Here is a 57,671-nt window from a genome sequence, read left to right as displayed (position 1 = left end):
ATTACCGGCAAAACCATGGGTCGTTTTTTAGTTTGAGAATAAAGAAATTGCCCAATGTCATTCCTAATTTTGTTTTTAATGTAATCTTCAAAAGCCGGAGCCTTGGGATCGGTATCTTTTAAAAGTTTTTTAGCCCGCATTCTGGTTTTTTCTATCAGTTCTTTGTTTTCTTTTAGATAAACAAAGCCGCGGGAGATAATATCGGGGTTGCCTACCAAGTGTCCGGTTTTCTTTTCAATTGTAGCAATAATCACAAACATTCCTTCTTCAGAAAGTTGGCGGCGATCGCGCAAAACAATTTGGGAAGTATCGCCATCACCAAGTCCGTCAATCATAACATAATCGGTCGGCACGTATTGATCGGTTAAGGTTCCGCCGTGCGCGGAAAATTCCATTATCTGTCCATTATCAGCCACAAAAATTCTTTCTTTGGGGATGCCTACACCAGCGGCCAAATCCGCATGAGCTTGCAATAAAAAGCGGTTGCCGTGGACCGGTATAAAATAGCGGGGACGAGTTAAGCGCATCATTAACTTTAAATCTTCTTGTTTGGCATGTCCGCCGGCGTGGACGTCCATCATTTGATAATGAATTACTTTGGCGCCATGACGCACAATTACATCTTTTAGACTTTGTACGGTGCGTTCGTTGCCAGGAATAACTGAAGAGGAAAAGACCACGGTATCATTGACTTTAAGTTGAATAAAACGGTGTTCGTTGTTGGCAATGCGCATTAAGACAGCATTCTTTTCGCCTTGGGCGCCGGTACAAACTACAATAAGCTTGTTGTCGGGATATTTTCTAAATTCCGTGTCTTCAATTATCGTACCGGTTTTAAATTTTAAATAACCAAGCTCGTGAGCCAATTGGACATTATTTTTCATGCTGCGTCCTTCAATTAAAACTTTGCGGTCATATTTTTCCGCGATGCTTAAAATTTGTTGGGCACGAGTTAACAGAGAAGAAAAAGTGCCCATGATTACACGTCCGGGGGCGTGAGCAACAATTTTTTCTAGTTCATCTCCCACTACTTTTTCCGAGATTTGATAACCCGGGCTTTCGGCATTGGTAGAATCGGAGAGCAAGGCCAAAACATTGCGCGTGCCAAACATGGCGATGCGGTTTAAATCGGCCGGCTCTTCGTTAACAGGGGAGTAATCAAACTTAAAATCTCCAGTGTCCAAAACCACGCCGTAAGGGGTGGTTAAAGCCACGCCAAAAGCATCAAAGATATTGTGGTTGCAGTGAAATGGTTCAAAAATAAAATGTCTGCCTAAAGGAACTTTGGTATTATCATTAACCAAAATAACACGTGGTGGAGGAGAGTCCCTAAAATCTTCTTGGCGTTTTCTAATAACGCCGGCGGTCATAGGAGCGGTGTAAATAATAGGGTTGCCCAGCCGTCCCAAAAGATGAGGAATGGCCCCGATATGGTCATAGTGACCGTGAGTAATGATAATGCCGCGGATATTCTTCTCTTTGCCTTGCAGACAAGAAATATTGGGAATGATGTAATCAATGCCCGGCATATCTTCCTCGGGAAATTGCAAACCCATATCTATCAGGACGATGTCTTCGCCACATTCAAAAACAGTCATATTGCGGCCCACTTCTTCTAAACCGCCTAGGGCGTAGATTTTTAATTTAGGATGGTCATCCCCTGTGGTGCTAATAGTTGAAGCTATCTTTTTTTTGATAAAAGAAGTATTAAAAATAGGCACCTTATGAGTGGGAGGACCTTTGTGCATTCTTTTTTGTGCTGGGGAATGAGCCGGATTAGAGTTATGAGAAATCATAAATATAAAAAATGAGGCGATCATTTTAGATAAAAGGGCCCTCATTTTGCTTTAAAATGATGCAAAATAAATAATTGCTCTTAGTGGCAATCAAGGCTGTTTTATAGCTAAAACAATCTTTAAGAGATTAAATAGAGATTAAAAACGTATAAAACATTTTTAAGGCTTCATTCAACCTCTAAAATAGAGTATAGCATAGTTTAGTTATTTTGTCAAGTTTGGCTTGACAAAATATTTTGAAAATGATACAATTTTTTGACTGCCTCATAATGAGGCAGTGTCAACCGATAGGAGGGCCTGGTTATGGTGGAGGACTTGTTGGAGGTATTGAAGGAGGTCGTGGAGAGCGATGAGCTGTTCGAGGTGCTGGCGCGCGCCACGAAAAAGGCCTACGACGCCATGGTCAAGGCCGGCTTCACGGAGGAGCAGGCCACGCGCATCGTCGCTGGCCAAGGGGTCGGCTTCAAGTCGTAACAGCGCGGTTCTTGTTCTTACCCTGGTGGTCTGTATGATTGCCAGGGTTTTTTAATTTTTGATTATCACTTGTCCCAAAACAGTTTCCTCATCAATAATTAGCCTGGTGTCATTTAAGGAGCCAAGTTCAATGTCTCCTTTTATTTTCAAAAGTTCCATTTTTAAATAGGCCATATTAGGAATGATTGGCAGCCATTGATTTAATTTAATAATTTCTTGAGGCTGCCAAGCGTGGGTGGGGTGCAAACCATAAGCCGGAGGATAAATTTTTTTCCAAAGTTTTTGCCCGCTTTTATTTAGGGCGGTAAAAGATAAAAAATAATCATCGGATATTTTTTCTTGGGTGGTGAAAAAAAGATTTAACTGTCGGTAATCTGTTTGTGTTTGCGGTAGTTTTTGCGTACCCAGCAAAGTAATTAATCCAAAGTTTTTATTTAACAAATTTATTTCTGTTGGGATAGCTGTTAAAATCTGCCAAGGCTGAGGGGCGGCGGGCGTTTTTTTGCCAAATAAAATTAAAGAATCAGTGCGCTCCAAAGGATTAAGCTCTTGTTGTCTTAAAGCCTTGTTCGTTCTTTTGTAGCCATCCCAGTACTGTGAAGAAAAACGAGCGCGATTGGTAAAATGAAGATAATATTCAATCATGTCGGCCGAGTCAATCAGTAAATAATCCACCGGAGGTAAAATAAAATCTTTAGTAGAAAGGTGCCCTTTGCCCAAGAAAGTGAGTTTATTAAGGTAAGCCAAAGGACGAGAAGAAAGACGCGGAGCAAATCTGTAAGGAGCAGAAAGGGCAACCGGGGTTTGTTTTTTCCCGTCTTTTTTTATTTCAGACAAAGCCGTGATTTTTTCAATCATTTTTTGATCGGCTTTTTTATCTTCTAAATTATCAAGATGATTTTGTTGAAGTGTTAAAAAATTCAAAGGGCCCATAAAAGCGCTGATGTAAAGTGGAGAGAAGATTAATAGAGCCCCAATGAGCCAAAGATATTTTTGAGAATTGGGGCGAGTAAATAAATAATTCAGGGAACTGGCTAAAGCCAAAAAAATAGGCAGGATTAAAAAAGTTTGGTAATGGGTATAGAAAACCAAAGAAGTGTTGTCGCCGCTAATTAAGCTTACTTGCAAAAAAGTTGGCAGAGCCAAAAAAAGATATTTGGGCTGCAGTAGTGGCAAAAAAAGACAGGGCAACAAAAAACCCAAGGGAATAATTAAATTTTGCCAAGCCAAAAATTTTGTTAGCCAACTTAGGGGGTTGTTCCAAGAGATATTGTAAAGCAAAAGATAGCGGTAGCCGCTGTCGGGATTAAAATGGCCCACAATAAAAAGCGATAATAAAAACCAGCCGCCGGATAAAAGCATGGGGTAAAGCCACCATTTTTTTTGCGGCCAAAGATTTTTTTTGTGCTCCCACAGAGCGATTAAGGAAAGGGCGCCCAAAGTTAGGGAGGCGTCTTCGCGGGTTATCAAAGTTAAAAGAAAAAAAAGTCCAAAAAGCCAATAATTTTTTTTAAGATAAAAATAAAAAGTCCAGCAAAAAAAGAAAATTAAAAAAGGAGCGATGTGAAATTCTTCCAAATTGATATTTTGCAAATAAGGGTTTAAGAGAAAGGAAAAAGCAATGATTAAGGATGGGGCATTCTTTAAAGAGGCTGGTTTTTGGGCTAAAATTTTCTGCGCGATTAGGTATAGGGGCCAAGCACTTAAGCCGATAAGAAAGGTTTGGAAAAAAAGCAGGGTGAGAGCGGATTTAAAAAATAGATAAAAAGGAACAATTAAAAGCAAAATTAATTCCAAATGATCGCCCAGATAGGAATAGCCTCCGTGAGAAGAAAAAAAGAACCATTGACCCAAGCTGGTATTGTGGACTGTGTTGGTAAAAATAGAAAGATCCTCCATGTTGTAGAGGAAATTGTTGTATTTGAAAAGTGACAAATAGAAAAAAACAGCAATATAAATGATAATGCCAAGAGCAAGGTAGAGTAATGGTTGTTTAAAGATTTTGGGCATAATTTTGTTGGACAAGCGTTTTTAACCACAGACTCATTTTATCAAGAAATAAAGAAAATAAAAAAGCCGATCTTTAGAGAAGGGCTTGTTTTAATTTTTTTTGGTGCCGCGGGAGGGACTTGAACCCTCATGACCTTGCGGTCGCTAGCACCTGAAGCTAGTGCGTCTGCCATTTCGCCACCGCGGCTTTTATGAACTGTCTTGGTCAAAGTACAAAATACGCTTTTGGCAACAAGCCGATTATTTTACCATTGCCACTTGTTTTTGGTACGCAAGTACCAAGAGGAGACATCATTAAATCTATCCGCTGGCTCAAAAATACGATACTGATTAAATCCTTTTAAGCTGGTATCTTGAGGGTAAAGATAACTGGAAGTGTAAAGGAAGATAGCCGGTTTTTCTTGAGCTACCAGTTTTTGGAAGGTATAATAGGCCTTAATTCTGGTTGGCAGATCATAACTTTCGCGCGCTGTTTCCAGTGCGGTATCGGCTTGGCGGTTGGCAAAGCCGGACAAATTTAATCCAGGGGAATTAGTTTGACTGGAATGCCAAAAAGGAAAGGGATCAGGATCGGCCCCAGAGATGACGCTGTAAAGCAAAACTTCATAGCGACGGTTTTTAATAACGTCTTTTATTTCTTCGTTGCTTAAGGTATTTACTGTCACTTCCGCACCCAAATCTTGCCAGTTTTCTTTAATTAGATTGGCGGTTTCTATAAATTCCTGTTGGTTAATAGTGGTAATTTTAATTGATAAACCATAACCATTTTTTTGACGAAAGAATTTTTGCTGTTGATCGGTTTTGTTTAATTCTTCTGTTATTTTATTTAAATATGCATCGGCTTCTTTTTTTTGCGTTGCTTCTTCTTCGGCGGTTAGTTTCTTGGGTTTGCCGCCATTGTCTGCTGTTTGTTTGGCCTTTCTGTCATCTAACCAAGCCTGGTATAATTCTTTTTTTCTCTTCTCAATAAATTCATCTCGGCTGATTTTTATCCATTTATCGTCATCCAATTTTTTTTTGGCCGAATCTAAATTGTAATTAACTTTAAAGTCTTGAGTAAAACCAATTTGGTTGGGCAAAATGGGTCCGTTGACAGCCAGTCCTTCTCCTTTTAGACTTACCGTTGTCAGCTGATTTTTATCAATGCCTAATTCTAAGGCATCTCTTAAATTTTGATTATGTAAAAGTTGATTACTTCTTTGATTTAAGAAGAGAGCGGTATAGTAGGGCAGGCGTAAAGAATGAACTGTCAAGGTTTTGCGGCTGTTTTTTTCTTTTTGCGAGGCGGAAAGAAAGCTTAAGCCATTAATTTGGTGGTTTTTTAAAGCATCTAAAGCACTCGCTTCGTCATTAAAAAATTTAAAAGTAAATTGATTAAGATAAGGTTTGGTTAATTGATAATTAGGGTTGGGTTTTAAAGTGTAAGATTTAATATTGCCTTTGGAATCTTTGGCAAAAGATTCAAACATAAAAGGACCGGCGCCGATCGGTTTAAGATTCAAGGAACTGAAGCGCATGTTTTTGGCCGGTATTTCCTGCCAAAGATGTTCGGGTAAAATTCCCGTAGTCAGTAGATTTAAAAAAGGCGCAAATGGCTGAGGAAGTTCTAAAGTAAAGGCGGTATCGTCAATTTTGGTGAAAATTACATCTTGAAAGCTGACCCAAAGAGGGGATTGGGTTTCCGCGCTTTGAATGGAATTGATGGTAAAAGCGACATCATCAATCGTTATGGGTTCACCATCCTGCCAGCGCATCCCGGAGCGCATTTTGACAGTAAAAATTTTTCCGGTTTTATCTAAAGTATAGCCTTCGGCTAAATCCGGAACTAAATTTAGGGTTTTGTCGTATTTAAAAAGTCCGGCATAAATTAAACGGCTTAAATCGGCATCTACCGGATTAATAGAACTAAAAAGAGGATTAATGGCGTTGGGGTAACCCACTTCTCCTTCAACATATTCTCCGCCATTGGCTGGTTCTACTACACGACGTTGCAGATAAGTTTCGGCCAAAAAAATAACTAAAGAAAAAACCATTAAAAAAGAAAGTAAGCCAATAATGCGGCGTTCTTTTTTGGTTAAAAATTTATTGAGCAATCCAAGTTGTTTGAGAGAGGGAAATTTTTTGGTATTACCTAAACCTAAAACCAATCTCTGGTCTATTTTTTTGTGAGCCAGGAGCAGGTTTTGTCGCCAAGTTTGGATTCTTTTGTATCCTTTTTTAATCCAATTTTTAAGGCTTGTAAGATAAGTCACATGAGCAGATTTAATAGTTCCGCTTTTTGTTACTTAGAGAAATAGACATTGGCAAGCGCGGTAGCAAAAAATAAAATTGCCAAGACAACAGTAGCGTAGAAAAGTATTTTTTCCATGCCGCGTTTGGTTCTGAAGATGTTGCCTTCGCCGCCAAAGACTCCGGAAAGCCCCGTGCCCTTGGCTTGAAGCAAAATAGCCGCTGTTAAAAGAACGGCTGTGATGATTTGTATTATATTAAGGTATTGATTCATATGTCTTAAAGTATATCAAGGTAGAGCTTGGCTGTCAATCATCTTGCTTGACAGATTAAAAAAGTGTATAATAGTTGGAAGCATATGAAAAAATTTTTTTTAATTGCCTTAGGGTCTTTTTTAACTTTATTCTTGCTTTATTTTATTTATCTTACGACCCAGTTTTATATTAAGGTTAAAAGAGGAGAAGTTGTAGATTTAAGCTCCGGCGATTTCAGTGAAATTAATTTGCCTAATAAAAATGAGGCTAGTCAAAAATTTGACTCAACTAAAATAAAAAATGACGAGGCTCCAACCCTGGGTTCTTTGTCCGCTACCTTGCAAATTGTGGAATTTGCCGATTTTACCTGTCCCTTTTCCAAGCAAGCTTTTTCCGTTATGAGGGAGCTTTTAACTAAATATCCCAAGCAAGTGAGTTTTACTTTTAGGCATTTTCCTTTGCAAGATGAAGCTCATAAAGGGGGATTAGAAGCTTCCGAGGCGGCTTTTTGTGCCGGCAAGCAAAATAAATTTTGGGCTTATCACGATAAGCTTTTTTTAAATCAAAAAAACTTTACTTTAGAAGATTTAAAGAGCTATGCTGGACAAATTGGTCTGGATGTGCCATCATTTACTAAATGCCTGGAAAGCGCCTTAGCAGAACAAAAGGTGGGAATGGATTGGTTTGACGGCTATTCTTTAGGAATTAGTGGTACACCTACTTTTTTTGTGAATGGGCAAAAGGTGGAAGGAGCCATTCCTTTAATAGAATGGGAGAAATTGATTAAGTAGGTTTATTTTTCCCCAGCAAATTCACCAGAAAACACGCTATCAAATTTCCCAGCGGGAAATTTGCGCTCTCGCTCGGTCTCGCTCGTCCGCCTATCGGCGGACACCCTGCCCGCTCACCCTGTGCGAAGGTTTTCTTTATGAATTTGCTGGAAAAAAATACTTAAAAATATTTGATTTTAAAAATAACTTATGAAATCCAAAAAAATTTTCCGGGTAGCGATTGTTTTGGGTTTATTTTTTTTCAGTCCGACAGTTTTGGCGCAGGGAACCGGCGAGTCTGGATCGGTTGCTAATCCTTTGTGCTGGACTTATAGCAGTTGCAAAGCCATGATTGAAGAAAATAAATGGAAGTTTTCCGCTGATAATTTTCTAGTGGGGGGTTTGGATAATGTTTGCGGCCCCAATGCAGGTTATTGCATTCCAGCCGGCCAAACCGATGCGGAAATTACCATAGGCGGTAAGATTAAATTTTCTGATTTGGGTGATTATTTAAAAACCATATATCTTTTTGCACTTAGCGTAGGCGGCTTGATTGCCGTAATTTTAATTATTATTGGTGGTTTTATTTATTTAACCTCGGCCGGTTCTGCGGAAAAAGTGACGGCCGCCAAAACTAGAATCAGCAGTGCTATTTTTGGTTTGCTTTTGCTTCTCGGAGCTTATACTTTGCTTTATACGATCAATCCGGATTTGGTTAGGTTGCGTCTGCCAAAAACTTACATGGTCAGGCCTGCCGCGCTTGCTGTGGAATTTTGCAAAGATTTACCTTTAAAAACCATGGTTGCTTTTGCGGGAAGTTTTAAGAGCTCTCTGGAAGTTCCAGAAGGGGATTACAAATATGATGCCCAGACTAACCTTTTTTCCAGCAGTCCCGCTTTAAGCGGTTTTTTGCAAGGCCCGCGTTGCGGTCATGAGTTTTTTTGGGAAAATTCCGATAATAAAACTTGCTGGGGACACGCTTGCAATGATTTTAATTCTGCTGTTCCCAAGGTTTGCGTGAAGCAAAGTGAAAATAGCTATTTTTGCCAAGAGGGAAATTTATCGGGAGTAATATCTTCTACCGATGTCCCATTTCCTTATATTGATAATAAAATTGAGTTAATTGGTATTTGTAAAAATAACGGTGATACGTTTTTCGTGCAATCAATTGCCGCCGAGAATCTTGGTGCCAATTCCCAAAAATATAAATTTAATGTAACTAAAAGTCGGTTGGAAAATCAAATAAATTCCACTTGCGGTAGCGGCGGTGTTTTGGGTTTTTATTTAGGAGTTGAAGTAAATGATGAGGGAGGCGCGGCAGGTGGCTGTGACGATTGGTTTGCCCTAGGTCAACAAAATGGTTTATGTAATGTTAATTTAAGTAAATTATTATTGCCTTCGGATAGTTTTGAATATTGGTCATGTAAAGCTTTGTCCTATCAAAAAGATTCTTCTTCGCCAAGAAATTCAGTGCTGGTTCCCAAAGAAAATCTTTTTAGCCTTAAAAATTTGGAGGATGGATTTAATTGTAATATTAATTTAACAAGATCTGAATTTCCATCCTTAGACAATAGCGACGCGGGGTTATGTCTTCCAATTGATCCAACTCGTTGTTTTATCAATAAGTAATTACTTTTAAAGTGTATGCCTTCAGAAAAATTGATCATTCGCGGCGCGCGAGTCAATAATTTAAAAAATGTCAATTTGGAAATTCCTAAAAATAAACTGGTGGTAATCACCGGCTTATCCGGTTCGGGCAAATCTTCTTTGGCTTTTGATACCATCTATGCCGAAGGTCAACGTCGTTATGCCGAATCACTTTCCGCTTATGCCCGCCAATTTATGGAAATGCAGGATAAGCCCGACGTTGACGAAATAAAAGGCTTGTCTCCCACTATTGCCATAGACCAGCGCTCCACCACGCAGAATCCTCGTTCCACCGTGGGAACGGTGACGGAAATTTATGATCACCTGCGTTTGCTTTTTGCCAGAGTGGGCGTGGTGATTTGTCCTGATTGCAGTTTAGAGGCGCAAAAAAATTCCCCGGGACAAATTGTGGAAAAAATCAGGCAATTAGTCAATGACGAAAGAACCATTAAAATAATGGCGCCTTTTGCCCGAATGGAAAAAAAGAATCTCCAAGAAGTACATTCCTTGATTGAAGCCAAAGAAATTAAAAATTTGCGTTTTAAAGGAAAATATTTTACCGCTGAAGATTTTTTGTTTCAAGTTAAGGAACAAACTATCAGCAATTTGGATGTTATTTTGGGAGAAGTAAATTTAGTCAACTCTTATGATATTATGCGTTTGGTGGAATTGGCATTGGAATTGGGCAATGGTTTAATTATCATTGCTTGGAGCAAAAATTCTAAAGATGAAGAATTATTATCAACCCATTGGCGCTGTCCTAATTGCGGCCGTCGTTTTTCGGATTTGGAGCCCAATCATTTTTCTTTTAACAGTCCGCAGGGAGCCTGCCCTAAGTGTACGGGACTGGGTATTACCTTAGAAGCCGATCCGGAATTGATTATTCCTAATCCGCGCTTAACTTTGGCCGAAGGCGCCATTAAGCCTTGGGTGCGTATTACCGGCAATCAAAATTGGTATTTAAAATTATTAAAAGCGGTGGCGGATAAACAGGATTTTTCCATGGATAAACCAGTGGGGGAATTGAATAAAAAATTTGTCAATTTAATTTTAGAAGGCACGGGCAAAGAAAAATACAAAATAGAAAATAAAGAAGTGGAATTTGAGGGCGTAGTAAATGATTTGGAACGTCGTCATCGCGAAACCGATTCTGATTACGTGAGAAAAGAAATAGAAGAATATATGCGGGAGAAAAAATGTTCTTTGTGTTTAGGCCGTAGGCTTAAAGAAGAATCTTTGGCTGTAAAATTGTTTGGCAAAAATATTAGCGAGATTACTTCTTTGCCCTTGGGAGACGTGCAAATATTTTTTGGCGAATTGGAAAAGACCATTGGTGACAAGGGCAAACTTAAAATTGATCGCAACCCCGTTGAGCCGCAAATTGTTATTCCGGTTTTAAAAGAAATGAGCAAACGCCTGGATGATTTAATTAAGGTTGGTTTGGATTATATTACTCTGGATAGGTCCATGGTTTCTTTATCTGGCGGTGAAGGACAGCGTGTGCGTTTATCTACTCAATTAGCCACTGGGCTCACCGGTGTAATTTATATTTTAGATGAGCCCTCTATTGGTCTTCATCCTAGGGATTTAGAAAAATTAATCGCTACTTTGGAAGCTCTGCGCGATTTGGGCAATTCCGTAATTGTGGTGGAGCATGACGCCACTATGATGGAAAAGGCTGATTATGTGATAGATGTGGGACCGGGAGCAGGTGCTTACGGCGGACAAATTGTAGCCGAGGGCACACCAATGCAAATTAAAAAAGATAAAAAATCTTTAACCGGCGCCTACCTTTCCGGCCGAGTGCAAATTGCTCATGCGGCTTCCGCGCGCAAAGGCAGTGGTAAATTTATCACTATTCAAAAGGCTAAAGGCTTTAATCTTAAAAATGTTGATGCTAAAATTCCCTTAGGTAAATTGGTTTGTGTCACCGGCGTTTCCGGTTCTGGAAAATCTACTTTGGTAATAGAAACTTTAGGCAAGGCTTTGTCGGCTCATTTTTATCGTTCCAAAGATTTGCCGGCACCTCATAAAACTATTACAGGTTTAGACAATATTGATAAAGTAATTATGATTGATCAGTCGCCTATTGGCAGGACTCCCAGAAGCAACCCGGCCACTTATACCAATGTTTTTACTTTTATTCGTGATTTATTTACGGAAATTCCCGAGGCTAAGATGCGCGGTTATGATGCGGGCAAATTTAGTTTTAATGTTAAGGGAGGCGGTCGCTGCGAGGCTTGCGCCGGAGAAGGTTATGTGAGAATTCCTATGCAATTTTTAACCGATGTTTTTGTGCTTTGTCCCGAGTGCCAAGGTAAACGCTACACTGCTGATGTGCTGGAAATTCATTATCAAGGTAAAAATATTGTTGATGTTTTGAATATGCCGGTTTTAGAAGCTCGTCAATTTTTCAGAAACATTCCGGCCATTGCCGACAAATTACAAATTTTAGTTGATGTGGGTTTGGGCTATTTGCAATTGGGTCAGCCGGCCACTAAATTGTCTGGCGGTGAGGCACAGCGCGTAAAATTGGCTACGGAATTATCGCGCCGCGCCACCGGAAAAACTTTTTACATTTTAGATGAGCCTACCACCGGATTGCATTTTGAAGACATTAAGCAATTATTAAATGTTTTAAATCAATTAGTAGATAAAGGTAATACAGTTTTGATTATTGAACACAATTTAGATGTGATTAATAATTCGGACTGGGTGATAGATTTGGGGCCGGAAGGCGGTCGTCGTGGCGGAGAAATTGTAGCCGAAGGCGTACCTAAGGATGTGATGAAAATAAAGAAAAGTTATACCGGGCAGTATTTAAAGAAAAATGAATAAAATTTTAGTTCGTCTATCGGCAAAAACAAAAACCCCGCCTTTGGGCGGGGTTTTGAAAATAAACAGAATTTATTTAACCTTTTTCTTTTCTCTTAATTTTTTGTGAGGTTTGCGCAAGAAGTACATTTTGGCGCGTCTGGATTTAATTTCTTTAATTATTTCAATTTTGGAAATAATGGGAGAATGGATAGGAAAAATCTTTTCTACCCCCACGCCTTCGGAAATTTTTCTAATTGTAATGGTGGCGCCCGGTTCTTGCCCGTGTTTGTGAAGAAGAATTGTTCCTTCAAACATTTGTAAGCGCTCTTTTAGCTCGCCTTTGGAGTTAACTTCTTTAATTTTGTGGTAGACTTTGACAGTTTGGCCCGGTCTTAATTTTTTAATTACTTCGGACAAATTCTCTGTCTGTTTAATGTTAGTTGCCATAAATATTATTCGTCTTTAATTTAGTAGTTAAATTCTACCTTAAAGCCTGAATTTTGTCAAGAATTATCTTAACCACCTCCGGAATGGGTAAATTGGTGGTATCTAAAAATAAGTCAAAATTGGTTGGTTCAGTATAATCTATTTGGTAATATTTTAGATAGCGTTTTTTATCGCTAGCCAGCCTTAAAAGCAGGTTGTCTTCCGCCTCGGCCAAATTTTTTGGCCTTTTTTCGTCCGGACGGCTGTCCCTGCTTTGCCAGGCACGTTGGGCCGCCTCTTTAGTGCCTACATTTAAAAAAATCTTAAAAGAATGGGGGATAAAATGAAAACCCAGGCGTCCTTCTACTATTAAATTGTCAGAAGTGGCGCCTAATTTTTTTTGATATTCATCGGTTTCTTTGTCTGTCCAACTTTCTGTTTCGCCAATTTTGTTGAGTTCATCAATAGTTAGATTATGTTTTAAGGCAATCTCACCGCGCAAATCGCCCATGGAAAGATATTTATAACCTAATTTTTGGGCCAGGATTTTGCCAATGGTGCTTTTGCCTGAACCAGGGATTCCGGAAATTGTGATGATCATATAAATTCTTTAGGTAAGGGAGCGGTAAAAGTTTGCTCCTCGCCTGCTAAATTTTTTAAAGTAAGTTTATGAGCATGCAACATTAAGCGTTCGGTAGGGATTTTTTTGTAACTTTTAGATTCATATAAAGGGTCACCCAAAAGAGGATGGTGTAGAGCGTAAAAATGCACACGAATTTGATGGGTGCGGCCGGTTTTGGGCATTATTTTAACTAAACTTTTGTGAGGAAACTCTTGCAAGACTTCATATTCTGTAACAGCCTCTTTGCCCGGCTGAATTTTTTCTTTAGTGGTGGAAACCGGACGGGCGGCCATCTTGCCTTCATCACGAGAGCGGCCAATAGGGAAAGCAATAACATCCCAGGTTTTGGGAAGTTTGCCATAAACCCAAGCCCGATACTCTTTTTTTACCTGGCGGGTTTTGAATTGTTCCTTAAGAAAATGAAAAGCCGGATTGGTTTTAGCAACTATCATAACTCCCGAAGCTTCTTTGTCCAGGCGGTGCACAATACCCGGGCGTAAAATTAAATTTTCGCCCACTTTTTTAATGGCGGGAAAATTTTTGATTAGCCAGTGCACCAAGGTTGGTTCTTGATCCAAAAGTTTTTCATCGCGCGCGTGCACTAAAATACCGGAAGGTTTGTTAATGACCAAAAAATTTTCATCTTCAAAAATTATTTTTGGCTCCAAAGATTTGGGAAAGACAAATTTTGTTTTGGTTTTTGTTTTACCGGTTGAAGAAATTTTTTGGGAATCGGAGGATGTGGTGTCAATTTTCATTTCTTCAGTGTCAACAATATCGCCGCCTTTTAAAAAATGATGCGGCGTGGGTTTTTTATCGTTAACCAAAACCTGCCCGCCCTTGACCGCTTTTTGTATTTGGGTGCGGGTAAGGTGGGGCATTTTTTCCACTAAGAATTTGTCCAAACGGGTGCCTTTTTCTTCAGGAGTGATATGGTATTTCATGGTAATGTTTAATATCTATGATTATAGGGTGATTTGGGTTTTTTGTAAAATAAAAGCCCGGATAGTTTTGCAACCACCGGGCAATTTCACCAGCTTGGTTACGTTTCAAAGACGAGGTTGCTGTACCGATAGGGGAATGCTTCGGGTTTGTGGCCAGTTTTCTTTTCGATAGCATCAGAAACCAGAGTGGCAATGGCCCAGCCGACTCTCAATCCGACGACTGCGCAGAAACCCTGCTCCTCTCCTTCTGTCAGCGTAAGGAGGATATCCTTGCCGTCATCAGAACCAGACGCCTCGACGATTTTTTCGCCGATCTGCGCGAAAGTTAAGCCACTAAAGCTTAGAGATGTTCCCTTCAGCGTAGCCATGGTACTTTCTTCCTTTGTTGTTAATTGCTTTCCATCATTTTTACCCTAGCATTTTGAGGTGATTTTGTCAATGTTTGGGCATTGACTAAATGATAATAAATTGGTAGGGTGTAAATATAAGATCCTTTACAATAAGAGGTAAGAAACATGGTCGAGTCTACTGGTGTTAATTTCTTTACCGGTTTCAACCTAGATGAGTATGAAGTGCCATCTGATGTGTTGGCTTTAGTACCACGAGAAGTGGCCTTGCGGTTTAAACTCGTGCCGCTTTGCATCGTTGACAAAACCCTCACTATCACTATGGTTGGTCCTAGTAATACTGATGCCATTGAAGATATAAAGTTTTTGACTGGTTATAAAGTTGAAGTTGCAAATATTCCTGCTGATAAAATTGAACGAGCCTTGGACAGATATTATAGGGTTGGTTTTGTAGAGGCACCACACCTTGCTTCTGGATTTGGGAAATCTTTTGAAGAAGAAACTCCTGTTGATTTGAGTAGTTTTCCCGTGGATTCATCTGATGAAGAACCTGATAATCGGGAAGAAGAAAGAATGGGGTATTCATCCTCGCAAGAGGTTCCAATAGTCAGATTGGTCAATTTGATTCTGGTGGATGCGGTAAAGCGCGGAGCTTCCAGTATCCATATAGAGCCCTACTCCCGTAATTTTCGCGTGCGTTATCGCATAGAAGGTCAATTATTTGAAGTTATGCGGCCTCCACAGAAACTGAAGGATGCCATAGTTGCCAGAATCAAGATCATGGCTGATCTTGATATTACTGATCGGTTTTTGCCCCAAAAAGGCCGCATCCAACTGGTAATGGGTAGGGACAAGAACGTCGACTTTAATGTAAGTACTATGCCTGTCGCTCATGGCGAAAGTGTGGTACTGCACATTCTGGATAGATCTAATGGGCGAAAGCACTTGGAAAATCTGGGGTTTGAAACAGCTCAGCTTGAACAAGTAACACAGGCGGCTAAAAAATCCTCGGGTTTGATTTTGGTGACCGGTCCGGTTGGTTCCGGTCGGTATACCACTTTGTACGCTCTTCTTACCGAACTTAATGATCCTAACCGGAATATCTTTACGATTGAAGACCCTATTTTGGAGGATTTTGGCGGTATTAATCAGGTACAGCTAAATACAAGAATTGGCTTCAACCTTGAAGCAGCCATTCGGCACTTGGAATCTCAGGGTGCCAATGTCATGATGGTGGGGGAATCGCCTTGGGACAGAGAAACGATTGAAGCTCTAATCAAATCTTCTTTGTCCGGGCGGCTGGTTCTTTCTTCCTTCCAGACCGAGAATGCTTCTTCTGCGGTTGGCAGATTGCTTGATATGGACTTCTCGCCCTTCATTCTGGCGTCTTCTTTGTCCTTGATCTGCGCGCAAAGATTGGCGCGTCGGATTTGCAAAGATTGCAGAGAAGATGATGACAGCCCAATGGAGGGTCTTAGTTCTGTTGGTTTTACATCAACTGACTTAGTGACTCTCAAATTAAAGAAGGGTGGGGGTTGCCGAACTTGTGGCAATACTGGTTTTAAGGGGTTTGTTGGAATTCAAGAAGTATTGCCTATGTCTGAGGAATTCAAGAAAGCTCTTTTGCGTGGTCTCTCGCCGGCTGAATTAAGACAAGAGGCCAAAAGTTTGGGCATGATGACTTTGCGCCAGGCCGGTTTGGCTAAGGTGAAGCAAGGTCTTACAACTATTGCAGAAATTCTGCGGGTAACTCCGGCAGACTAAAACAGCAAGACCCTTGTTTACGGAATAACATCTGTTTAACAAGGGTCTTTTAATTTTGCAAGCGCGCGCAGGTAGGAATTATTTTTTTACTGTGAGAAACTTCTGTGCTTCTTTTTTGTTTTTGATTTTTCTAGAGAGCTGGGCCTCGCGCAATTCTTCCAAATACTTTCCAACTTGCGGCCCAGGTTGGATTTTTAAAATTTTCATAATTTCGTGTCCATCCAAAAGCGGCGGGGGCAAAGTCTTTTTTTGTTTAAGATTTTTTAGTAGTAATTTTATTCTTTTCACCAAAACAGGCAGTGATCCCAGTTGTGGCGTGCCACCGACGTAAGAAGCCATCTGGTCGCAATAAATTAATTTTAATAAATCCGCTCCTGGCACCAGGGGATTAAAGAAATTTTTTTCAATCGTACGGTTAGTGAATTTCATTGGATCGCCATGTACAGTTAAAAGATGTCGTTGAATCATCCAGGCCACTTTATCTGTGTCACAAGGGTAGTCTTCTACGCTGGAAAATTTAAGGCGCTGGCCAATTTTTTTGATTAGCTCCGCACCCACGCTGTCATGTTCATCTGTCCTTATTCTATCCACCCCGTCTTTTTCTGGGGTCTTGATGGTGTAAGGCTTGCCTAAATCATGAAATAAAACTCCCAACACTAGCTCTGGGGTAATTGGGGCTTCTGCCTGTAAATTTATCGGCAAGGTTTTAATAAATTTTTTAAAACCCGGGGTATGAATAGTGGCCAGGGCAATTCGTGTGTGGGTCCAAACATCGCCCTCGGCATGAAATTGCGGCGGCTGAGGACAATCTTTCATTTTTAAGATTTCCGGAATCAAGTATTTAAAAGCTCCCGAGTTAAGCCATAGATCCATTGTCTTAACAGGATTCTTCATTAAGGATTTTAAAAATTCGCGCGCCACAATTTCGTAAGGCACAAGACGTTTTATTTCTCCGTTGAGGCGGATTTCTTTATTTATCTGGGAGATTTGTTTTTTTAAAGCCGTCCAGGTTTTGTCTTCTAATTCAAAATTTAAAGCGGCGCTAAAACGCAAGCCTCGTAAAAGCCGGGAATAATCTTCTTGAAATCTTTCCTGTGGCAGGCCAACCGTGCGGAGTATTTTTTTCTTTAAGTCGGCAAGGCCACCAAAAGCATCAATGAGATCCACGGCAATAATTTTTTTATTTTTTATTCCTAACCGCAAAGCCAGGGCGTTGATGGTAAAATCACGGCGCGCCAAATCTTGTTCCAGTGATAATTTATAATCGGATTGAGTTTCTACATCACGATAGCCGCCAGTGCCCAGGGCATGTTCGGTGCGGGGGAGAGCAATATCAAAAGTGGAAGAGGAATTTTTAGGTTGGAATTTGAAGACACCAAAGCGTTCGCCCACCAAATTAACCGTGCCTTGAGTCTTTAAAAAAGCCGCCAGTTTTTTGGCCGGTACGCCGCGAATCACAAAATCAAAATCTTTGCTGGGACGTTTTAAAAGCCAGTCGCGCACAATGCCGCCAACAAAAAAAATTTCGGTCGAAGGTATTTTTTTAAATAAAACCGCAATAAAAACCAAGCCCTTTTCCTGTTTTTGAGCTAGAGTGAGGGATTTTTGAATAATTAAGGGTATAGACATAGATAAGGCTATTTTAGCAAGCATCTTGACAAAAGTCCAAAAACATGGTCAGTCATGGGGCGTGTTCGGTTTCTTTACAAATTATTAAATTACTCAAATCATAATAATCATAATCGCGTATTTATGACCACGGCCATTCAGATAGGGGATCTCTATTTATTTGATATTAGATATTTACATATGTTATAATGTACTTATGAAATAAATTCCTACAAACCTATTTTGTATGTCCAAAATTTTATTGAGAGAAAAAGCTTTATCTTTAAGAAAAAAAGGACTGAGTTATTCTCAAATTAAAAGAGAAATTAAAGTTTCTAAAAGTACTTTAAGTTCCTGGCTTTATTTTCTCCCTTTGTCTAAAAAGAGGATAGATGAGCTGCGAAATAAAAATTTGGATAGAATAGAAAAATTCAGAAATACCATGTTTGAAAAAAGAAAAAAGAGAATGGAAGAAATATTTTGTAGAGAAAAAGAATTATTATTACCTTTAAATAAAAGAGAACTATTTTTAATAGGTTTGGGATTATATTGGGGCGAGGGATCAAAGCAAGACTGGTCTAGAGTGGCATTAGCTAATACGGATCCTAATATTTTAAAATTTTTTATTAAATGGCTAACTGATATTCACAAAATTTCTAGAACTGATTTACGGATTGGTTTACAACTTTACCCCGACATGAATATTAAGGAAGAAATTGATTTTTGGTCTGAATATCTTAAAATATCATCAGATCAATTTATTAAGCCTTATATTAAAAAAAATATTAGTAAGCGCATTAATCATAAAGGAGGATTTGGCCATGGTACTTGCACAATCATGTTTAATCGAGTAACATTGAAAGAGAAAATTTTGATGCAAATTAAAGTTTTGAGTTCAATTCATTAATTTTGCGCCTGTAGCTCAGTGGTTAGAGCATGCGACTTATAATCGCAGGGTCGATGGTTCAAATCCATCCAGGCGCACCAAAAAAACCTACCTATAAATTAATTATGAATTTTTCCGAAATCATTTTAATAGTGTTGGGCCTAACTTTGTTTGAGGTTATTTCCAGTATTGACAACGCCGTGGTGAATGCCGATGTTCTTTCCACCATGTCTAAGAGGGCGCGCCATTGGTTTTTGTTTTACGGCATCATCATTGCCGTTTTTTTGGTGCGCGGCTTCATGCCGCTTTTAATTATTTATTTTTCCAGTCCGGGATTAAATTTGGTGCAATCTTTTTGGGCTACTTTTAGTTCTGATCAATCGGTAATTAAAATAATTGAAAAACAGACCCCTATACTTTTAGCTGGCGGCGGTATGTATTTGGTTTATTTGTTTTTTTATTGGTTGTTTTTGGAAACAAAGGAATATGCCTTCTTTTTGGAAAAATATATTCATCACCGTTTATCATTTTGGTTTTACGCCGTCGCTTCTGTTATTTTGTTAACCGTGGTTTGGGTGACCATCAAGATCAACCCGTTTATTGCTTTAGGCGCGGTGGTCGGTTCCACAGCTTTTTTTATTACTAATGGATTTAAAAAGAATGCCGAAGAAAAAGAGAAGGAGTTAACCACGGGGCATCTTTCGGATATCAGCAAAATTTTATATTTGGAAGTGATCGATACCACTTTTTCTATTGATGGAGTGCTAGGCGCGTTTGCTTTCACGGTTTCCATTCCTTTAATTTTACTTGGTAATGGTTTAGGAGCCGTGGTGGTTCGATATTTTACCGTACATGGCATTAAAACTGTTAAAAAATATCGTTATTTAAAAAATGGCGCTATGTATTCCATTGGCGTTTTAGGCGCAATAATGCTCGCCGAAAGTTTGCAAGCGCATATTCCCAGTTGGTTTTCGCCCGTAATAACTTTTATAGTGGTGGGTGTATTTTTATGGCTTTCTAAAAAAGAATTGCAGGCCAAAAAAATGCTTGTTCAATAGATTTTTGATATAGTGAAACTATCTTATGAAATCAACAATTTTGGAACAATTTGGTTTAAATGAAAAAGAATCGGCGGTGTATTTTGCGGCTTTAGAATTGGGTTCGGCGGCGGTGCAAAAAATTGCCCAAAAAGCCGGCTTAACTGCGACGTGTAATTAACTTTGTCATTTCCTCCGCTGGTTTGAGTACCGGCGGATTTTTTATACAAAAAAATTGCGCCAACAAAAAAATCGCTCTTGACATTTCGTCAACGATTTTTATTTTCCCAACGCTTCTTTAATCTTTTCCACCACTTCTTTTTCCGCCGTTAACAAATTTTTATTTTTTATAGTTATCCGCGCACGTTGCTTGGTGCCTTCGGGATTGAATATTTTTGTGAGCATCAGCGCGTCAAAATTATTTTGTGCTGTCACAATTCCTTCTACGCCCATTTCTGTTTCATACAACAAGACAATAATTTTGGCCTCGGGAGAGTTGGCAATCAGTTCGTCAACCACTTCTGGCAACTCCTGGGCTGTGGCGCCGGATTCATGCAAATCATTTTTTGACAGTGCTGTCCAAACCAAGCCGCAGGCATTATCATTTTTTAAATTACTTAGTGCCTTGCCCCATAATTTTAAAGTGGGCAGGGTGCGACGACGATAAAGTTCAGTGACAATTTTTTCTCTGTCCGCTCCCAAATTTACCAGTTGACTGGCGTTGTGCAAAGTGCGGCCGTTAATGTTGGGCGTGCGAAAACTTTGGGTTTTAACAATCAAGCCCGTTAAAAGTAAAGTAGTAATTTCCGAAGTGATAAAATCCGGCCAGGTTTTTTGCAATAATTCAAAAACAATTTCCGCGCTGGCCATGGCCGAAATATCTATTAGATTTATTGAACCAAAATTTTCATTGGCTGGGTTATGGTCTATGTTAACAATAGGCACTTTGGAAAAGAGATCGGTATTATTTTGATACAGTGTCCCCAGTGATTGCAAATCCGGACAATCCACCGTAAAGATTAAATCAAATTTTAAATCCGTGGTAGCGGTTTTAATGTTTTCGTGAGAAATCAATCCTGTTTTAGGTGTGATATAGACGAATAAATTATCATCTTTAACATCATAACTTAAAGAAGCCAGTTTATTTTTGGATAAATCAACTTTGATGATGAATTTTTGTAGAGGCGAAAGATTAGTGTGAATTTCTTTAAAACCGGGCAGGAAATTGAAGATGGCGGGAGGGGAAAAATTGGGGCTGATTATTTCCGTTTGCTTGTTCATTTTTTTAAGGATTTGCCCTAAGGCCAAGGCTGTGGCTAGGCCGTCGCCAGAGTCATGTCTAAAAACCACCAAAATTTGGCGGGCGCGGTTTATCGCTTCCGTAAGTTGTTTTTCCCTTTCTAAAGCCATAATTACCAGAATAGGTTATAGTATAATAAGGAAGAGAGATTGTCAAATAGGCGTACTAGAATATGTGTGCTAGACGCGAGATTGACATTTTTCAATTATTTTGCTAAGCTCCTTAATAGAAAAACAGTTTTTTGATAAATCAAAGTGAGGAGGGGATCATGCACGGTTTAATCATTGCTCTTTTTGTGGCGATGGGATTGGGTCTGTCCAGTACTGGTTGGGCGTTGTTTTCTTTTTTGACACCTGGCGCCAGGGAGGGAAGTGCCTTTCTGGAAGTGCTGATGAAAATGTGCTTAGTTTTTGGTCTGCCCTTGTTGCTCGTCTCTACCTATTGTCTTTATGGGCCGTTCAGTCAGGCTTTTAAAAGCAATTTCCTTTTTCCGCTGGGGTTATTTTCCTTTACCATGGCTCTTTCCCAGTTTTTGTATATCTTGTGGGAAGCAAGGCAGTTGAACAAGTTTTTGACCATTGCCCCGCTTTTTCAAAAGAGCCAGCCCAATCTTGCTCAAACTACCATTAAGTGGATTAGCAAGACTTTTGTCGTCAGTATCGCGCTAGGGTCTACTTGTTTCGTGTTGGTTTTGGTTGATTTTTTTGTAACCATTATTTAATTGGATAGTGTTTTACGCCCTTGCTTAACAGCAAGGGTTTTTTAATTAAAAAAAGCAACCTGTTGAGTTGCCATTGTTTAGTAAGTCAAGATCTTGCCTTAAAGCGGTTTTTAAGTTAGAATAAAGAGACAAATAAAATTATTATGTATGGAATTGCCAAAAGTTTTTAAACCGGAGGAATTTGAAAAGGAAATTTATAAACAATGGGAGGCGAGCGGAAAATTTGCCTCGTCTAAAGAGGCCAAGGGCGAGCCGTTTTGTATTATAATGCCACCGCCTAATTCCAATGGTTCTTTGCACGTGGGTCACGCGGTTTTTGTGACACTGGAAGATATTATGGTGCGCTATCATAGGATGAAAGGCGAACCGACTTTATGGTTGCCCGGGGCCGATCACGCCGGTTTTGAAACGCAAGTTGTTTATCAAAAAAAATTGGAAAAGGATGGTCGTAATTGGTTTACTATTCCCAGAGATGAATTATACAAAGAAATTTGGGATTTTACGCAAACCAACAAAACGGTAATGGAAGGGCAATTGCGCCGACTTGGTGCGTCTTGCGATTGGACAAAAGAAACTTTTGCTCTGGACCCGGAAATTGTCAAAATCGTCAATCAAACTTTTAAAAAGCTTTACGATGATGGCCTGGCTTATCGCGGAGAAAGAATTATCAACTGGTGTGTGAAACATCAAACTACTTTATCTGATTTGGAAGTGAAGCATGTAGAAAAAGAAGATCCTTTGTATTATATAAAATATGGGCCGATTACTTTGGCCACGGTGCGGTTGGAAACTAAGTTTGGTGATACGGCTATTGCCGTGCATCCTAATGATGAACGCTATAAAGAATATATTGGCCAAGAGGTGGAGATAGAAACTTTAATTGGCAAAACTAAAATAAAAGTTATTGCCGATGAAGCCGTAGATCCCACATTTGGCACGGGCGCGGTAAAAGTGACGCCGGCCCACGATCCAATTGATTATGAAATTTGGCAGAGGCACAAAAATGAAATTCCCGGACCCATAGAAGTGATTGATCAATATGGCAAATTGAATTTGTTAAAGCATTTTCCAGATAATGAGGCGGCTAAAAAATATCATGGTTTAAAGATTGCCGAGGCTAGAAAAGTGATTGCGCAGGATTTGGAAAAAGCCGGCTTGATGGTGAAAATTGATGCTAATTACAAACATAGTGTGGCCACCTGCTATAAATGCGGCAATGTTTTGGAGCCTAGGGTTTTGCCTCAGTGGTTTATTAAAATGAAACCTTTGGCAGAAAAAGCCATGGAGGCGGTTAGAAACGGCGAGGTAAAATTTGTCACGGAAAAATTTGAAAAAATATTTTTTCATTGGCTGGAAAATATCCGCGATTGGAATGTTTCCCGTCAGATTGTTTGGGGGATTCAAATTCCGGTGTGGTACAAGGGTGAAGAAGTTTATGCGGGTGAAGAAGCGCCGAAAGGGGAGGGCTGGGTGCAAGAAACTGATGTTTTTGATACTTGGTTTTCTTCTGGTCAGTGGCCGTTTGCCACTCTGCAAACCACTGGCGATTTTAAAAGGTTTTATCCAACAGCCGTAATGGAAACTGGTTGGGATATCTTGTTTTTTTGGGTAGCCAGAATGATAATGCTGGGAATTTATGTGACTGGCAAAGTGCCGTTTAAAAATGTTTATCTGCACGGACTTGTGCGTGACAAAGACAGACAAAAAATGTCTAAGTCTAAGGGCAATGTAATTGATCCTTTGGGCGTAGTAGAAAATTACGGAGCCGATGCTTTGCGTATGGCTTTGGTGTTTGGAGTTTCCGCTGGTAATGATGTTGTTATTTCCGAAGATAAAATCCGTGCGCATCGCAATTTTGCCAATAAAATTTGGAATGCTTCTAGGTTTGTAATGATGAATTTGGGAGAAAATTTTGTGCCAGCAGAGAAAAATAATGTTGTTAATGAACAAGACAAAGCAATTTTGGAAAGATTAGCCGAGGTGACAAAAAAAGTGACGAAAAATTTAGACGATTTTGATTTTCATTTGGCAGCGGAAGAGGCTTATCAATTTTTTTGGCATGAATTTTGCGATAAATATTTAGAAGAAATAAAACCGCGGCTGTCTGCCGAGGTAAGTGAAGAAGAAAAAAAAGCGGCCAAGCAAACACTTTTCCGCGTTTGGTTAATTGGTATCAAATTATTACATCCTTTTGTTCCGTATGTCACAGAAGCTGTATATCAAATGTCTCCGTCTAAACAAAAGGAATTTTTAATGATTGAAAATTGGCCGGAATAATTTTTATGCCCCTAAGACTTACTCGTAATGAAATCGCTCAACACTGTCAGCATTTTGGCGAACCTGCCAAGGCGAGCGTTAATTAAACAAGAATTAGAAATATGCTTGAAAAAAATAATGGAGAGATAATTTTAAAAAATAAATCGGATATCTTTTTGAAAGAGGCAAAAGAGATTCATTTAATGCCTTTTAAAGAATTGGATTTATATGATAAGGCCTTTGTAGAGGTTGAGTCTTTGATTCATCGTTTGACAGTTGGTCGCAATCAAGAAAATGAGATAGTTTTTTCTTCAATCAAATCAGCCTTAGATAATTTGTTAAAAACAAGAGATTTGAGCCGTCATCTATCTAAAAAAATGAAAGGCTATTTTACCCACGATGCTAAAAATTTTAGAAGGGCGGTTATAGATATGAGCAAACAGATTATTTTGGAAGACATTTGTGAAGATTATTTGAAAGGGAAAGAATTTACCGAACAAGATCTGGAGTATTTGTTGGAAAGGTGGGTTTCCGTAAAAAAGAATTGGGAGGCCTATCGTCTAATAATGGAAGATTTATTTTTAAGAGGAGAGAATCCCGCGGAAGTAATGGTGAGGAATATTGATCAAGAAAAAGACATTGGACGTTTGGTCAAAACTTTGGAATGGCTTTTAGGTGGTTTTGACGGCGGTTTTCACAAAAGCGGTCCTGAATATTTGAATAACAAACCAGAAGTAATTTATAACAATATTACAGCGGAGGAAGCGACAAATTTGAAAATTAAAGCTCCTCACGGTTTGATTTTTAATATTTTGCAGAATTGTTTATCCAATGCTTTAAGATCGGATATAAAAAATATGCAAGATAGTCGAGTGCAATTGATCATTGAAAGAGACGGACAAAATTTGGTTTTTAAATTTTCTGACAACGGAATAGGCATACCCAAAGAAATTCAAGGCAGGATTTTTGATGAAAAATTTTCTACCAAGGAAGAGGCTTTGCGCGGGATAGAAGAAGGGGGCAAGGGTTTGGCTTATGCTGATAAGCGTCTTTTAAAAGTCGGGGGTAATATAGAGGTGATGTCGCCGGATACTGACGGCGGTTGGAACACTACCTTTAAAATTACCGTGCCGATTGTGGGATAATTATAAAATATTTTATATAAAATTATATATGTCAGTTGATACAGACCCTAAAAAAATTGAAGAGATTTTAAAAAAAGGCGTGGAAAATATATATCCCACCAAAGATTTTTTAAAAAGTTTGCTACAATCGGGCAAACAATTAAAAATCTATACCGGCTACGATCCAACTGCCGCCACTTTACATATTGGCCACGGAATTACTTTATTAAAATTGCGCCAGTTTCAAGATTTAGGACATAAAATAATAATGCTGATTGGTGATTTTACCGGGATGATTGGTGATCCGACGGACAAAACGGCAGTGCGTAAAAAATTAACCCGTGAAGAAGTTTTAAACAATTGTAAGAATTATCAAAAGCAGGCTTCGGCAATTTTAGATTTTGAAGGAAAAAATGCGGCGGAAATAAAATATAATAACGAGTGGCTTGGTAAAATGAATTTTGCTGATATTTTGGAATTAACTGCGCATTTTACCGTACCCAGACTTCTGGAGAGGGATATGTTTCAAGAACGTTTGAAAAAAAATGAAACTATTTATCTTCATGAATTTTTATACCCTGTAATGCAAGCTTACGATTCCGTAGCTATGGACGTGGACGGCGAAATTGGGGGCAATGACCAAACTTTTAATATGCTGGCCGGACGGGATTTAATGAAAGAATTAAAAAATAAAGAAAAGTTTGTTTTAACAATGAAATTACTCGCAGATAACAGCGGTGTAAAAATGGGTAAAACCACCGGTAATATGGTGGCGTTATCCGATACGCCGGAGGAAATGTTTGGCAAAATAATGAGTTGGACCGATGGCATGATTTTGGGCGGATTTGAGATGTGCACGGAAATGCCTGTTTTAGAAGTTAAAGATATTGAAAAAGAATTGAAAGCAGGTGCTAATCCTAAAGATTTAAAAATGCGTTTAGCGGGTGAGATTGTAAAAATGTATTATGGGGAAAAGTTGGCTGTTGAAGCGCAAGAGCATTTTGTAAAAACTTTTACTAAAAAAGAAGTGCCGGAAGAAATGATGGAAATTAAAGTGACTGATAAAAATATCTTAGCAGTTTTAGTGGCTGCCGGTTTTGTTAAAAGCAAAAGCGAAGCGCGGCGGGTAGTGGAACAGGGCGGCGTGCAAGTTAATAATCAAAAAATAGATTCCATTGAAATGGATGTAAAGAGCGGCGATATGGTGCAAAAAGGAAGCAGGTTTTTTGTAAAGATTAAATAACAATTATGTTGGAGGAAATTAAACAACAAATCATTGAACTTCTCAAAGATGGTGGAGTAAGTGGAGAAATTGAATTAAAAAAACCACCTCAACCAGGAATGGGAGATTTTTCATTTGGTTGTTTTGGTAAAACAGAACATCTAGGGATCAATCAAATTTTTGAATTGGCTAATAAATTGAATAATTTGACTAATAAAGATTCCATAATAGAAAAAGTTGAGGCAAGCGGGCCTTATCTTAATTTTTTTCTTAATCCGGCTATGGTAGCGGAGTTGGTTTTACCCCAAATCAAAAAGAAAAAAAATAAATATGGGCAAGGTACGGCCAAGAAAGGTGAGCAAATTTTAATTGAGTATCCTTCCAATAACACTCACAAAGAAATACATGTGGGTCATTTAAGAATAATGTGCTTGGGTAATGCCTTGGCCAATTTATATGAAGCCGCCGGTGCCAAAGTGATTAGGGTTAATTACATCAATGATTTTGGAGCGCACGTGGCCAAGTGTTTATGGGGCTTAGTTAATTTGCACAAAGGAGAAAAACCGCCAGCTGATAAGCAAAAATGGTTGGGACAAATTTATGCCGAAGCCAGTAATTATTTAAAAGAAAATCCGGAACAAGCTGAAGAATCTAAAGCAATGCTGAAAATGCTTGAAGCCAAAGACAAAAAGATTTGGAAATTATTTTTGCAGACCAGGCAATGGAGTTTGGATGGTTTTAAAAATATTTTTGCAGAACTTGAGGTAAAGCATAAAACAGTTTTTTATGAAAAAGACGTTAAAGACTTGGGACAAAAAGTGGTTGACGAGCTTTTACAAAAGGGAATTGCCAAAGTAGGGGAGGGTGGGGCGATTATTATTGATTTAGGAAGTTTTGGTTTGGATGTCGCCCTTATCAGAAAAAGCGATGGTGCCGGTTTGTATTTAACCTCGGATTTAGGATTAGCCAAGGTCAAGGCCAAGAAGTTTTCCAAAATTACCGGTAGTATAAATTTAACCGGTACAGAACAGAAATTTTATTTTCAACAATTATTCAAGATTTTGGAACTCAGCGGATTTAAATATAAGATGTCTCACGTGGCTTGCGAATTAGTCGCTTTACCTGGTGGAGAAAAAATGTCTTCGCGCGCCGGCAATGTGATTTTATATGAAACGGTACGCGATGAAGCCTTGCGCGCGGCCAAAGAAGAAACAAAAAAACGACATCCGGAATGGTCGGAGGCTAAATTGGATAAGACGGCCAAAGCCTTAGCCTTTGGCGCTTTAAAATTTAGCATGATAAAAGTTGGTAGCAATCAGACAATTGCTTTTGATATTAAAGAAGCAATTTCTTTTGATGGTTTTACCGCTCCTTATTTGCAATATAGTTTGGCCAGAATGAATAGCCTTTTAAAAAAAGTAAAAATAAATTTAAAAACAAGTTATTCTTTGTTGATTTCCGATTTTGAAAAAAAATTAATTTTGAAAATGGCCGGTTTGAACGGGGCCATTATTGTAGCAGGGGAAAGGCAGGATCCTTCACAGCTCGCCAAATATCTCTATGAGCTGTGTCAGGATTTTAGTAATTTTTATGAAAATTGCCCGGTCTTGAAAGCCGAAAGAAGTGAATTAGTGGCGGCGCGTTTGGAATTAGTAAGAATGGTGAGACAGGTTTTGGAAAATGGTCTGTTCATTTTAGGAATTCCAATTATAAAAGAGATGTAGGTCTTTGAAAGTCCCTGTGGACAAATCCCAGACAAATCCCTGCTCTTGACAAATTGTGATATATTAAGTAGGATAATCTGTTGCGTTCCAAGTTGGGTATGCAATAATTGTTCTTAAACATAGGGAGGAAGCGATGGAAACTGCACCAGTTACCAAGAGATTTGTGGTGTTTTTGTCTCAGCTCCGTGAAGAGCCTCACAATACCGATATTCAGCTTGCTCAGATGACGATGAAAATGAAAGAGCAAGCCGAAAGAGATGGGTTTTTCTGGTGGTCCCCTAAGACAGAAATTTTGGGGGTGGATTTCCAGATTCTTCTTATTGACAGGCGGCCTTTGCAGTTTTTGCGCTATCGCGAAGAATCACTAGATTTGATCAAGCGCGCCATGCGTGCCGCCAAGAAAGTTGGCGCAACCGATATTGGTCTGGGTTCGCTGGTGGCTTCGGTTTCTCACAGCGGACAGGATTTGGTGGAAGAGGCGGATCAGTTGGGTCTGAGGCTTGATCATGGTGATGACATGAGCATGGCTTTGGCTTACAGTGCCGCCAAGAAACTGGGTAATCTGGGCTTGCCTTTGCAAAGGGTTTGTCTTGGTATCGTAGGCGCCGCTGGACTCATGGGCGCTGGTTTTGCCAGGCTCATGGCGAGCGAAGTTAACAGCATGGTTCTGGTAGTAAGAGATCCTGAAGATCCAAAAGTGACAGGACTGGTAGATGATTTGCAAAGGATTAATCAGCTTCTTTTGGTAACCATTTCCAAGGATTTCACTGCCTTGCGTCAGGGTGGCTGTGAGTTGATTTTTACCGCTCACTCTTCTCCTGAGAGCAGGATTCTGCCAGAACATGTAACACCGGCTGCTTTTGTCTTGGATGCTTGTATTCCGCCAGCCGTCAGAGAGGAGGACTTTCTTGGCTGGCCTGTTTCCATTCTGCCTGTGGGTTGCGGGGTTTTGCCTAAGGCCATTGCACCTAGGGGTATAGGTGTTGATCTCGGTATGGGTCAAGATGAAAATAACGGGAGAACCACTTATGGTTGTATGCTTGGTTGCATCTTGTCAGCATCAGTTTTATCTACCAAGCACAACATTAAGAGTATTGACCCGCCAGTGTCGCAATATCTTTTGAAACAGGGTGCGTTGAATGGCATTGCCCATCAACCTTTCCCGCAGAGTGAAATGGCCATCGCGGAAAAACTGCGCACGCTTTACATTCATTAAGGCAAACAATCAACTCAGGGATAGGTCGCAAGGCTTATCCCTTTTTTTATGATATAATAATGTTTGATTCAATTTTTTTATGTTTGACCTCGGCACAATTTTACCGCTTGTCTGCGCCATTTTTGTGGCCATTTTGGCTTGGTTTGTTTTTTATGAAAATCCGCGCTCGCCGCTTAACCGCCTTTTTTTGGCTTTTTGCGTGGCGATGATTTTTTGGCTGGTGGGCACCTTCATGATGTTTCTAAACAAAAATAATGAGGTGGCGGCTGTTTGGTGGGACAGATTCGTTTATTTAGGGGTTTCTTTAATGCCCGCCTTAATGCATCATTTTAGTTTGGTGTTTACCAATAACAAGGGTCAAAGAAAAATTTTGATTTTTACTTATTTAGTATCCATTTTTTTTCTTTTAGTCAGCCGCACTCCTTATTTTGTTGATGAAATCTATCGTTATAGCTGGGGAGCTCACACTCAAGCCAGAATTTTGCATCACTTTTTTTTGCTCTTTTTTTATTGGGGTGTACAAATTTTTATCATCAATATTTGGCGAGCGTATAAAAACAGTCAAGATAAAAAATTTAAAACTCAAGCCGTTTACGTGGTTTTGGCTTTTTCCGTTGTAATGTTTGTGGGCGGCACAGCTTATCTTTCGGCTTACAACATTGATATTCGTTACCCTTTTTCTTATTTTTCCGGCCTGGCTTTTCCTTTTATTTTGGCCTATGCCATTACTCAGCATCATTTGCTTGGTGCCAAAGTTATTCGTACGGAAATTTTTATCGCCTCAATCCTTTTTTTAATTATCATCGGGTTATTTTTATCTAAATCAATTTGGGAAATTGTTTTCCGTTCCTTGTTTACTTTAACTGTGGCTTTTTTAGGTTGGCTTTTAATTCGTACCATTAAAGAAGAAGTTGACAAGAGGGAAGAAATGCAAAAATTGGCTGCCAAAGTAGAGGAGGCCAATAAATCTTTAATTGTTTTGGATAAAGCTAAAAGTGATTTTTTATCTATTGTCGCCCATCAATTACGCACCCCCTTAACTATTATTGGTGGCTACATTTCCTTGTTAAGAGAAGGAGCCTATGGCAAGGCCGATAAAAAAGTTGATGAAGTTTTTTCCGCCATTGATCAGAATAATAAAAAATTAAATCAACTGGTTGATGAATTTTTGGATATCACCAGGCTAGAAGAACAAAGGTTGCAATATGTATCTAAAGATTTGGATTTAAGAAAAGTAGTAGAAGCGGTGATTGAACGTTTAGCGGAAACCGCCAAAACAAAGAAGATTAAAATTATTACTAATCTGCCTGATGAGCCGGTGAAGATTTTTGGCGATGAGGAAAAACTCACTCATGTTTTTGATCATTTAATTGATGATGCTATTAAGTATGGACTTTCTAAAGATGTGCAATTAAGAATGATGGAAGATGGTGAAGGAGTTTTAACACAAATTAAAGATCAGGGTATTGGCATAGAAGAGGCCGATTTGGCTAATTTGTTTCAAAAGTTTTACCGCACCAATAATGCAAAAGCGGTTGATGCTAATGGTGTTGGTTTAGGTTTGTTTTTGTGCCGTAAATTTGTGGAAGCCCATAATGGCTCAATTTGGGTGGAATCCTCCGGGGTTAACCAAGGCTCCACTTTTAATATTTGGCTTCCTTTAAAACCTTAGATTTTATTTTATGCAGTGGCAATTTGTCTTCATTAGTTTAATTATTTTTTTCACTGTGGGGGCGGGCGCTTATTTTATTAAACGCTACAAATTCGCCACTCATTTTCAGGCTTTTGGATGGATTTTAGTTTCGGCCGCCTTGTGGTCCTTGGGAATGATTGGGTTTTTGGTAGCCCAAACAGATTCTTTGGCTCTTTTTTGGTTAGAAGTGGGCCATGTGGGGGGACTGTGGATTGGTTTGTGGCTGTTTTATTTTGCCTATGTTTTTCCGCCCAGTCGTCCGCGTCCGCATTTTTTGTTGCGTTGGCTTTTAGGTTTTGGTTTTATTTTTTCTATTTTTTTGCTTTGGCCGGGAAATTTATTAATAGGTATCACTCATGCCAGTTGGGGACGCGATGCTTTTTTTGTTTCGGAAAGTGTGCAATTATTTTCTGCCGCCCTCCTTTGTTTTTGGCTCTTTGGCGTGGCAATTTTTTACAAAAGATATAAAAAAGCCGAAGACAAAATTTCTCGGCGTCAACTGGCTTACATTTTTTGGGGGGTTATTTTAGGCAGTTCCCCGGGATTGGTTTTTAATGTTTTTTTAACCAATCCTTTGGCTGGACAGCAATCGCAATATTTTTGGCTTGGTCCCATATCCGGAGTTTTAATCGCCATTGCCATCAGTTTTGCTTTGTATAAAAATTATCTTTTTCATCCTAAGGTTTTAATCGGTGAAATTTTTGCTTTTTGTTTGGTTTTGTTTGCCGCAGGGAGCATGCTTTTTGCCGGTTCCATTGTGGAAACCATTTGGCAATTTATAATTTTAGTATTTACGGCAATTTTTGGGTTTTTTTTGGTGCGCAGTATTCTACAAGAGGTTCAAAGGTTGGAAAAAACTCGGGAATTGAAAAAACTTTTAGACGATGCCAATTGGAAACTTAAAGAATTGGAACATTCCAAAAATGATTTTTTGTCTATTGCTTCCCACCAATTGCGCACCCCGCTGTCTGTTATTAAAGGATACATTTCTCTTTTAAGTGATGGCGATTATGGCGAATTGGATAAAAAAACTACCCCGATTTTAAATAATATTGCTTACAGTATTGAAAGGTTAATGCATTTAGTCGATCAATTTTTAGATTTAAGCCAGATTGAAAGCGGTAAGATGCAATTTGAATTTACGCGGACGGAAATGAACATTTTAATTGAACACGTGACTAACGAATTAAAATCGCGTTTGCCTTCTAAAATTAAAATGAGTTTTGTCAACGAGGCCAAGAATAAAGTTTTTGCCGAAATGGATGGAGATAAAATAGTTAATGTTATTTTTAATTTTGTAGATAATGCTATCAAATATACGGAAAAGGGGACTATTAAAATAATTCTGCGGGATTTAGGCGACAAGGTTGCCGTAAGCGTAGTGGATACCGGCATTGGGCTTAGTGTAGAAGACAAAGAAAAGGTTTTTTCCAAATTTTTTAGAAGCAAAGACGTTTTAACTGCGGTGGGTCGCAGTGGTACCGGACTGGGATTGTATATCGCTGCCAAATTTGTGGCTGGCCATAAAGGAGATATTTGGTGTGATAGTTTGGGCAAAGATAAAGGTAGCGAATTTGGTTTTAGTGTGCCCGTAAAACAAGAGCTTAAAGCCACTCAAGTGGCGGCTTAATGGGTTTTTCGTCAGGCCTTAAAATAAGTTTGACAGTTAAGGTTTTTTGAGCTAAAGTAAATCTACTTTAATCTACTAATAATTCATATCTAAATATGACTGACAAATACGCAGAAAAAGTAGGAGGCGATGTAGAAACAATTGTAGGTCCTTCCGTAAAAGTAGAAGGCGACTTTGTTTCCGAGGGTAATGTAATTATTGAGGGTCAAGTTAACGGCAAAATCAAAACTGCCAAACAACTGCGTGTGGAAGAAGGGGCTAAGGTTAATGCGGATGTGATAGCCGACAGTGCTGTGGTGGCTGGAGAGGTAAAAGGCAATATGCGTTTGGCTACAATTTTAGAATTAACTCCTACTGCTAAAGTTTTTGGCGATGTCACCACTAAAACACTAATTGTATCTGCCGGCGCTATTTTGCAAGGCCATACTTTAATGGATGAGAGTGAAAAAGGCAAAGGCAAACCCGGAAAAAAATCTGAAGGATATGATGAAGCCGGCCTTGAAACCGCTTAAAAAAAATTTTCTTAATCCGGAAAAGGCCAGAAAAGAATTGCAGAGTTTGGTGAACGGAGGAATGCAAAGGAATGGTGTTGCCAGACGTATAAAAAGCGTTTTGCCACCCGCTAATTTAAACTACGGGCTGGATAAAAAAAGCAGTAATAGTTACATTTATCTTTACGATACCTACGTTCAAGATCCGGAGTATAAAAACATTATTGCCAACATAGAAAAAAGGTTGCGTGATTTTGAGATTTTTGGTAAGACTATTAAATTGTCTTCTTTTACTAATCCCAAGGTTTTAATAGAAGATGAGATGCGTCATGGCTCCAGTACTGTGGTAATGGTAGGAAATGATGATACTTTTATCAGGATTTTGTCCCGGGCGGCAGATTTAAATGTCACCTTTGGTTTTATTCCTGTGGGCCAAAAAAGAAATCATTTTGCCGAGGTTTTGGGAATGCCTTTAAATGAAAAAGCCTGTGAAGTTATTTCGGCGCGCAAGATTGAGAAATTGGATTATGCCACTATTAATGAAAAGTTTTTTTTCATTTGTTATTTGTTTATTCCTTCCGCCAAATTAAGGGTGCAGTGCGATGAAAATTTTACTGCTGACTTGCGTCAAGAAAAATTTGAAGTGGCTATAGCCAATCTGTTACCTCCGCCATTTGAAAGTCAGCGTTTTCATTTGCATCCGCAAGACGGCCAGATGGAGATATACTTTAGGCCGACCGGGGGCGGGCTTTTGTCCAGTTTGATGGCTAGTAAAAAGAAAAAGAAAATCAGTACTTTCTTTTTTAAGAAAATTTTGTTAAAAATGGAAAAGCCGGCTTTGGTGGTGGCAGATGGTCGCGAAAGCAAGGAGGCTATGATTTCTATTGAAATTAATAAAAAAAAGTTAGCCATGATTGTGGGGAAAAATAGACAATTTTGATTTAGGAGAAAATAATTTAGGGGCAGTTAGCTCAGTTGGTTAGAGCGAACGGTTTACATCCGTTAGGTCATAGGTTCGAATCCTATACTGCCCATTAAAAGACTCTGTTTTTAACAGGGTCTTTTAAAGTTTAAAACTCTTGACTAAAAAGCAATTTTATATCATAATATTGTTCTGTTGTTGAATGTTGTTCCTTTTACCTTTTAATTGGAGTCTTAAAAATGGCAGAAACGTCTTTAGTTGATCTGCGTTTGGTTGAACAACTGCGCCAAGATGTCATTTTGCGGAATTTTGACGTTGTTAAAAGTCAAGATCCCGGACGCATGGTGATTGTTGACTGTGCGGATGGATCACGCAAACTGGAATTGCTTTTGCACCACTATAATCTGGCTCAGACTGCCGGTGATGTGGCTATGGATGAATGCGTTTTTCATGATCCGTCCTTGAACGGCGGCGGGTTGCTTTTGCATCCCGAATCTCCTTTGATTAAGCCTCATTTGCGCCAACATCTTACTTTGCTTGATAGTATTGAAGGAGGTGTTCATTTTAAGAATCTTGATGGCAATGGCGCCCGGCCGTTGATTTTGATTTACGCTCATACGCCCTGTGCCGCCGCCACGGCTTATAGGTTGAATATTGTTGAACAAATGCAGTGGATTGTCAGAGCCAAACAGTATCTTAAGGAATTGCACCCCAATTGGCGGGTTCTCTGCATGGTTCATGTTTTAAAGTCCGGTCAACCTAGCGCTAAGGAAAAAAGAGGGCAGTATGCCAGTTATGTTTTTTCCAGCCGGGCTTTTTTGCGGTGGTTCTCCCGATTTTCTCTTTAGTACCTTGATTGTTTAATCAGTCACCTTACAACCGGCACCAACGCCGGTTGTTTTTATTGACCAGAATTTATTTTTTTGTTATTATAGGCTTAAAGAATTACAACCTGCGCGCGAGTGGTGAAATGGTATACACGCAGCCTTGAGGTGGCTGTGGGGGCGACCCCGTGGAGGTTCAAGTCCTCTCTCGCGCACCAATATATTTATGAGAATTTTTTGGATTTTAGGTTTACCCATTGGTGCAATTTTTATCATGTATACAGAATGGTTCATTACTAATTTTGGCTTAATTGATTGGGCTGAGGAAAAATTTGGTTCCTCCGGCGGTACTCGCACTTTTTACAAATTATTCGGTCTCGGTATCATTATTATTTCTTTATTGGGTGTTTCCGGTGCTTTGGGTGGAATTGTTTTGGGGCTTTTTGGTGGTTTATTCAGAGGGTTTTCTAATTAGCATTTGTATCACCCTAGGGCTTAGCCCAAAGGATTTTCAATCATAATTTAATTATATGATTTTAGAATCATCCGGCGGCAGTAAGTTAATTGATCCCAATTTTGTTTTACAAAAATTAGGGCTTAAAGAAAAAATGATCGTGGCTGATTTGGGGTGCGGCGCTGTGGGACATTTTGTTTTTCCCGCTGTTAAAATGGTGGGCAAAGAAGGTCGGGTTTATGCTGTAGACATTCAGCGCTCGGTTTTGGAGAATATAGAAAAACGCGCTGAACTGGAACATTTTGAAAATATTGTTGGAGTGTGGAGCGATTTGGAACGCTTAGGAGCGGCTAAAATACAAAGTGAAGCTGTTGATGCGGCGTTTTTAATCAATACTTTGTTTCAAAATAAAGACAGAGTCGCCATTTTAAAGGAAGCGCGGCGGCTACTAAAAATTGGTGGTCGGCTGATGGTGGTGGATTGGATGTTAACCGATGCACCTTTTGGTCCGCCGGTAGAAGGACGAGTTGATCCTTTTTGGGTGGAAAAGACAGCTGATGATTTGGGTCTAGCGTTAAAAGAAAGATTTTCTGCCGGTAAATATCATTACGGTTTAATTTTTGAAAAATAATTTCAATTATTGTTTATGTATTCTATCAAAAATATTTTTTCTCTCTCTTATTGGTTTAGCCAAACTCCCTTGCTTGGCTCGGCGGCTTTTTGGGTTATGTTAATTATTTTTGGTTTGTTTTTGCTGGCCGCTATTATTTTAAAAGTTTTATCACAAAGTCCGCACTACGATGTTTTTGCGCGCCGTGGTCTTAAAAAAATTTCTAGGTTGCTGGGGTGGATGGGAGTGTGGGGTTTAATTATTGTTTTTTTCCGTTATGAATTTACACCTATTTTATCGCGTCGTTTTATGCTGGGATTGTGGATTATCGGTTTGGTTGTCTGGCTGGTGTTTATTGTTAAATATTTTTTAAAGATTGTACCTAAACGAATGGCGGAAAAGTTGGAAAAAGAAAGATTAAATAAATATTTGCCGTAAAAATAATAAGGGGGATTATGTATACTCAAAAAATTGGGCGCTATGGAGAAAATTTAGCGGCCAGATTTTTAGTTGGCAGGGGTTTTAAAATTTTGGACCGTAATTGGCGCACGCGTTATGGTGAGTTGGATATTATTGCTCAAAAGGGAGGGGTGATTCATTTTGTGGAAGTGAAAACTAGGACGGGTTTAGGCAGTGGGGAACCGGAAGAAGCTATTAGTTATTTTAAAATGCGGCGTTTGCAAGGCGCGGCGCGAAGTTTTTTGCTTTTACACAATTTAGCCGAGGTTGCCTGCCAATTTGACTCTTTAGCTGTAGTTTTAAATTTAAAGGCCCAAAAAGCCAGGGTAAGATTGATAGAAAATATTGTATTTTAGATACAACTATTGACAGACAGGCCGGAATTTGCTATAATATCTTTAGAAACTAGTTTAATCATTAAACTAGTCTTTTTTTTAAATCAAATTTAAGATATACTTAAATAAATAATTTAAAGGCCTTTTTGGCCTATCTATCATTTATGTCTTCACCTATTGCCCAGGCTATCAAACAAATTTGCGACGAGAAAAAAATTTCTTATGAAGCGGTTTTAGATACTATCCAAGCGGCTCTGGCTGCCGCTTATCGCAAGGATTTCGGCGAAAAAAATCAAAATGTCCAAGTGGAATTTAATCCTGAAACCGGTGAAATGAAGGCTTTTGATGTAAAAACAGCGGTGGCCGATGTGGATTTGGAAGCGGAGGCCGCAGAAATAGAAAAATTAAAAGAAGACTATGCCGCCAAAGTTAAAGAAGCAGAAGATAAGGGCGAGCCGATTCCCGAAATGGAGCCGGTTAAACGTTTTAATCCTAAGACCGAATGGATGATTAGCGAGGCTAAAAAAGAATATCCTAAAGCCAAATTGGATGAGGTAATCAGAAGGCCTTTGGGAATTCCGGCGGCTTTTGGCCGCATGGCTGCGCAAACCGCCAAGCAAGTGATTATTCAAAAGTTGCGCGAAGCCGAAAGAGAAAATATTTTTGGTGAGTTTAAAGGACGCGAAGGAGAAATTGTAATTGGTACGGTAGGTCGTCGTGAAGGACGCAATGTCATTATAGATTTGGGTCAGGCCAACGGCGTTTTACCTCCAGAAGAGCAGGTGACTGGTGAAAGATACAACCCGGGCAATCGCATCAAGGTTTATGTTTTGTCAGTGAATATGTCTGTACGCGGACCGGAAATTAAAGTTTCTCGCGCTACTTCGGAAATGGTTAAAAAGATTTTTGAAATGGAAATTCCGGAAATTGCCAGTGGCGTAGTGGAAATTAAAGGCGTAGCGCGCGAGGCCGGCTCTCGTTCCAAAGTAGCGGTTTACACCAAAGAAGAAAATATTGATCCGATTGGCTCTTGCATCGGCCAGCGCGGCGCTAGAATTCAAACTATTATTGCGGAATTGGGCGGAGAAAAAGTTGATATTGTTTTGTATGATGATAATACCGGCAATTTTATCGGCAATTCTTTATCGCCGGCTAAATTTTTGTCCGTGGAATTAAATGAAGCGGAAAAATCCGCTTTGGTAAAAGTGACTCCCGATCAGTATTCCTTGGCTATTGGTCGCGGCGGACAGAATGTTCGCTTGTCTTCCAAATTAACCGGCTGGCAAGTGATTGTGGAGCAAGTTGGCGCAGAAGCTCCGGCTGAAGAAGTTGTAGCAGAAGATGTGCCAATAGAAGAAATTGTGTCAGAAAAGGAGTCCGAAAAAAATTTAAAAGAGGCCGACGCTAAAGAAAGTTCTCCGACAGAAGAAAAAGCAGAAGAGACAGAAGCAAAAGAAGTCGCGGAATAATTAACATAATTTATTTATTTTATGCTTTCTTCTTTATTCCATTCAATCATTTATCAGCCAATTTTTAACATTTTGATTTTTCTTTACAATGTAATTCCCGGTCATGATTTTGGTGTAGCTATTATTATCATTACGGCTTTAATTCGTGTAATTTTGTGGCCGTTGTCCAATAAATCCATCCGGGCGCAAAAATCAATGCAAGGCCTTCAGCCCAAAATTAATGCTTTAAAAGAACAGTACAAAAATGATAAACAAAAATTGGCGCAAGCTACGATGGAATTGTATAAAACAGAAAAGATCAACCCTTTTGCTTCTTGTCTGCCCTTGATTATTCAACTGCCAATTCTGATTGGTTTTTATTGGGTATTGAGTGCCGGGTTAAAATCGCAAAATTTTGAACTGCTTTACCCTTTTGTCCATAACCCCGGCACCATAAAAACTTTGGCTTTTGGCTTTTTAGATTTAAGCCACGCCAATATTATTTTGGCCGTACTGGCCGGCGCCGCGCAATTTTGGCAAACTAAAATGTTGCCGATGCAACCGCCTGTTGTTAAAGGAACGGGCAGCAAAGACGAAGGTATGGCCGCTATGATGAATAAACAAATGCTATATATGATGCCGCTTATGACTGTTTTTATTGGCGCTGGTCTCCCTGCCGGTCTTACTTTGTATTGGCTCGTCACCACGCTTTTAACCGTTTTGCAACAAATAATTGTCTTTAAGAAAAAAGATGTTACTCTCATTACCACAAATTAAAAATTTGCCGGTTTTTACCAAGAACAAAATTAAATTGGGTATTATAGTTGATTTGGAATTAGATACGGACAGTCAAAGTGTTTTGCGCTACTTTGTTCAAAAGGGTCAAATTTTGGGACGTTTGCAAGAGCCTTTAATTATTCATCGTAGTCAGGTTATTTCTCTTACTCCAGAAAAGATGATAGTGGAAGATAATGTCGGTGAAGAAAAAGCAGAAGAAAAGAACAGCGCTTTTTATGAATCAACAGCTGCCAATTATTAAAACCCTGTCTTTTTTTTCCATTTTTCAACAACCCCTTACTTTGTTAGAGCTTAAGGAGAATCTCTTTTGTTCCGCCAAAACAGACTTGTCTCAATTAAGAAAAGATTTGGATGTTCTTATAAAAAAAGGAGCCGTAGGAACTACCAACGGTTTCTTTTTTTTGTCTCCAGACGAGTCGTTGGTTTCCCGTCGTCTTCAAAAAATTTTTTGGGAATTGCCCAAATGGCAAATTGCTCAAAAAGCCGCAACAATTTTAAATTTGGTGCCTTTTATTAAATTAGTGGCCGTGTGCAATAGTTTGGCCTTTGGCACCAGTAGGGAAGAAAGTGATATTGATTTTTTTATTGTGGCTAATCGCGGCCATGTTTGGATTGTGCGTTTTTTAGCTAATTTATTCTTACGTCTTTTTGGTTTGCGTACTTTTAAAAGTAAAATGACTAATCGTATTTGTTTAAGTTTTTTTGTTGACACGAATCATTTAAATTTACAGGCTTTAACCTTGCCTAATAAAATTGATGTTTATTTGCATTACTGGATTGCTTCTCTTATTCCTTTAGTTAATCGCAATAAAACTTTAGAAAAATTTTGGCAAGATAATTTTTGGATTAAAGAAAATTTAGCCAATTGGAATGAGGAGGGCAGGACTTGTGATTATCGTTTAATTAAAGAAGATTCTTGGTTAAGAAAGATTGGAAGCTTGGCAGAGTATTTTTTGGCGGGAGAATTAGGGAGTATTTTAGAGAATTTTTTACGCCTAGTACAAATGGAAAAAATTAACAGTAGACTGAGTTGGAAGAGGCATAATAAAAATGATATTGTAATTAAGGAAGGATTTTTAAAATTTCATACCCCGGATAAAAGAGAAGGGTATTATAATTTGTGGCAAGAAAAATTTTCCTCCGGGGTAGAATAAATTATCCGGCGTGTTCAAAAAGCAATTTTAACTAAATGACCAAGCTCTATAATTTTTTAATTTATCTTTTTATATTTTTACTGCCTTGGCAAACCAGGCTCATTTTGCGCCGCGGTTTTTTAAATGGGGCTGTTTGGGAGTATGGCATTATAGGCATTTATGCCGAGGAAGTTTTGTTGTGGTTGATTTTGTTGGCAGGAATTTTAAATAAGAGGAAAAAAAATAATTGGTTAGGTTTTTTAAAAAATAATCGAGTACCAATTTCAGCTTTGGCAATTTTATTATTTGTTTCCGGTATTGTTTCCGGTGATAAATTGGTTTTTTTTCAACAAGCTTTGCATCTTTTAGAAGCTGGGGCTTTCTTTATTTTGCTCAGTAGTGGAGCTATTAATAATTTAAAAGCCGCTTATTGTTTTGTCTTAGGTCTACTTCCGGCGGCCTTTTTGGGCATCTATCAATTTTTATCTCAAAATACTTTTGCCAGCCGCTATTTGGGTTTAACTGTGCATCATTCCGGAACTTTAGGCACGGCAGTTTTAGAAAATGGCGGACGCTGGCTTAGAGCCTATGGTACTTTTACCCACCCCAATGCTCTGGGCGCTTTCCTGGCACTTGGCCTAATAATCTGTTTTCTTTTAATTAAAGAAAGGAATGATGTTGTCGGGGTATTTAAAAAAAGTGGTGCCGGAATATTATTTTTTAATTTTATTTTTCTTGCCGCTTTATTTTTTTCTTTTTCCCGCTCGGCCTGGCTGGCCCTGGCCGTGTCTTTATTTTTTTGGTTTTTTAGAGTGATAAAAAAAAATTTTTCTCCTTTTATCCGTCGGCGTTTAATTTTGAATTTCAGTTTTAGTTTAATTTTTTTAGCGCTTCTTTCTGTAATCTTTCTGCCTCTTTTAAGAAATAGGGTAGAAGTTACCGGACAACTGGAAGAGTGGTCTAAAATCCAAAGATTAAATGGCTACACGGAATCTTATCAAATTTTTAAAAATAATATCTTTTGGGGGACGGGTTTGGGAAACTATACCCTGGTTGCCGCTCAAAAGTTTTCTTTAATTGACAAAACCAGCGGTTACCAGCCCGTACACAATGCTTTAGTTTTGGTTTTTATAGAACTAGGAATCACAGGAACTATTTTATTGATTATTTTTTTGTTTTTTTTATTAAAGAAAAATAAATTAGGCGGAGAAATTTTATTGTTTTTTTTAATTTTAAGTTTGTTTGATCATTATTTATGGAGTTCTTTTAGCGGTTTGATGCTGTTGGCTTTAGGATTGGGGGTGTGGAATTTTGGGGGAGAAGGTGTCTTGGGTGAACCGTCTGATTTTATGAAAAATAATTATTTTAAAAAAATCTTTAATTCTATTTTAGAAAAATTGTCTTATTTTTTTAATTTCCCGCTTTCTAAACCCAAGGGTAGCGATTTAATCATCACTTATAATTGCAATTTTAGGTGTAGTCACTGTGATATCTGGAAATGTGCGGAAAGAAATGAGTTAAACACGGTAGAATGGAAAAAAATCATCAGTGATTTAAGAAAATGGGTTGGTCCGGGCTATTTAATTAGTCTGGGCGGAGGAGAGCCTTTGATTAGGCCGGACATTCTGGAGATTTTAAATTTTTTAAAGATCAATGATTTTAGAGTTATTTTGGAAAGTAATGGTTATTTGATTAATAAAGAAATGGCGGCCAAAATTGTAGCTACGGGAATTGAAGAAATTAGAATTTCTTTATACAGTTTTGATCCGGCAATTCATAATAGCCTGCGGCAGATTCCTTGGGCTCACGAAAAAGCCAAGGAAGCGATTCTTGATTTGGCCGAGGCCAAACAAAGACAGGGGAGCCAAATGAAAATTTGTTTGGGGGTCTTGCTCAATGAAAAAAATATAGGGGAAGATGCTAAAAAATTAGTCAGTTTTGCCCGGGCCAATGGTTTTTTTGTTAACATCCAAGCTTTGGATGAAAATTTTAAGGGCGATTACGCGCAGGAGAATTGGTTTATAAATGATCCCTTATGGCCGCAAAAGCCAGAGGCCGTAAAAGATTTTTTTAATTGGCTTATTAAACAAAAAAGAAATGGCGCTTTAATTACCAACTCGGTTAAAAATTTGTTATCTTTTGAAGAATATTTTTTAAATCCCGGTAAAACTGTGGCTTGGCCTTGCCACTTGGCTTATCGCACTTTTAATTTTGATCCTGCGGGCCGTCCGTTTTTTTGCTATAAAACCGGAATTACTTTCGCTTCTTTGAAAGATAAGGCACCAGAAGAATTGTGGCGGAGTGCCAATTTAGAAAACAAACGCTGTTTAGTTAAAAATTGTTCCAAAATCTGCCGCCTCCGTGCTTATTATAGAGATAATTTAGTAGATAAAATTAAAGGATGAAAGAGTGGGATTGGGAGGTGTCTGCGGGCCACTGTCTGCGGGCCCTTGACGATTCTTTCTTTTTGTTATAAAATACAGACAGGTAGATCTTAGCACTCTAATAATTAGAGTGCTAAATTATCTCCATTAACTTATTAATAATTAATTCAAGAGACTATGAAAAATCTCAGACCATTAAACGATCATGTGATCGTGGAAGCGGTGGCGGGTAAAGAAGAGGCTACTCGCGCGGGCATTATCTTGCCTGACACCGTAGATAAAGAAAAACCGGAACAAGGTAAGATTGTGGCCACGGGTCCGGGCAAATTATTGGAAAATGGTTCTTACGCCGCCATGTCGGTAAAAGTTGGCGATACAGTTTTATTTAAAAAATATTCTCCTGATGAAATCAAAATTGATAATAAAGAATTTCTGGTTTTGTCAGAGGGGGATATTTTAGCCGTAATTGAATAAATAATTTTATGTCCAAACAAATTTTATTTGACGAAAAAGCTCGTCAATCATTAAAAAAAGGAGTTGATATTTTGGCTAATGCCGTTAAAATAACCTTGGGACCCAGAGGCCGCAATGTGGTTTTAGACAAAGGTTATGGCTCGCCAACTATTACCAAAGATGGTGTTACTGTGGCTAAAGAAATTGATCTGCCCGATAAATTTGAAAATATGGGTGCGGAATTGGTTAAAGAAGTTGCTTCTAAAACCAATGATGTGGCCGGCGACGGTACTACTACCGCCACTTTACTAGCCCAGGCTATTATTAATGAAGGTTTTAAAAATGTTACTGCCGGCGCTAATCCTTTGGCTCTAAAAAGAGGTATAGAAAAAGCCGTGGCCGCCGTAGTAGAAGAATTGAAAAATAAAATTTCCAAGCCGGTGAAAGGTGAGGAAATTGTGAATGTAGCCTCCATTTCTGCCAATGATGCGGAGATTGGCATCACCATTGCCAAAGCCATGAAAGAAGTGGGCGAGAACGGTGTTATTACAGTGGAAGAGTCTCAATCTTTTGGCGTAGAAACAGAGGTGGTAAAAGGCATGCGTTTTGACAAAGGCTATGTTTCTCCTTACATGATTACCAATGTTGACGCCATGAAAGCAGAGTATAATGACGCTTTAATTTTAATTACTGATAAAAAAGTGGCCTCGGTGGAAGAAATTTTACCGCTCTTGGAAAAAGTAGCGCAGACCGGTCGCAAAGAATTGGTGATTATTGCCGATGAGATTGAAGGCCAGGCCATGACTACTTTTGTTTTAAATAAATTGCGCGGCACCTTTAATGTTTTGGGTGTTAAGGCTCCCGGATTTGGCGACAGGCGCAAAGAAATGTTAGCTGATATTGCCGTTTTAACCGGTGGACGCGTCATCACGGAAGAAGTTGGTTTGAAGTTAGAAAACACTAATTTAGAAGATTTGGGTAAGGCTGATAAAGTTATTGCCACCAAGGACAATACTACTATTGTTGGAGGTAAGGGCGATGAAGCGTCAGTTAAAGAACGTGTGGTTCAAATTAAAAAATTGATTGAACAATCCGACAGTGATTTTGACCGCGAAAAATTACAAGAACGTTTGGCTAAGTTAGCCGGTGGCGTGGGCGTGATTAAAGTTGGCGCCGCTACGGAAACAGAAATGAAAGAAAAGAAACACAGAATTGAAGACGCGGTGGCTGCCACCAAAGCCGCGGTAGAAGAAGGTATTGTGCCGGGCGGTGGCGTGGCACTTCTCCGCGCTCGTGATGTTTTGAAGAATTTGGCTGTGGAAGGCGATGAGAAAGTTGGCGTGAATATCTTGTTTCGTTCCTTGGAAGAACCGGTAAGACAAATTGCCCAAAACGCCGGCAAAGATGGTTCTGTGGTAGCCGAAGAGGTTAAAAAGTTATCTGGCAGTATGGGATACAATGCGGATTTAGACAAGTATGAAGATTTAATTGTAGCGGGCATTGTGGATCCAACTAAAGTTACCAGAACCGCTTTGCAAAATGCCGCTTCCATTGCCGCAATGTTCTTAACCACTGAAGCGGTGGTGACCGATATTCCGGAGAAAAAAGATGAACATTCACACGGCGGAGCCGGAGGTATGGGCATGGGTGGCATGGGCATGGATTACTAAAAATAAACCCGACTCCTAATAAAGTAGATTAAATTTAAAAGCCGCTTCAACAGATGCGGCTTTTAAATTTAAAGTGAAAATGATATAATAAATTAAAGAAAATTAAATAACTTTAAATTTTATGGAACCACAAATCAAAAAAATTCCCGAGCAAAAAGATTTTGAGGATAATAAAATTATCGCCGTTATCGGTTATTTAGGGGTGTTGTGTTTGGTGCCGTTACTCGGCAGACAAAACAGTCCTTATGCCAAGTTTCACGGCAAACAGGGGTTGGTTCTCTGTCTTTTATGGCTGGTTACATGGGTTTTGGGTTGGTTTCCTTTATTGGGATTGGTGCTGTGGATTGCTTCTATCATTTTAACCGTGGTGGGAATCTCCAATGCCTATCAAGGTAAGATGGATGAGCTACCAATTATTGGCAAATACGCGGAGAAGATAAAAATTTAGATGACCATTAAAGAAGTAATTTTTGAATTGCAAAATTTGCTGACTAAGATTAAAGAAGCTCGGCAGATTTTGCATTTGGATAAAAAACAAGAAGAAATGAGAGTTTTGGAAATGCAAATGTCCGCTTCTGATTTTTGGGTTAACGCCCTTGAAGCCGGGAAAATTACTCAAAAATATGATGAATTAAAAAAGGAATTTGATTTTTGGCATGACCTGGAAACACAAGCGCGGGATTTACAGGAAATGGCAGAATTGGATGCTAAAGACAAAACGGTTAGTTTGCGTGAAGATTTAGAAAGACAACTGATTTATCTGCAAAAACAGTTTGCCGAAGCGGAAATTAGTTTGTTGTTTTCCGGATTGCATGATAAAAGCAATGCTTTTTTATCTATTCACGCGGGAACGGGCGGAGTTGATGCTATGGATTTTGCCGAAATGCTCTTGCGTATGTATTTACGTTTTTGCGAGAAGCGTGGCTTTAAAACACAAATTTTAACTGAAAGCCGGGGAGGAGAAGCGGGTATTAAAAGTATTACTTTGGTTGCACGCGGCTCTTATGCCTATGGGTTTTTAAAATCAGAGCACGGCGTACATCGTTTGGTGCGCATTTCTCCTTATGACGCAGAAAAAATGCGCCATACTTCTTTTGCCTTAGTAGAAGTTTTGCCGGAAATTGATGAGAAAGTGGTGGTGGAAATCAAACCGGAAGATTTGCGTATTGATACTTTTATGTCTTCGGGCAAAGGCGGGCAATCGGTTAACACCACTTACAGTGCGGTACGTATGGTGCATCTGCCCACCGGTATTACTGTCTCCTGTCAGAATGAAAGAAGCCAACAGCAGAATAAAGAAACCGCCATGAGAATTTTAAAAGCCAAGCTGGCGGCTCAAATGGAAGAGGAACACGCTGATGAACTTTCTAAATTGCGCGGAGAGTATCATGAGGCGGCTTGGAGCAATCAAATTAGAAGTTATGTTTTGCACCCCTATCATTTGGTAAAGGATCATCGCACAGAATTTGAATCTAAGGATCCGGATAAAGTTTTGGACGGTGATTTGTTGGGTTTTATAGAAGCCTATTTAAAGATGAATCATAAATAATATTTTATGATTATTGTTAAAAAATTAAAAGAGGCGGTTGATTTTTTAAAAAAAGGAGGGGTGATAATTTATCCCACGGAAACCGCTTATGGTCTTGGTTGCGATTCTACCAATCAGGAAGCACTGGATTTAATTTTTAAAATAAAACAAAGGCCCCAAGCCAAGACTTTGCCTTTAATTGCCGGAAGTTTGGCTATGGTTAAAAAATGGGTGATTTTGAACAAACAGGAGGAAATTCTAGCTAAAAAATATTGGCCGGGAGCTTTAACTTTGGTTTTAAAAAATAAAAAAGAGGTGGGTTTATCCAAGAGTGTCGTTGCCAAAGATAATACTGTAGCCATAAGAATTTCCAGTAATAAAATAGCGCGTACTCTTGCCCAAAGATTGGGCCGGCCCATTGTTTCTACTTCGGCTAATATTTCCGGAGCAAAAGAAATTTATTCTGTGACAGATTTAAAAAAGAGTTTTAAAAAGTTATCAACCGACTGTATTTATACAGTAGATGGAGGAGTTTTAAAGCGTCGCGCGCCTTCTACTGTTGCGCGAATTAGAAATGGCAAGATAGAAGTGTTAAGACAGGGGGGATTAAAAATCACTTAATTTTTAATTATCTGAAAATGCAAAATAAAAAAAATAATACAGTTGGACCGGAAAAATTTAAACAATTACGCCCCTCTAAACAAGCAAATTATTTTCGAACCGACAAATCTTATGGTCAGCATTTTTTGACTGATAAAAATATTTTGCAACAAATTGTGGCGGGAGGGGAGATTGCGCCTGATGATTTTATTTTAGAAATTGGCGCAGGAGAAGGTGTTTTAACCTGTGAATTATCTAAAGCGTCCAAAAATGTTCTGTCTTTGGAAATAGATCAAAGATTATTTAAAATTCTTGAAGAAAAATTTTCCGCATCAAGTAATGTGAAAATAAAAAATGAGGATGCTTTAAAATTAGATCCGCAGAGTTTGCCTGAGAGCTATAAAATTATTTCCAACATTCCTTATAACATTACTTCTAAAATTTTGGAAAAATTTTTGACAGCTTCCAATCAGCCAACCTTAATAGTTTTGTTGGTGCAAAAAGAATTAGCTGAAAGAGTTTGCGCCGGGGAGGGGGACAAATCTTTTTTGTCCGTGCTGGTTCAATATTTTGGTGAGCCCAAAATTTTAAAAGTTGTCAGCCGTTTTTCTTTTAGTCCTCCTCCACAAGTGGAAAGCGCCATTTTAAAAATCAACAATATTACAAGACGGCTTAAGGAAAGTGATGAGAAAATTTTTTTTCAGCTAGTCAAAATCGGATTTTCTCAAAAAAGAAAAATGCTCAAGAAAAATTTAAAATCTTTTTTAGATGAAAAGGTTATTTTAAGCGGTTTTAAGGAGGCGCGGATTGATTTAAATGCCAGGGCGGAAGAAATTAGTTTAGAAAAGTGGCTGATTTTAGCTAAAAATGTCTTTAAAAAGGAATAGAAAGTTGAGTTTTAGAGATAAAAAGTTTTTTGTGGATATCTCCTTGTTAAATGGGGATTAAAAAGATATAATATAGAGGAGTAAGACCCGATTGTTTAACAAAAAAATCATTATTAAAATGTCAACGAGCGGAGAGCAAAAAGAAATGACAAGAAAAGAAAAACTGGCCTTTTTGGGTTTGGTTGTTTTGGCGGTCTTTGTTGTTTATTTAGGTTTTAGGCAAATGGGCAACAATTTAAAAACTCCCTTTGCGCTTTTTGCTTTGCAACATTCCGTCGGCGAACAAATATCTTTTGATCAAAATTTTGCCAATGAAGAACTAAAGAAAAAAGACACGGATGCCGACGGCTTAAAAGATTATGACGAGTTATATATTTATCAAACCAGCCCTTATTTAACAGATACCGATTCCGATGGATTAAATGATAAAACGGAAGCCGATTCCGGCAGTGATCCCAATTGTCCCAAAGGACAAGATTGTTATGGCAGTTTAGTGCAAAATCAAGCGGCCGCTAATACAGCCACCTCTTCCTTGGAGATATCCGTTTCAGAGTTGCCGACCGCCGATCAGATACTTTTACAGAATCTTTTGGGTTCTAATCCCGACCCTAAAGTTTTGCGCGATTTCTTAATTCAGAATGGAATAGATTCCAAAGAATTGGAAAAATTTTCCGATAACGATTTGTTGGCTTTTTTTAAAGAATTTGTCTCTTCCACATCTACGGCGGCTAATAATTCAGAATCATCGGATTTTTCTTTAGATATTAGTAATGTGGATTTAAAAGCTTTGCGCAAAAGCTTATTAGAAAAAGGTATTCCTAAAGAGACCTTAGATGGTTTAGACGATCAGGCTTTGCTTGATTTAATTAAACAGTTATAATTTGGCTATGACGCGCCAAGAAAAAATAAAAAATCACAAAAATAAAATTGCAATATTTTTTTTATTTTTTGTATTGATTGGAAGTTTGGGAATGCCGTGGTCGGCTAGAGCGCAGTTTACAGTGACGGATCCCGTGGCTGATGCTACTGGTTTGTGGACTAAAATAACTGCTATCGGTAAAGATTTAAAAGTAAATATTGGCCAAGCGGCAGGCAGGGCTTTAATGAAGTCTTTTAGGAATTTTGTCAATAAAATGTCCAGGGACACAGCCATTTGGCTGGCCAGCGGCAACTATGACAAGGGGCCGATGTGGTACACTGACGCGGCCGGTTATTTTGAAAACGCCGGTTTGCAGGCAGCAGCCGATGCTATTGGCTATTTTGGCGATGAAACGCAATTTTTACAAAAATACGGCATTAATTTGTGTAATCCCGGCATACCTGCCTATAATTTGGGAATAAAATTAAAAATGTACAACACCCTGGATCCTCAGCCGCGTTGTAATTGGAGAGAAATACAAAATGCCTATAGTAATTTGGGTACAGCCGGTGCTTGGAGCCAGGTGGGAATGTCTTTTCAGCCGGGGCAAAATGGCCTGTCTTTATCTTTAGAAACATTGGAAGCTTTGGATAAAATACGGGCCGAAGATGAACAAAAAGCTCGAGATAAAGCCGACTCTGATGGTAGTATGAAAAATACGGCCTCTCCGGTAGGGGGTGATGCGACGGCTCCTGTAGCTGTTAACGAAGAACAAGCAAAAAGCGTTATAAGTGATTCAAAAACACAAAAAACCGAAGAAGTAAAAGCCACAAAAGATGATTTAAATCTGGGCAACATCGCTGGTGTTTTGGGCGATGCCGCCGCTATGTTCACCAACACTCTTTCCGATCAATTGGCAGAGCAATTAAGAAAAAAAGGCTTGCTTTCTGTGGGACAATTAATCACCGGGATAGCCTGCGGCGTAAAAGACGGTTCTTGGACTTGTAAAAAATCAGCGCCCAATGATGAGCAGGCGCAGGTGGTGGGTAATCGCGAGGCGTCCGAAGCCACCTTTGCCGATTTTGTTAAACCCACCTTTGGCGAAATTGGGGATTATCAATATGTGGCTACAGAATTGACCCCCGATTGCGCTACCAACAACGGCCCCTATTGTGGTGCCCTGGATTCCGATTTTCAAGAAATTTTATCTTTAGCCCAAGCGGGAACCCCCTTAACTGTCGGTGAAGCTTTAAATTTCTCTTCGGGCAAATTGCATGGAGACTGGGAACTTTTGCCAAAGGGATCTTGCAAACCTAACGCTTACTGTTATGACAATCTTATTAAATTGCGTTTTTTTAGAATTTTGTCATTGGGCTGGGAAATAGCCGCGCAGAAAGCAGTCTCTCTTGGGCAAAAAGTATTTTTAAAAGATGTGGTGGCCGGTTTTTATGATAGTAGCAGTCAATATTATCATCTGATTGATCCTAATTGGCTGATTGTCGCTCCTAAGGCCCGTTGCTCCGCCGAAGTTAACAGTTCCTTGGCTCTGTACCCTCCTACGGCCGATACTCCCGGACAAAGAGCCAAATCCTGCACCGATGTGCAAAGTTGTGTTGGTGAAAATTCACAAACCGGACAATGTAATTTTTGGGGCTATTGTTTAAGAGAGAAAAATTTTTGGCAATTGGGTGCCGATAGTTGCGATGAACAATTCAATACTTGTACCGGTTATGCCAGTAGCCAAGGTCAGGCCATGAGTTTTTTAGCCAATACCATTGATAGAGGTATTTGTACGGCGGATAATTCCGGTTGCCGTTCTTATGCGATTTCAGCCGCTTATTTGGGCGGAGATTGGAATTGGCAATCCGGCGCCGGTGATCCTAAAATTTATTTTAATCGTTCAGTTGAAAGATGCGGCAATGAAAATGAAGGGTGCTCTAAATTTATCCGCGAGGCTGAAGGCGTAGTTGGAGAAAATCTTAATTTAAAAAAAGCGCCCGAGTTTTATAATTGTTATGGTGAAAATTTGGTCCCCACAGGTACACCCAATACAAATACTTTAAGCAGTTCTACTTTAGCTTGGCCGGTTAATAAATCCGATTTGTATAAAATTTCCAATGGATTGACTGCGGAACAAAAAATTCAATGTTCTCGTTTTGCCACAGTTTGCAGTGCAGAAGAAAAAAGTTGCGAGCTTTACACTCCGTCAAATGGCAATCCGACAATTCCCGGTGTTTTGACAACAGGGGATTTATGCCCAAATGAGTGCGTTGGCTATGAAACATATATAGAACAGCCAATTACTCAATTTTCTGGCAATGCCAATGCTTATTTTATCCCTGCCAACGCCAAATCGTGCAAATTGGAAAACGTAGGTTGCGAAGAATTTGTTAATATAGAAACTCAAGCGGCTGGCGGAGAACAAAAAGCTTATTTTAGCCAGATAAAATCTTGCAGTAAAATTGCCGCCGAAGGAGACACTTTTTATACTTGGGAGGGAAGTGATACTTCCGGTTATCAATTAAAAACATACATTTTAAAGAAAGATACCAGAAGTGGCCATACCGGCGAGCCGGCCTATAATACCGGCGATGCTTTGACACTTACTTTTTATGAAAATATTTGTAGTGCCAGTACTTACGCGGATAAAATTACCTTAGGCAAAGATTTTGATCCGGATTGTCGCGAATTTTATAATCGTCAGGGTGAAAAATCTTATCGCCTTTATTCTAAAACCGTCACAGTTTCTCCAAGCGAATGCAAAAATTATCGCAAAAGTCTGTCCGATCAAATCTCTTGTGATGCTACCGGCGGAGCTTGGGATTCGGCGAGAGGAATTTGTATCCACTCATTTATTTCTTTGGAGGCCAAGTCTTGTCCGGCTACGGCTGTGGGTTGCCGCGCTTACAAAGGCAACGCGGGTAATAATTTTCAAACCATTTATTTTCAAGATTTTGAAACAGGCACGGTTGGTAGCACTGTTTCCTCTTTGGACTGGACGGGGACAACTGCCACAATCAGTTCCGAGGCAACCGTGGTCGGTGGAAAATCTTTGAAAGTAATTGGCGCTTCCGGTTTCACCAATATTTTAGAAAAAAATAAAACGATTTCTATTTCTTTTTGGGCTAAGAGTCAAGATGCTTCCTTAAATTTAGCAGTACAGTTTGGCACAAGTTTGGCCGGCTCCAATTTTGTTTCTCAAGAAAATAGGGGCTTTAATTTAACCAATAATTGGGCGGTTTTTACTGCCGATTTTAACGTCTCTTGGGATCAAGAAGTTTCTTCTTCCACTTTGCAATTTGGCGGCCAGGGGAACATTTTTTATCTTGATAATGTTGTTGTAAAACAAATGACGGATAACGTTTATGTGATTAAGGATTCCTGGGCCACTCCTTCATCTTGCGACAATGTTAATGGCGATCCCTTTGGCTCGTCTTTGGGAGGAAATTCCGCCAATCCGTTAAGATTGGCACCGCAGGCTCAACTTGGCTGTGAATCTTATTCCAACCGCAAAGGAGATACTGTGGCGGTTAAATTTTTTAGCAGTATTTGTCGTGAGGAAGCAGTAGGTTGCGAGGAGCTGGTTGAAACATTTGACACCGAAACAACTTCGGCTACGCTGTTTAATGCCAAGTGTTCTCTTCTTTCCTCGCCGCAGACATATTCAAACCAAGTAATTGATTGTAAAGACAAAAATGGCGAGCATAAATGTGATGTACTTCCGGGACAAACTTTTTGTAGATTTAATTATGTTGGTTTGGGTAAAAATCTAACTGAATTAGGCCCTGAATTACATAATTTAAACAGCGTAGCTGCAACTACAGATGCCGAAGGTCATTCTTATGGTGTTAATTTATCATCTGATTCAGAGAGTATTTTAGTCCCCACTGATCGGATGGTGTATTTAGTAAACAGCCCCGCTTTTCAATGCTCTAGTGATAACGCAGGTTGTCGCGCTTTGGGTTTGATTGACTACTCCGCGAATGGAGCTGTGCAGGCCTCTACCACGGTGTATCTTAAAGATCAGCCGGATAATTATGGCAAAATTTTGTGCAGCCAAGAGGCCGAAGGCTGTAATCAATACACCACGGACCAAGGCGGATCTGATTATTTTAAAGACCCGACTGTTTTTGGCAATCGTTTATGCGAATGGAAAGATAAAATTAATGGCTCTACCGGTGGCTGGGTGATTAAAGGTACAACTGACAGTTGTTATGCGGGCACCAATTATAAAATTTTTAAAAACGGAGATGCTACCTATAATGGCGCTGTGGGTTTGTGTCCCGCCGCGCAAAATGGCTGTTCGGAATTTGTGGATCCGGTAGGCGCGGGAACCGCTTCCGGCAATTTATCCGGCCAATCTTACTATGTGATTAACAATGAAAAAATTGACCGCGGTTCTTGCGGTGGCAGTGCCAGTTTGCAACAAGGTTGCGTTTTGTTTAATGAAACCGCCAAAGGCGATAGATTGTGGAACGCTGATGCAACTTATAATTTAAGCCAACAAAACAATTATCAAAAGGTTAATCCGATTGATTGTGGGGTGGAGGGTGAAAAAACTTCAGCAGACAATCTCAATTGTACCAATGATAATCTTGATGCCAATGATGCTAACGTAATTTTAAAAGTTAAGCGGGATCGTGTTTGCGGCGAATGGCTTGCTTGCGCCTCCACTATGAAAGTGCTGAAAAACGGTAATTCGGTTGATATCTGCACTGAGCTTAAAAATTGCGACAAAATTGCTTCAGCGGCCGAAGTTAATAATAGTGATGAGCTTCTAGGTCAATGCGGTCATTGGGTTGAGGACACAAATAAAACACCCGCCATTGGTCAAATTTTAGATCTTTCGGCTTATGTTTCTGCTAATAATGGAGCTTTTTCTGTTAAAGATTTTAGCGGCTATTCCATTTATAACGGCCGACAGATTGCCGATTTGGTTGCTTCTAACGGCTTAAAAGCCATCAATAACCAACCAGTGTATAATGGCGGTGGCCCAATCGCTGAATCTTGCCGCGGGTTTGCTTCAGCGGAAATACCTTCGGAAGCCAACTCTTCGCGTTTGAATCCTTCCCTTTATCCTGATTTTTGCTCTTTTGCCAAAGTGGAATATGGCGGCAGTGACAAAGCCGCCATCACCAAGTATTATTTAGCCAATCAGCTTTTAGAAAATAAAGGCGTTTGCGACGGCGGATTTTTAGAGAATGGACAATCTAAAAAAAGCTTGCCTTGCGTTGATGTCAGTGATTGTTCTGATGACCGTCCGGCTAATCAAAAACCCGGCGGCATTACTCTTGGCGCTTCTTGTTTAACCGATAGAAAAATTTCGCGTGAATTTGGCTGGAATGGCTACTGTCTGCTTAAAGATTCCACTGACAAATGCGTGATGTGGTATCCTTTGGCAGTACCTAAGGGCGGAGTTGATTTGTATGCTTTAAACAGAGAAGCCGGGTATTACCCCCCGGAGGGTTCGGGGAAATTTTGGTGCGTCCAGGCTAAAGGGAATGCTTCTCTGCCGTTTCAGGACAACGGGGACACTTTTGGATACGGCAGTAGTTATAAATTAATTACCCGTGCCGAACCTAAAAATACTTGGGAAACATCCGGTCGGGGGCGTTGTTTTTCTTCAAATGGAACAGAAATTTCCAACATAAATACAGAAGAAGAGTGTAAAAATAGTAAAAGTTGGGTGCCTTTTACTGCTGATTTATGGAAGGAACAAACATTTTTCTTAACTTCTGTTGAGAAAGATCTTAATTTTAGCGAAGTAGTGGCTATGGGCTTAACCCCCCTTTCCTTTATTAATGGAAAAGATTATCCGGCCAATGAATTATTGACTTTCACCAAACAAAAATTAAACGGTGTCTCCAATGGCGACGGTTACTATTGGTCCGGGACTAAACTGGAAAATAACGGGGATATTTCCTTGGAGTTTTTTTGGCATAATGGGCCGGATAATAGAACCGAAGGTTCTTTTAATTTTCTAACTCAGAGCAAGTGTGAAAACTTTTATGATAATACAGACTCTAACGCTATTGCTTTTAGAGTCACTTTTGATAAAACAACCGGCAAATTAAAATCAATGAATTCAAAAACTTGCGACGGATCCACACAAAGCGGAGGATTTAAGGCGGAATTGGATTTTTATTTAACAGAAGTGTGCACGGATATTAGGCAAGTTGTGCAGGATAATCCAGTTAATCCGGATGTGCAGAGCTCAGTGTTTGGTTTTAAAGCCAAAGCCCGTACCGATAGAATTTGGCAAGAGGGCCGATATATTTTGGGTGGTGATGATAATGGTAAAGAAATGAAATTACCGTTTAATCAATTTTTTACGCCTTTTGGTTCATTTGATCAAAGCCAAGATCCTAAAGATTTAACCTTAATAGACAACAGCAAAACCAACTGGGATAAATTGCAAAGCTGGTATGTGGCAGGTTATTGGCCCATTTGGCTAAAATCGGGCGGCGCCACTCCTTTAAATTGCAGTCCTGACAATGGCGGTGATTGCGGCAAGGCGGCCTTGTGTTCTGCCGGACCCAATGTTAATCAGCCTTGTAATATGGCTGATAATAAAAATGAGGGCAACTTGGCATGTAATGAACAGGTTGATGATGGCACTTGTAAACCGTCCGCCAGCTTAGACAAAAAAGTTTGCGCCGGTGAAACTGATTCGGGGAAGAATTTGCTTCAGATGATAGAGCCGGCGATTGACTGTTCTAATTTTGATTCTGCTTGGTGTTTAGACAGAGTGAGTAGCCATGGTTTTGCTGAATGTATTGCCGGTGTTTGTTATGGAACCCCACTTTCTTCTTTATATAAGTGGTCATGCTCTGAAGATGGCGACTGCATACCAGATAATGTTTCCTGTCAAAATATATCTGGTACCTGCCAAGGAGGGTCTAAAAACGGCAGTTATTGCAGTGTTGATGATGATTGCCAAGGCGGGGTTGTAAAATATCTTTGCGACGATGCTAACCAGATCCGCGGCTTGTGTGTGGGTGGCTTGAATCACGGCCTGATGTGCGGCTCGTCTAAAGATTGTCCCCCTAAAACCTATGGCGACACCGTGGGAATGGAAGTGGTGGAGCAAGGCACTTGCGTAGGTATTTCTTTGGAGCAAGGCAAAACAATTCCGCAAACAATAGGTGACAGTGGTCCAAGTACGCCGAATATTGGGGATCATTCACAGCCTAACGCCGCTTTTCTTCGTTTGCAGGAGTTGTTTGCCTCCAGTTTTAATACTTGGGCGTGGAATGAAAATAAATATGAATTATTGGGTAGTGGTTGGAGCAACCGCGACAAGTCGCAAGGAGATAGTGGTGCTACTCAAACAATAAACAATCTCAGTGCCGCTATTACTCCGCATCCTCCTAAAATCTACTCTTTAAACCCGGCCGGCAACAACAGCTTTACTTGGGGGACAGTTAACATGTTTAGCCTAAACTTCAACAACGGTTATGTTGACAATCAAGATATCACTTACAACGGATCTTCTCCCGTAGTCACCGCAGCCTTCTACGCCTATGCCGACAATGATCAAATGCCCATTACCCGCGTGGCCATAGATTGGGGAGATGGTTCGGTGTATGAGTCTAGGGGGTGGTATAAGAATCACAAGCCGGTGTGCGAGAGCAGTGACGAAAAAGTCTGCGATAGTAATTTAAATAAGCCTTGCAACAGTAATGCTGATTGTGGTAGTGGTATTTCCTGCTCTTCCCCTTCCTCTCCAAATGACCGCCTGCATTTTGGCAACTCTGCCGAGGCCTGCGAAGAGGGATATTTTACATATAAGCACGTGTATGAGTGCCTAGCTAATAATGGCTTGTCCTTGCCCGTTTGCTCCGCCAATGTTATTACCAACTGCTGGGATAATATAAATAGCCAGTGCCACTTTAAACCCAAAGTCCAAGTCTTGGATAATTGGGGGTGGTGTAATGGTACGTGCGCTGTTGTAATTGGGGGGTGTTGGGATGATCCTGCTAAAGAAGATGACTTTAGAGCTTGTTCAATAGATAACAAAAGCGTTATAGAGCATTGGACGTCTTTTAGTAATAAGGTAATCATTACACCCTAAAATCTAAAATTCTTAAATTAAAAAGCAAAAAGACGCCAATAGACGTCTTTTTGTGATCAAAAAAAACCGCGGCAGTCTCTCGTGATTAGTCACGAAATTCTGTCGCGGTAAAATTCAGTTTTTGTAGCAAGTTCTGTATGGATCTGTCCAAACAGTTCCATCCTCGGAGAGAAAAGCCTTACCTTGGAGACCAGATTGGGTTAACTCCAGGTAGTTGGTTCCCGGTTTGCCAACCGCGAAATCTTGAGGAGGTCCAACATGACAGAATCCATCCCCAATGTCCGGAAAGTAAGTGTAGGTTGTCAAATGCCCATAACTACCGCAATACCACTCTCCAAGAAATCCGCAGAAATCCCAGCAGACGCAGGGCGTGTTGGTATCCGAGCAGTTTTCTGGCATCACGGCATCGGCAGGGCAAACGTACTCGCAAGTTCCACTGGTTTTGTTGCACGCCGTGGTCTCCGGGCACCCGCAGTCCACAAGACAACTCCCGCAGTTTTCCCACTCCTCGCATTTGCTGTTTCCGCAGGTAGGCGGCAAGGTCCACTCGCACCCTGCTCCCTGGCACTCTTTGCCTGTGGGGCAGGGGCAATCATAAAGGCAGTTGCCGCAGTTTTCCCAGCTGTCGCAGGTATCGTCGTAGTTGCATATAGTTGGGATGCACTGGTAGTCCCAGTCCCAAAGAGTCTGCTTGACTTCATGGCAAACTTCTTTGCTGTTGCAAGCGCAGTCCTCGGGGCAGGAATGACAATCCTCGTGAGGATATTTGTCATTGCCATGGCATTCGCCATCCCCGCACCACGGGGGTACGCAGGTAAGCACCATCTCTCCGGAGGCCTCGCAACCTTCTGTTACGCCGGCATCACTGTAAGGACCATAGTTTCCGCACCAAGTCTTTTCCACCATTTTGCAGGTGTAATCATTGTTGCAAGGACAGTCGTCCTCGCAACCGCAATCTTCCCACTGCTCGCAAGCACCATTGCCACAAGTCTCGTAAACGCAAGCCCCGTTGCTGGCGCAGTGGGTGTTGCCCGGGCACCCGCAATCTTTGGAACAATTCTGGCAGTTTTCGCCTTCGGGTTCACAGAACCCATTGCCGCAGACGGTCTGCGTCGCCTCCTCCTGCTTAGTGTCATTAGTGTCGGAACAATTCTGGCACTCGTTGTCCGCGTCCGCGACCACTTCGGGGCAATTCTGTCCTTCGCAGGCGACAGATTCACCGCTC

The 57,671-nt window shown here is 39.7% G+C and carries 43 protein-coding genes, 4 tRNA genes and 1 pseudogene (2 of these 48 only partly in view); 37 read left to right on the top strand and 11 right to left on the bottom strand.

The genetic code is table 11. The features are described 5' to 3' along the window. From A2294_02890 to A2294_02870, 5 genes are all read right to left on the bottom strand, one after another. Positions 1–1,673: the 5' portion of a hypothetical protein gene (locus A2294_02890; GenBank protein OGH86183.1), read on the bottom strand. 13 nt of this gene lie to the left of the window's left edge; only the first 1,673 of its 1,686 coding nucleotides appear in the window; its start codon is at positions 1,671–1,673; its stop codon lies off the left edge, out of view. A 648-nt stretch (positions 1,674–2,321) separates the two neighbouring features. Beyond that, a complete protein-coding gene (locus tag A2294_02885) occupies positions 2,322–4,280 on the bottom strand; it encodes a hypothetical protein (protein OGH86173.1) in 1,959 nt (652 codons plus the stop codon). Positions 4,281–4,381: 101 nt separating this feature from the next. Then, positions 4,382–4,467: transfer RNA gene (locus A2294_02880), tRNA-Leu, on the bottom strand. Positions 4,468–4,525: 58 nt separating this feature from the next. Further along, complete coding sequence (locus tag A2294_02875; GenBank protein OGH86172.1) at positions 4,526–6,532, bottom strand: hypothetical protein; 2,007 nt, start codon at positions 6,530–6,532, stop codon at positions 4,526–4,528. Between the two features lie 29 nt (positions 6,533–6,561). After that, on the bottom strand, positions 6,562–6,783 hold the full coding sequence (locus tag A2294_02870; GenBank protein OGH86171.1) for a preprotein translocase subunit SecG: 222 nt from the start codon (positions 6,781–6,783) through the stop codon (positions 6,562–6,564). Positions 6,784–6,867: 84 nt separating this feature from the next. Here A2294_02870 and A2294_02865 point away from each other — a divergent pair, with 84 nt between their 5' ends. The 3 genes from A2294_02865 (at position 6,868) to A2294_02855 (ending at position 12,018) form a co-directional block, all read left to right on the top strand. Then, a complete protein-coding gene (locus tag A2294_02865) occupies positions 6,868–7,554 on the top strand; it encodes a hypothetical protein (protein ID OGH86170.1) in 687 nt (228 codons plus the stop codon). A gap of 189 nt (positions 7,555–7,743) precedes the next feature. Beyond that, on the top strand, positions 7,744–9,162 hold the full coding sequence (locus A2294_02860) for a hypothetical protein (GenBank protein ID OGH86169.1): 1,419 nt from the start codon (positions 7,744–7,746) through the stop codon (positions 9,160–9,162). A gap of 15 nt (positions 9,163–9,177) precedes the next feature. Further along, positions 9,178–12,018, top strand: a complete 2,841-nt coding sequence (locus A2294_02855; protein ID OGH86168.1) for an excinuclease ABC subunit A — start codon at positions 9,178–9,180, stop codon at positions 12,016–12,018. 69 nt (positions 12,019–12,087) lie between these two features. Here A2294_02855 and A2294_02850 read toward each other — a convergent pair whose 3' ends face one another. The 4 genes from A2294_02850 to A2294_02835 form a co-directional block, all read right to left on the bottom strand. Then, positions 12,088–12,444: a 50S ribosomal protein L19 gene (locus A2294_02850; GenBank protein ID OGH86167.1), complete on the bottom strand. Its 357-nt coding sequence runs from the start codon at positions 12,442–12,444 to the stop codon at positions 12,088–12,090. 34 nt (positions 12,445–12,478) lie between these two features. Continuing rightward, the gene (locus tag A2294_02845) at positions 12,479–13,024 is read right to left on the bottom strand and encodes a hypothetical protein (protein ID OGH86166.1); all 546 of its coding nucleotides are present in this window, start codon (positions 13,022–13,024) and stop codon (positions 12,479–12,481) included. Continuing rightward, on the bottom strand, positions 13,021–13,989 hold the full coding sequence (locus A2294_02840; protein OGH86165.1) for a hypothetical protein: 969 nt from the start codon (positions 13,987–13,989) through the stop codon (positions 13,021–13,023). The genes A2294_02845 and A2294_02840 overlap by 4 nt, the downstream gene beginning before the upstream one ends. Positions 13,990–14,087: 98 nt before the next feature. Then, the gene (locus A2294_02835) at positions 14,088–14,357 is read right to left on the bottom strand and encodes a hypothetical protein (protein OGH86164.1); all 270 of its coding nucleotides are present in this window, start codon (positions 14,355–14,357) and stop codon (positions 14,088–14,090) included. Between the two features lie 147 nt (positions 14,358–14,504). Here A2294_02835 and A2294_02830 point away from each other — a divergent pair, with 147 nt between their 5' ends. Further along, complete coding sequence (locus tag A2294_02830) at positions 14,505–16,100, top strand: hypothetical protein (protein ID OGH86163.1); 1,596 nt, start codon at positions 14,505–14,507, stop codon at positions 16,098–16,100. Between the two features lie 78 nt (positions 16,101–16,178). Here A2294_02830 and A2294_02825 read toward each other — a convergent pair whose 3' ends face one another. Next, positions 16,179–17,729, bottom strand: a complete 1,551-nt coding sequence (locus A2294_02825; GenBank protein OGH86162.1) for a hypothetical protein — start codon at positions 17,727–17,729, stop codon at positions 16,179–16,181. Between the two features lie 226 nt (positions 17,730–17,955). Between A2294_02825 and A2294_02820 the strand changes: the two genes are divergently transcribed. The 3 genes from A2294_02820 to A2294_02810 all read left to right on the top strand — a co-directional run bounded on the left by A2294_02820 (position 17,956) and on the right by A2294_02810 (position 19,652). Continuing rightward, positions 17,956–18,615 (top strand): hypothetical protein, encoded by a 660-nt coding sequence (locus A2294_02820; protein OGH86161.1) that lies wholly within the window; start codon positions 17,956–17,958, stop codon positions 18,613–18,615. 4 nt (positions 18,616–18,619) lie between these two features. Continuing rightward, a tRNA-Ile gene (locus A2294_02815) sits at positions 18,620–18,695 on the top strand. 24 nt (positions 18,696–18,719) lie between these two features. Next, entirely contained in the window at positions 18,720–19,652 is a 933-nt protein-coding gene (locus tag A2294_02810; protein ID OGH86160.1) for a hypothetical protein, read from the top strand. Positions 19,653–19,910: 258 nt separating this feature from the next. On the opposite strand, the gene A2294_02805 is transcribed toward A2294_02810, so the two are convergent. Beyond that, positions 19,911–21,041: a hypothetical protein gene (locus A2294_02805; GenBank protein OGH86159.1), complete on the bottom strand. Its 1,131-nt coding sequence runs from the start codon at positions 21,039–21,041 to the stop codon at positions 19,911–19,913. 158 nt (positions 21,042–21,199) lie between these two features. On the opposite strand from A2294_02805, the gene A2294_02800 reads away from it, so the two are divergent. The 30 genes and pseudogenes from A2294_02800 to A2294_02655 all read left to right on the top strand — a co-directional run. Continuing rightward, positions 21,200–21,652, top strand: a complete 453-nt coding sequence (locus A2294_02800; GenBank protein ID OGH86158.1) for a hypothetical protein — start codon at positions 21,200–21,202, stop codon at positions 21,650–21,652. A 147-nt stretch (positions 21,653–21,799) separates the two neighbouring features. Next, positions 21,800–23,929: a valine--tRNA ligase gene (locus A2294_02795; protein ID OGH86157.1), complete on the top strand. Its 2,130-nt coding sequence runs from the start codon at positions 21,800–21,802 to the stop codon at positions 23,927–23,929. Between the two features lie 101 nt (positions 23,930–24,030). Then, complete coding sequence (locus A2294_02790; protein ID OGH86156.1) at positions 24,031–25,053, top strand: hypothetical protein; 1,023 nt, start codon at positions 24,031–24,033, stop codon at positions 25,051–25,053. A 28-nt stretch (positions 25,054–25,081) separates the two neighbouring features. Beyond that, positions 25,082–26,275 (top strand): tyrosine--tRNA ligase, encoded by a 1,194-nt coding sequence (locus A2294_02785; protein OGH86155.1) that lies wholly within the window; start codon positions 25,082–25,084, stop codon positions 26,273–26,275. 5 nt (positions 26,276–26,280) lie between these two features. Further along, positions 26,281–27,978, top strand: a complete 1,698-nt coding sequence (locus tag A2294_02780) for an arginine--tRNA ligase (protein ID OGH86154.1) — start codon at positions 26,281–26,283, stop codon at positions 27,976–27,978. Positions 27,979–28,111: 133 nt separating this feature from the next. Then, the gene (locus tag A2294_02775; GenBank protein ID OGH86153.1) at positions 28,112–29,194 is read left to right on the top strand and encodes a hypothetical protein; all 1,083 of its coding nucleotides are present in this window, start codon (positions 28,112–28,114) and stop codon (positions 29,192–29,194) included. Between the two features lie 79 nt (positions 29,195–29,273). After that, positions 29,274–30,866 (top strand): hypothetical protein, encoded by a 1,593-nt coding sequence (locus A2294_02770; GenBank protein ID OGH86152.1) that lies wholly within the window; start codon positions 29,274–29,276, stop codon positions 30,864–30,866. Between the two features lie 10 nt (positions 30,867–30,876). Beyond that, the gene (locus tag A2294_02765; protein ID OGH86151.1) at positions 30,877–32,517 is read left to right on the top strand and encodes a hypothetical protein; all 1,641 of its coding nucleotides are present in this window, start codon (positions 30,877–30,879) and stop codon (positions 32,515–32,517) included. Between the two features lie 95 nt (positions 32,518–32,612). Beyond that, positions 32,613–33,029 carry a hypothetical protein gene (locus A2294_02760; GenBank protein OGH86150.1) on the top strand — a complete coding sequence of 139 codons (417 nt, stop codon included), beginning with the start codon at positions 32,613–32,615 and terminating at the stop codon, positions 33,027–33,029. Then, positions 33,004–33,948 carry a hypothetical protein gene (locus A2294_02755; protein ID OGH86149.1) on the top strand — a complete coding sequence of 315 codons (945 nt, stop codon included), beginning with the start codon at positions 33,004–33,006 and terminating at the stop codon, positions 33,946–33,948. The genes A2294_02760 and A2294_02755 overlap by 26 nt, the downstream gene beginning before the upstream one ends. Before the next feature lie 20 nt (positions 33,949–33,968). Then, positions 33,969–34,042: transfer RNA gene (locus tag A2294_02750), tRNA-Val, on the top strand. Between the two features lie 127 nt (positions 34,043–34,169). Beyond that, complete coding sequence (locus tag A2294_02745) at positions 34,170–34,778, top strand: hypothetical protein (GenBank protein ID OGH86148.1); 609 nt, start codon at positions 34,170–34,172, stop codon at positions 34,776–34,778. 108 nt (positions 34,779–34,886) lie between these two features. Then, positions 34,887–34,972 (top strand) — tRNA-Leu (locus tag A2294_02740). A 312-nt stretch (positions 34,973–35,284) separates the two neighbouring features. Beyond that, positions 35,285–35,839, top strand: coding sequence for a hypothetical protein (locus A2294_02735; GenBank protein OGH86147.1), 555 nt, complete (start codon positions 35,285–35,287; stop codon positions 35,837–35,839). Between the two features lie 15 nt (positions 35,840–35,854). Further along, on the top strand, positions 35,855–36,256 hold the full coding sequence (locus A2294_02730; GenBank protein OGH86146.1) for a hypothetical protein: 402 nt from the start codon (positions 35,855–35,857) through the stop codon (positions 36,254–36,256). Between the two features lie 17 nt (positions 36,257–36,273). Further along, positions 36,274–36,633: a hypothetical protein gene (locus A2294_02725; GenBank protein OGH86145.1), complete on the top strand. Its 360-nt coding sequence runs from the start codon at positions 36,274–36,276 to the stop codon at positions 36,631–36,633. Between the two features lie 143 nt (positions 36,634–36,776). Further along, positions 36,777–38,081 (top strand): transcription termination factor NusA, encoded by a 1,305-nt coding sequence (locus A2294_02720; protein OGH86144.1) that lies wholly within the window; start codon positions 36,777–36,779, stop codon positions 38,079–38,081. A 21-nt stretch (positions 38,082–38,102) separates the two neighbouring features. After that, on the top strand, positions 38,103–38,837 hold the full coding sequence (locus tag A2294_02715) for a hypothetical protein (protein ID OGH86143.1): 735 nt from the start codon (positions 38,103–38,105) through the stop codon (positions 38,835–38,837). Then, on the top strand, positions 38,812–39,099 hold the full coding sequence (locus tag A2294_02710; protein ID OGH86142.1) for a hypothetical protein: 288 nt from the start codon (positions 38,812–38,814) through the stop codon (positions 39,097–39,099). The genes A2294_02715 and A2294_02710 overlap by 26 nt, the downstream gene beginning before the upstream one ends. Beyond that, positions 39,074–40,012, top strand: coding sequence for a hypothetical protein (locus tag A2294_02705; GenBank protein ID OGH86141.1), 939 nt, complete (start codon positions 39,074–39,076; stop codon positions 40,010–40,012). Before A2294_02710 ends, A2294_02705 begins: the two co-directional genes overlap by 26 nt. Positions 40,013–40,047: 35 nt before the next feature. Next, entirely contained in the window at positions 40,048–42,396 is a 2,349-nt protein-coding gene (locus A2294_02700) for a hypothetical protein (protein OGH86140.1), read from the top strand. A 156-nt stretch (positions 42,397–42,552) separates the two neighbouring features. Beyond that, positions 42,553–42,849, top strand: a complete 297-nt coding sequence (locus tag A2294_02695; GenBank protein OGH86139.1) for a co-chaperone GroES — start codon at positions 42,553–42,555, stop codon at positions 42,847–42,849. Between the two features lie 8 nt (positions 42,850–42,857). After that, positions 42,858–44,498 carry a chaperonin GroL gene (locus A2294_02690; protein ID OGH86138.1) on the top strand — a complete coding sequence of 547 codons (1,641 nt, stop codon included), beginning with the start codon at positions 42,858–42,860 and terminating at the stop codon, positions 44,496–44,498. Positions 44,499–44,619: 121 nt separating this feature from the next. Next, a complete protein-coding gene (locus tag A2294_02685; protein OGH86137.1) occupies positions 44,620–44,946 on the top strand; it encodes a hypothetical protein in 327 nt (108 codons plus the stop codon). Next, complete coding sequence (locus A2294_02680; GenBank protein OGH86136.1) at positions 44,947–46,047, top strand: peptide chain release factor 2; 1,101 nt, start codon at positions 44,947–44,949, stop codon at positions 46,045–46,047. A 6-nt stretch (positions 46,048–46,053) separates the two neighbouring features. Then, entirely contained in the window at positions 46,054–46,647 is a 594-nt protein-coding gene (locus A2294_02675) for a threonylcarbamoyl-AMP synthase (GenBank protein OGH86135.1), read from the top strand. A gap of 125 nt (positions 46,648–46,772) precedes the next feature. Next, positions 46,773–47,513 (top strand): ribosomal RNA small subunit methyltransferase A, encoded by a 741-nt coding sequence (locus A2294_02670; GenBank protein OGH86182.1) that lies wholly within the window; start codon positions 46,773–46,775, stop codon positions 47,511–47,513. 91 nt (positions 47,514–47,604) lie between these two features. Continuing rightward, complete coding sequence (locus tag A2294_02665; protein ID OGH86134.1) at positions 47,605–48,393, top strand: hypothetical protein; 789 nt, start codon at positions 47,605–47,607, stop codon at positions 48,391–48,393. 7 nt (positions 48,394–48,400) lie between these two features. After that, a complete protein-coding gene (locus tag A2294_02660) occupies positions 48,401–56,446 on the top strand; it encodes a hypothetical protein (GenBank protein ID OGH86133.1) in 8,046 nt (2,681 codons plus the stop codon). A 258-nt stretch (positions 56,447–56,704) separates the two neighbouring features. Then, a pseudogene (locus A2294_02655) lies at positions 56,705–57,671 on the top strand (hypothetical protein); it runs 116 nt beyond the window's last position.

Source organism: Candidatus Magasanikbacteria bacterium RIFOXYB2_FULL_38_10 (assembly GCA_001783145.1).
Lineage (GTDB): Bacteria > Patescibacteriota > Patescibacteriia > Magasanikbacterales > UBA10003 > GWC2-40-17.
The sequence above is the reverse complement of the archived record's forward strand: the minus strand, read 5'-3'. Positions and strand labels throughout refer to the sequence as shown.

Excerpts from the sequence above, each read along its gene's own strand:
- A2294_02885 (OGH86173.1), bottom strand. The coding sequence starts at position 4,280 with ATGCCCAAAATCTTTAAACAACCATTACTCTACCTTGCTCTTGGCATT.
- A2294_02870 (OGH86171.1), bottom strand. The coding sequence starts at position 6,783 with ATGAATCAATACCTTAATATAATACAAATCATCACAGCCGTTCTTTTA.
- A2294_02865 (OGH86170.1), top strand. The coding sequence starts at position 6,868 with ATGAAAAAATTTTTTTTAATTGCCTTAGGGTCTTTTTTAACTTTATTC.
- A2294_02860 (OGH86169.1), top strand. The coding sequence starts at position 7,744 with ATGAAATCCAAAAAAATTTTCCGGGTAGCGATTGTTTTGGGTTTATTT.
- A2294_02855 (OGH86168.1), top strand. The coding sequence starts at position 9,178 with ATGCCTTCAGAAAAATTGATCATTCGCGGCGCGCGAGTCAATAATTTA.
- A2294_02850 (OGH86167.1), bottom strand. The coding sequence starts at position 12,444 with ATGGCAACTAACATTAAACAGACAGAGAATTTGTCCGAAGTAATTAAA.
- A2294_02845 (OGH86166.1), bottom strand. The coding sequence starts at position 13,024 with ATGATCATCACAATTTCCGGAATCCCTGGTTCAGGCAAAAGCACCATT.
- A2294_02840 (OGH86165.1), bottom strand. The coding sequence starts at position 13,989 with ATGAAATACCATATCACTCCTGAAGAAAAAGGCACCCGTTTGGACAAA.
- A2294_02835 (OGH86164.1), bottom strand. The coding sequence starts at position 14,357 with ATGGCTACGCTGAAGGGAACATCTCTAAGCTTTAGTGGCTTAACTTTC.
- A2294_02830 (OGH86163.1), top strand. The coding sequence starts at position 14,505 with ATGGTCGAGTCTACTGGTGTTAATTTCTTTACCGGTTTCAACCTAGAT.
- A2294_02825 (OGH86162.1), bottom strand. The coding sequence starts at position 17,729 with ATGTCTATACCCTTAATTATTCAAAAATCCCTCACTCTAGCTCAAAAA.
- A2294_02820 (OGH86161.1), top strand. The coding sequence starts at position 17,956 with ATGTCCAAAATTTTATTGAGAGAAAAAGCTTTATCTTTAAGAAAAAAA.
- A2294_02810 (OGH86160.1), top strand. The coding sequence starts at position 18,720 with ATGAATTTTTCCGAAATCATTTTAATAGTGTTGGGCCTAACTTTGTTT.
- A2294_02805 (OGH86159.1), bottom strand. The coding sequence starts at position 21,041 with ATGGCTTTAGAAAGGGAAAAACAACTTACGGAAGCGATAAACCGCGCC.
- A2294_02800 (OGH86158.1), top strand. The coding sequence starts at position 21,200 with ATGCACGGTTTAATCATTGCTCTTTTTGTGGCGATGGGATTGGGTCTG.
- A2294_02795 (OGH86157.1), top strand. The coding sequence starts at position 21,800 with ATGGAATTGCCAAAAGTTTTTAAACCGGAGGAATTTGAAAAGGAAATT.
- A2294_02790 (OGH86156.1), top strand. The coding sequence starts at position 24,031 with ATGCTTGAAAAAAATAATGGAGAGATAATTTTAAAAAATAAATCGGAT.
- A2294_02785 (OGH86155.1), top strand. The coding sequence starts at position 25,082 with ATGTCAGTTGATACAGACCCTAAAAAAATTGAAGAGATTTTAAAAAAA.
- A2294_02780 (OGH86154.1), top strand. The coding sequence starts at position 26,281 with ATGTTGGAGGAAATTAAACAACAAATCATTGAACTTCTCAAAGATGGT.
- A2294_02775 (OGH86153.1), top strand. The coding sequence starts at position 28,112 with ATGGAAACTGCACCAGTTACCAAGAGATTTGTGGTGTTTTTGTCTCAG.
- A2294_02770 (OGH86152.1), top strand. The coding sequence starts at position 29,274 with ATGTTTGACCTCGGCACAATTTTACCGCTTGTCTGCGCCATTTTTGTG.
- A2294_02765 (OGH86151.1), top strand. The coding sequence starts at position 30,877 with ATGCAGTGGCAATTTGTCTTCATTAGTTTAATTATTTTTTTCACTGTG.
- A2294_02760 (OGH86150.1), top strand. The coding sequence starts at position 32,613 with ATGACTGACAAATACGCAGAAAAAGTAGGAGGCGATGTAGAAACAATT.
- A2294_02755 (OGH86149.1), top strand. The coding sequence starts at position 33,004 with ATGAAGCCGGCCTTGAAACCGCTTAAAAAAAATTTTCTTAATCCGGAA.
- A2294_02745 (OGH86148.1), top strand. The coding sequence starts at position 34,170 with ATGGCAGAAACGTCTTTAGTTGATCTGCGTTTGGTTGAACAACTGCGC.
- A2294_02735 (OGH86147.1), top strand. The coding sequence starts at position 35,285 with ATGATTTTAGAATCATCCGGCGGCAGTAAGTTAATTGATCCCAATTTT.
- A2294_02730 (OGH86146.1), top strand. The coding sequence starts at position 35,855 with ATGTATTCTATCAAAAATATTTTTTCTCTCTCTTATTGGTTTAGCCAA.
- A2294_02725 (OGH86145.1), top strand. The coding sequence starts at position 36,274 with ATGTATACTCAAAAAATTGGGCGCTATGGAGAAAATTTAGCGGCCAGA.
- A2294_02720 (OGH86144.1), top strand. The coding sequence starts at position 36,777 with ATGTCTTCACCTATTGCCCAGGCTATCAAACAAATTTGCGACGAGAAA.
- A2294_02715 (OGH86143.1), top strand. The coding sequence starts at position 38,103 with ATGCTTTCTTCTTTATTCCATTCAATCATTTATCAGCCAATTTTTAAC.
- A2294_02710 (OGH86142.1), top strand. The coding sequence starts at position 38,812 with ATGTTACTCTCATTACCACAAATTAAAAATTTGCCGGTTTTTACCAAG.
- A2294_02705 (OGH86141.1), top strand. The coding sequence starts at position 39,074 with ATGAATCAACAGCTGCCAATTATTAAAACCCTGTCTTTTTTTTCCATT.
- A2294_02700 (OGH86140.1), top strand. The coding sequence starts at position 40,048 with ATGACCAAGCTCTATAATTTTTTAATTTATCTTTTTATATTTTTACTG.
- A2294_02695 (OGH86139.1), top strand. The coding sequence starts at position 42,553 with ATGAAAAATCTCAGACCATTAAACGATCATGTGATCGTGGAAGCGGTG.
- A2294_02690 (OGH86138.1), top strand. The coding sequence starts at position 42,858 with ATGTCCAAACAAATTTTATTTGACGAAAAAGCTCGTCAATCATTAAAA.
- A2294_02685 (OGH86137.1), top strand. The coding sequence starts at position 44,620 with ATGGAACCACAAATCAAAAAAATTCCCGAGCAAAAAGATTTTGAGGAT.
- A2294_02680 (OGH86136.1), top strand. The coding sequence starts at position 44,947 with ATGACCATTAAAGAAGTAATTTTTGAATTGCAAAATTTGCTGACTAAG.
- A2294_02675 (OGH86135.1), top strand. The coding sequence starts at position 46,054 with ATGATTATTGTTAAAAAATTAAAAGAGGCGGTTGATTTTTTAAAAAAA.
- A2294_02660 (OGH86133.1), top strand. The coding sequence starts at position 48,401 with ATGACGCGCCAAGAAAAAATAAAAAATCACAAAAATAAAATTGCAATA.